This is a genomic window from Bradyrhizobium sp. NC92, assembly GCF_025200865.1.
GTDB lineage: Bacteria > Pseudomonadota > Alphaproteobacteria > Rhizobiales > Xanthobacteraceae > Bradyrhizobium.
In genome coordinates, this window is record NZ_CP104171.1 from 7,379,461 (window position 1) to 7,436,465 (window position 57,005).

55 protein-coding genes and 2 pseudogenes (2 of these 57 only partly in view) are annotated in these 57,005 nt (G+C 57.9%); 9 read left to right on the plus strand and 48 right to left on the minus strand.

Annotation, left to right across the window (positions count from 1 at the left end; all coding sequences use genetic code 11):
- On the plus strand, window positions 1-761 hold the 3' end of the coding sequence (locus tag N2602_RS34235) for a S9 family peptidase (RefSeq protein WP_260380851.1). It extends 1,333 nt beyond the left edge of the window; 761 of the gene's 2,094 nt are visible here — the last part of the coding sequence; the start codon falls outside the window, past its left edge; the stop codon is at window positions 759-761.
- Window positions 762-1,386: 625 nt separating this feature from the next.
- Here N2602_RS34235 and N2602_RS39130 read toward each other — a convergent pair.
- The 5 genes and pseudogenes from N2602_RS39130 to N2602_RS34255 form a co-directional block, all read right to left on the minus strand.
- Window positions 1,387-1,458 (minus strand): annotated as a pseudogene (locus N2602_RS39130) (hypothetical protein); the annotation flags it as partial.
- Between the two features lie 202 nt (window positions 1,459-1,660).
- Entirely contained in the window at window positions 1,661-1,954 is a 294-nt protein-coding gene (locus tag N2602_RS34240) for a ferredoxin family protein (protein ID WP_260380852.1), read from the minus strand.
- A 39-nt stretch (window positions 1,955-1,993) separates the two neighbouring features.
- Window positions 1,994-3,301, minus strand: coding sequence for an FAD-dependent oxidoreductase (locus tag N2602_RS34245; protein ID WP_260380853.1), 1,308 nt, complete (start codon window positions 3,299-3,301; stop codon window positions 1,994-1,996).
- 10 nt (window positions 3,302-3,311) lie between these two features.
- Entirely contained in the window at window positions 3,312-4,421 is a 1,110-nt protein-coding gene (locus tag N2602_RS34250; RefSeq protein WP_260380854.1) for an electron transfer flavoprotein subunit alpha/FixB family protein, read from the minus strand.
- 113 nt (window positions 4,422-4,534) lie between these two features.
- Window positions 4,535-4,936 carry a hypothetical protein gene (locus N2602_RS34255; protein WP_260380855.1) on the minus strand — a complete coding sequence of 134 codons (402 nt, stop codon included), beginning with the start codon at window positions 4,934-4,936 and terminating at the stop codon, window positions 4,535-4,537.
- Between the two features lie 19 nt (window positions 4,937-4,955).
- Between N2602_RS34255 and N2602_RS34260 the strand changes: the two genes are divergently transcribed.
- Entirely contained in the window at window positions 4,956-5,216 is a 261-nt protein-coding gene (locus tag N2602_RS34260; protein WP_260380856.1) for a hypothetical protein, read from the plus strand.
- Window positions 5,217-5,386: 170 nt separating this feature from the next.
- On the opposite strand, the gene nifW is transcribed toward N2602_RS34260, so the two are convergent.
- The 4 genes from nifW to nifH form a co-directional block, all read right to left on the minus strand.
- Entirely contained in the window at window positions 5,387-5,728 is a 342-nt protein-coding gene (gene nifW / locus N2602_RS34265) for a nitrogenase stabilizing/protective protein NifW (RefSeq protein ID WP_246732393.1), read from the minus strand.
- A gap of 220 nt (window positions 5,729-5,948) precedes the next feature.
- A complete protein-coding gene (gene nifV / locus N2602_RS34270; RefSeq protein ID WP_260380857.1) occupies window positions 5,949-7,154 on the minus strand; it encodes a homocitrate synthase in 1,206 nt (401 codons plus the stop codon).
- 654 nt (window positions 7,155-7,808) lie between these two features.
- The gene (locus N2602_RS34275; RefSeq protein WP_260380858.1) at window positions 7,809-8,555 is read right to left on the minus strand and encodes a nitrogen fixation protein NifQ; all 747 of its coding nucleotides are present in this window, start codon (window positions 8,553-8,555) and stop codon (window positions 7,809-7,811) included.
- Between the two features lie 125 nt (window positions 8,556-8,680).
- Complete coding sequence (gene nifH, locus N2602_RS34280) at window positions 8,681-9,565, minus strand: nitrogenase iron protein (RefSeq protein WP_260380859.1); 885 nt, start codon at window positions 9,563-9,565, stop codon at window positions 8,681-8,683.
- Window positions 9,566-10,270: 705 nt separating this feature from the next.
- Between nifH and N2602_RS34285 the strand changes: the two genes are divergently transcribed.
- Both N2602_RS34285 and N2602_RS34290 read left to right on the plus strand, forming a co-directional pair.
- On the plus strand, window positions 10,271-10,993 hold the full coding sequence (locus tag N2602_RS34285) for an OmpW/AlkL family protein (RefSeq protein ID WP_409241942.1): 723 nt from the start codon (window positions 10,271-10,273) through the stop codon (window positions 10,991-10,993).
- Between the two features lie 551 nt (window positions 10,994-11,544).
- Entirely contained in the window at window positions 11,545-11,781 is a 237-nt protein-coding gene (locus N2602_RS34290) for a hypothetical protein (RefSeq protein ID WP_260383839.1), read from the plus strand.
- Between the two features lie 1,033 nt (window positions 11,782-12,814).
- Here N2602_RS34290 and N2602_RS34300 read toward each other — a convergent pair.
- The 10 genes from N2602_RS34300 to N2602_RS34350 form a co-directional block, all read right to left on the minus strand.
- On the minus strand, window positions 12,815-12,994 hold the full coding sequence (locus tag N2602_RS34300; RefSeq protein WP_409241868.1) for a DegT/DnrJ/EryC1/StrS family aminotransferase: 180 nt from the start codon (window positions 12,992-12,994) through the stop codon (window positions 12,815-12,817).
- Between the two features lie 306 nt (window positions 12,995-13,300).
- The gene (locus N2602_RS34310) at window positions 13,301-13,654 is read right to left on the minus strand and encodes a DUF3024 domain-containing protein (RefSeq protein ID WP_260380862.1); all 354 of its coding nucleotides are present in this window, start codon (window positions 13,652-13,654) and stop codon (window positions 13,301-13,303) included.
- Window positions 13,655-13,669: 15 nt separating this feature from the next.
- On the minus strand, window positions 13,670-13,909 hold the full coding sequence (locus N2602_RS34315) for a nitrogen fixation protein NifZ (RefSeq protein WP_260380863.1): 240 nt from the start codon (window positions 13,907-13,909) through the stop codon (window positions 13,670-13,672).
- On the minus strand, window positions 13,906-14,226 hold the full coding sequence (locus tag N2602_RS34320) for a nitrogen fixation protein NifZ (RefSeq protein WP_260380864.1): 321 nt from the start codon (window positions 14,224-14,226) through the stop codon (window positions 13,906-13,908). Before N2602_RS34320 ends, N2602_RS34315 begins: the two co-directional genes overlap by 4 nt.
- A 229-nt stretch (window positions 14,227-14,455) precedes the next feature.
- Window positions 14,456-14,680, minus strand: coding sequence for a 4Fe-4S binding protein (locus N2602_RS34325; protein ID WP_157286134.1), 225 nt, complete (start codon window positions 14,678-14,680; stop codon window positions 14,456-14,458).
- A gap of 12 nt (window positions 14,681-14,692) precedes the next feature.
- Window positions 14,693-16,192 carry a nitrogenase cofactor biosynthesis protein NifB gene (gene nifB / locus N2602_RS34330; protein ID WP_409241943.1) on the minus strand — a complete coding sequence of 500 codons (1,500 nt, stop codon included), beginning with the start codon at window positions 16,190-16,192 and terminating at the stop codon, window positions 14,693-14,695.
- A gap of 392 nt (window positions 16,193-16,584) precedes the next feature.
- The gene (locus N2602_RS34335) at window positions 16,585-17,448 is read right to left on the minus strand and encodes an SIR2 family NAD-dependent protein deacylase (protein WP_409241869.1); all 864 of its coding nucleotides are present in this window, start codon (window positions 17,446-17,448) and stop codon (window positions 16,585-16,587) included.
- Window positions 17,445-17,669 (minus strand): putative nitrogen fixation protein NifT, encoded by a 225-nt coding sequence (gene nifT / locus N2602_RS34340; RefSeq protein WP_260380866.1) that lies wholly within the window; start codon window positions 17,667-17,669, stop codon window positions 17,445-17,447. Before nifT ends, N2602_RS34335 begins: the two co-directional genes overlap by 4 nt.
- Window positions 17,666-18,874, minus strand: coding sequence for a cysteine desulfurase NifS (gene nifS, locus N2602_RS34345; RefSeq protein WP_260383783.1), 1,209 nt, complete (start codon window positions 18,872-18,874; stop codon window positions 17,666-17,668). Before nifS ends, nifT begins: the two co-directional genes overlap by 4 nt.
- Before the next feature lie 327 nt (window positions 18,875-19,201).
- Window positions 19,202-19,522 carry an iron-sulfur cluster assembly accessory protein gene (locus N2602_RS34350; RefSeq protein WP_260380867.1) on the minus strand — a complete coding sequence of 107 codons (321 nt, stop codon included), beginning with the start codon at window positions 19,520-19,522 and terminating at the stop codon, window positions 19,202-19,204.
- 277 nt (window positions 19,523-19,799) lie between these two features.
- On the opposite strand from N2602_RS34350, the gene N2602_RS34355 reads away from it, so the two are divergent.
- Window positions 19,800-20,390, plus strand: a complete 591-nt coding sequence (locus N2602_RS34355; protein ID WP_260380868.1) for a hypothetical protein — start codon at window positions 19,800-19,802, stop codon at window positions 20,388-20,390.
- Here the strand turns inward: N2602_RS34355 and N2602_RS34360 are convergent.
- The 28 genes and pseudogenes from N2602_RS34360 to N2602_RS34490 form a co-directional block, all read right to left on the minus strand.
- The gene (locus N2602_RS34360) at window positions 20,387-20,809 is read right to left on the minus strand and encodes a Rieske (2Fe-2S) protein (protein ID WP_409241870.1); all 423 of its coding nucleotides are present in this window, start codon (window positions 20,807-20,809) and stop codon (window positions 20,387-20,389) included. The two genes, N2602_RS34355 and N2602_RS34360, sit on opposite strands and share 4 nt — an antisense overlap.
- Window positions 20,810-21,816: 1,007 nt before the next feature.
- Window positions 21,817-22,116, minus strand: a complete 300-nt coding sequence (fdxB, locus tag N2602_RS34365; RefSeq protein WP_260383785.1) for a ferredoxin III, nif-specific — start codon at window positions 22,114-22,116, stop codon at window positions 21,817-21,819.
- Window positions 22,117-22,128: 12 nt separating this feature from the next.
- Complete coding sequence (locus N2602_RS34370; RefSeq protein WP_260380869.1) at window positions 22,129-22,329, minus strand: CCE_0567 family metalloprotein; 201 nt, start codon at window positions 22,327-22,329, stop codon at window positions 22,129-22,131.
- Window positions 22,330-22,337: 8 nt separating this feature from the next.
- Window positions 22,338-22,808, minus strand: coding sequence for a NifX-associated nitrogen fixation protein (locus N2602_RS34375; protein WP_260380870.1), 471 nt, complete (start codon window positions 22,806-22,808; stop codon window positions 22,338-22,340).
- A gap of 7 nt (window positions 22,809-22,815) precedes the next feature.
- Entirely contained in the window at window positions 22,816-23,211 is a 396-nt protein-coding gene (gene nifX, locus N2602_RS34380) for a nitrogen fixation protein NifX (RefSeq protein ID WP_260380871.1), read from the minus strand.
- Window positions 23,208-24,614 carry a nitrogenase iron-molybdenum cofactor biosynthesis protein NifN gene (gene nifN / locus N2602_RS34385; RefSeq protein WP_260380872.1) on the minus strand — a complete coding sequence of 469 codons (1,407 nt, stop codon included), beginning with the start codon at window positions 24,612-24,614 and terminating at the stop codon, window positions 23,208-23,210. The genes nifX and nifN overlap by 4 nt, the downstream gene beginning before the upstream one ends.
- A 9-nt stretch (window positions 24,615-24,623) precedes the next feature.
- A complete protein-coding gene (gene nifE / locus N2602_RS34390; protein WP_260380873.1) occupies window positions 24,624-26,270 on the minus strand; it encodes a nitrogenase iron-molybdenum cofactor biosynthesis protein NifE in 1,647 nt (548 codons plus the stop codon).
- Between the two features lie 99 nt (window positions 26,271-26,369).
- Window positions 26,370-27,926: a nitrogenase molybdenum-iron protein subunit beta gene (gene nifK / locus N2602_RS34395; RefSeq protein ID WP_260380874.1), complete on the minus strand. Its 1,557-nt coding sequence runs from the start codon at window positions 27,924-27,926 to the stop codon at window positions 26,370-26,372.
- 65 nt (window positions 27,927-27,991) lie between these two features.
- A complete protein-coding gene (gene nifD / locus N2602_RS34400) occupies window positions 27,992-29,494 on the minus strand; it encodes a nitrogenase molybdenum-iron protein alpha chain (RefSeq protein WP_157286149.1) in 1,503 nt (500 codons plus the stop codon).
- Between the two features lie 1,187 nt (window positions 29,495-30,681).
- On the minus strand, window positions 30,682-32,175 hold the full coding sequence (gene sufB / locus N2602_RS34405) for a Fe-S cluster assembly protein SufB (protein ID WP_260383786.1): 1,494 nt from the start codon (window positions 32,173-32,175) through the stop codon (window positions 30,682-30,684).
- A gap of 197 nt (window positions 32,176-32,372) precedes the next feature.
- Window positions 32,373-32,567, minus strand: coding sequence for a 4Fe-4S binding protein (locus tag N2602_RS34410; protein WP_128266460.1), 195 nt, complete (start codon window positions 32,565-32,567; stop codon window positions 32,373-32,375).
- 552 nt (window positions 32,568-33,119) lie between these two features.
- Complete coding sequence (gene ald, locus N2602_RS34415) at window positions 33,120-34,232, minus strand: alanine dehydrogenase (RefSeq protein ID WP_260380875.1); 1,113 nt, start codon at window positions 34,230-34,232, stop codon at window positions 33,120-33,122.
- Between the two features lie 902 nt (window positions 34,233-35,134).
- A complete protein-coding gene (gene hypE, locus N2602_RS34420) occupies window positions 35,135-36,175 on the minus strand; it encodes a hydrogenase expression/formation protein HypE (RefSeq protein WP_260380876.1) in 1,041 nt (346 codons plus the stop codon).
- Window positions 36,172-37,314, minus strand: coding sequence for a hydrogenase formation protein HypD (hypD, locus tag N2602_RS34425; RefSeq protein ID WP_260380877.1), 1,143 nt, complete (start codon window positions 37,312-37,314; stop codon window positions 36,172-36,174). The genes hypE and hypD overlap by 4 nt, the downstream gene beginning before the upstream one ends.
- Window positions 37,311-37,499 (minus strand): HypC/HybG/HupF family hydrogenase formation chaperone, encoded by a 189-nt coding sequence (locus N2602_RS34430; RefSeq protein WP_311738743.1) that lies wholly within the window; start codon window positions 37,497-37,499, stop codon window positions 37,311-37,313. Before N2602_RS34430 ends, hypD begins: the two co-directional genes overlap by 4 nt.
- Before the next feature lie 49 nt (window positions 37,500-37,548).
- Window positions 37,549-39,809: pseudogene (gene hypF / locus N2602_RS34435) on the minus strand (carbamoyltransferase HypF).
- The gene (hypB, locus tag N2602_RS34440; protein ID WP_260380879.1) at window positions 39,806-40,765 is read right to left on the minus strand and encodes a hydrogenase nickel incorporation protein HypB; all 960 of its coding nucleotides are present in this window, start codon (window positions 40,763-40,765) and stop codon (window positions 39,806-39,808) included. Before hypB ends, hypF begins: the two are co-directional and overlap by 4 nt.
- Complete coding sequence (hypA, locus tag N2602_RS34445) at window positions 40,765-41,106, minus strand: hydrogenase maturation nickel metallochaperone HypA (RefSeq protein WP_260380880.1); 342 nt, start codon at window positions 41,104-41,106, stop codon at window positions 40,765-40,767. The genes hypB and hypA overlap by 1 nt, the downstream gene beginning before the upstream one ends.
- Entirely contained in the window at window positions 41,099-42,196 is a 1,098-nt protein-coding gene (locus tag N2602_RS34450; protein WP_260380881.1) for a nickel-dependent hydrogenase large subunit, read from the minus strand. Before N2602_RS34450 ends, hypA begins: the two co-directional genes overlap by 8 nt.
- Window positions 42,193-42,531: a [NiFe]-hydrogenase assembly chaperone HybE gene (gene hybE / locus N2602_RS39135; protein ID WP_409241944.1), complete on the minus strand. Its 339-nt coding sequence runs from the start codon at window positions 42,529-42,531 to the stop codon at window positions 42,193-42,195. Before hybE (N2602_RS39135) ends, N2602_RS34450 begins: the two co-directional genes overlap by 4 nt.
- A 19-nt stretch (window positions 42,532-42,550) precedes the next feature.
- Window positions 42,551-42,718, minus strand: coding sequence for a [NiFe]-hydrogenase assembly chaperone HybE (gene hybE, locus N2602_RS39140; protein WP_409241871.1), 168 nt, complete (start codon window positions 42,716-42,718; stop codon window positions 42,551-42,553).
- Window positions 42,708-42,920, minus strand: coding sequence for a rubredoxin (locus tag N2602_RS34460; protein ID WP_260380882.1), 213 nt, complete (start codon window positions 42,918-42,920; stop codon window positions 42,708-42,710). Before N2602_RS34460 ends, hybE (N2602_RS39140) begins: the two co-directional genes overlap by 11 nt.
- Window positions 42,917-43,780 (minus strand): hydrogenase expression/formation C-terminal domain-containing protein, encoded by an 864-nt coding sequence (locus N2602_RS34465; protein WP_409241945.1) that lies wholly within the window; start codon window positions 43,778-43,780, stop codon window positions 42,917-42,919. The genes N2602_RS34460 and N2602_RS34465 overlap by 4 nt, the downstream gene beginning before the upstream one ends.
- Before the next feature lie 262 nt (window positions 43,781-44,042).
- Entirely contained in the window at window positions 44,043-44,333 is a 291-nt protein-coding gene (locus N2602_RS34470) for a HypC/HybG/HupF family hydrogenase formation chaperone (RefSeq protein ID WP_260380884.1), read from the minus strand.
- A gap of 36 nt (window positions 44,334-44,369) precedes the next feature.
- Window positions 44,370-44,945, minus strand: a complete 576-nt coding sequence (locus N2602_RS34475; protein WP_260380885.1) for a HyaD/HybD family hydrogenase maturation endopeptidase — start codon at window positions 44,943-44,945, stop codon at window positions 44,370-44,372.
- Window positions 44,946-44,951: 6 nt separating this feature from the next.
- A complete protein-coding gene (gene cybH / locus N2602_RS34480) occupies window positions 44,952-45,680 on the minus strand; it encodes a Ni/Fe-hydrogenase, b-type cytochrome subunit (RefSeq protein WP_260380886.1) in 729 nt (242 codons plus the stop codon).
- Between the two features lie 8 nt (window positions 45,681-45,688).
- Complete coding sequence (locus N2602_RS34485) at window positions 45,689-47,479, minus strand: nickel-dependent hydrogenase large subunit (protein WP_260380887.1); 1,791 nt, start codon at window positions 47,477-47,479, stop codon at window positions 45,689-45,691.
- 7 nt (window positions 47,480-47,486) lie between these two features.
- The gene (locus N2602_RS34490; RefSeq protein WP_260383787.1) at window positions 47,487-48,596 is read right to left on the minus strand and encodes a hydrogenase small subunit; all 1,110 of its coding nucleotides are present in this window, start codon (window positions 48,594-48,596) and stop codon (window positions 47,487-47,489) included.
- 1,459 nt (window positions 48,597-50,055) lie between these two features.
- On the opposite strand from N2602_RS34490, the gene dctA reads away from it, so the two are divergent.
- The 4 genes from dctA to N2602_RS34510 all read left to right on the plus strand — a co-directional run bounded on the left by dctA (window position 50,056) and on the right by N2602_RS34510 (window position 55,862).
- Window positions 50,056-51,378: a C4-dicarboxylate transporter DctA gene (dctA, locus tag N2602_RS34495; protein WP_260380888.1), complete on the plus strand. Its 1,323-nt coding sequence runs from the start codon at window positions 50,056-50,058 to the stop codon at window positions 51,376-51,378.
- A 679-nt stretch (window positions 51,379-52,057) separates the two neighbouring features.
- Window positions 52,058-54,727, plus strand: coding sequence for a PAS domain S-box protein (locus N2602_RS34500; protein ID WP_260380889.1), 2,670 nt, complete (start codon window positions 52,058-52,060; stop codon window positions 54,725-54,727).
- 56 nt (window positions 54,728-54,783) lie between these two features.
- Window positions 54,784-55,401 carry a response regulator transcription factor gene (locus N2602_RS34505; RefSeq protein ID WP_128266487.1) on the plus strand — a complete coding sequence of 206 codons (618 nt, stop codon included), beginning with the start codon at window positions 54,784-54,786 and terminating at the stop codon, window positions 55,399-55,401.
- Window positions 55,402-55,499: 98 nt separating this feature from the next.
- A complete protein-coding gene (locus tag N2602_RS34510; RefSeq protein WP_409241946.1) occupies window positions 55,500-55,862 on the plus strand; it encodes a response regulator transcription factor in 363 nt (120 codons plus the stop codon).
- 892 nt (window positions 55,863-56,754) lie between these two features.
- On the opposite strand, the gene glmS is transcribed toward N2602_RS34510, so the two are convergent.
- Window positions 56,755-57,005, minus strand: the end of a protein-coding gene (glmS, locus tag N2602_RS34515; protein ID WP_260380891.1) for a glutamine--fructose-6-phosphate transaminase (isomerizing). Its footprint extends 1,576 nt past the window's final position; the window shows 251 of its 1,827 coding nt (coding positions 1,577-1,827); its start codon lies off the right edge, out of view; its stop codon occupies window positions 56,755-56,757.

The following is a 57,005-nucleotide window of genomic DNA, read 5'->3' on the forward strand; positions in this document are numbered from 1 at the left end:
AGGTGCCGGTATCGATTCTCCATCGCCGTGGGTTGAAGCTCGACGGCGCGGCGCCGCTGCTGCTCTACGGCTACGGCTCCTATGGTATGGCGATGCCGGCTTCGTTCAGCGCCAACCGCCTCTCGCTGGTCGATCGCGGCTTCGTTTATGCCATCGCGCATATCCGCGGCGGCGCCGACAAAGGCTGGGGCTGGTATCTCGACGGCAAGCGCGAGAAGAAGACCAACAGCTTCGACGATTTCGCCGCCAGCGCCCGCGCGCTGATCGCTGCGAAATACACCAGCGCAAAACGCATCATTGGCCATGGCGGCTCGGCCGGCGGCATGCTGATGGGCGCGGTCGCCAACCGCGCCGGCGAGTTGTTCGCCGGCATCGTCGCCGAGGTGCCGTTCGTCGACGTGCTCAACACCATGCTCGACGACACGCTGCCGCTGACGCCGCCGGAATGGCCGGAATGGGGCAATCCGATCGAGAGCGAGAAGGATTTCCGCACCATCCTCGCCTACTCGCCCTACGACAACGTCGCGGCGAAGGACTATCCGGCGATCCTCGCAATGGGCGGGCTGACCGATCCCCGGGTCACTTACTGGGAGCCCGCCAAATGGATCGCACGCCTGCGCGCCACAATGACCGGCGGCGGCCCGGTCCTGCTCCGCACCAACATGGGCGCCGGCCACGGCGGCGCTTCGGGCCGCTTCGATCGGCTGGACGAGGTGGCGATCGTGTACGCGTTCGCGCTGTGGGCGGCGGGGATGGCGTAGGCCGGGGTGTAAGCCATACCCTGGTCGTCGTCCCGGCGAGCGCCACGGCAAGCTTGCTGCCGAGGCGGATGCCGAGCAGCAGGCGCGAGGTCCGCTCATGCACAGTGAGAGGAGGGCCTGACCGTATTTTGAGACCATCATCAGATCTGCCTCCCAATGGCCGGGGGCATTGCGATCGGCGGCCTCTACGGGCCGTTCCGCCGTTGAAAGAAGGCCTTCGATGGGGCTTGCGGGACTGCCCTCCTTTTTGCCGCGACAGCCGCGCTTGCTCTTGCCGCGCGGCAGATAGCGGCGCCAGCTGTAGTCCGAGGTGCGCCGGAGCTGGGCGTAGATGAAGCGGTAGATGGTCTCGTAGGAGATCACCTTGCGGCCATTGTCGCGGGCGAGCCGGCGTGCGACCTGCTCGACAGCGCGAGGCGTGACCAGCCCTGTCCGAGGCGCTCCAACACCGCGCGGGGCAGGCCGGGCTCCCGGTCGAGGCGAGCGCCCGTTCCAGCGCCGAGCTCGTGCCCGTTGTTCGGCATAGCCAGCCTTGTAGTCGACCTGCTTGCCCCGACTGCGCTTCAGTTTCTCGAGAGATTGTTGATGGCGAGCGATCCAGAGCTGCCGCGATTTGCCGGACCAAGCTGCCATTGGACGATAGGCTGGCAATCTCGAATCGATCGTCAAGCGACAGCTGCTCGTAACTTCGCCCCATGGCAACCCATCCTCCAGGAAGTGTTGCACTTCGTTTGTGAACTTAGGGACCCAAACCTCCTGACTTGTCGATGGTGTTCGGGTAGCAGCACCGACGAAGGCTCTTTTACCTGCGGGTCTTCGCCAAACCGTTCCCTGGGATTATGGGTCACGGCCTTAGTCGTCTCGCTCACGGGCGATCACACCGCCATCCTCATTCAATTTCATCCAAACTTGAATAGCACCCCATATCCGCCACGCGGATAATTCCATTCGATCTCGCCGCAGGGCTCAGCGATCACGCGGCACGTGCCGCATTCGATACAGCCATCGACAGTTACTTCGACCTGTCCCGCCTCATTGAGTTCGTAGCAGCGCGCAGGGCAGGCCTTCAAAAGTGCTAATAGCTGCCGTGAGGGGTTCTTGTGCGCGCGCACCTTGACGTGGGGACGACCGACGTCCACAAGATAACGATTGTAATATAGCTTGTCCTCGACGCGCACCGACGACTCATTCATGCGTTAACCTCCTTTGTTGCGCTTCAATTTCTGATTTCGTCAGCGCCACGCACGGGCAAGCCGGCAGGCATCGCTGAACAGACCTGCCCACGACCGTGCCTTTACGAAGGATTTCACCGTCACCTTCTCTTTCTCGATCTTGGGCGTACCATCGACGCGTACGAAGTTTTGCATCGCGCTGGTGACGAGCTGCGGGTAGGTGAGAAAGAAACTTTGCGAATTTGTGTGCATCAGCTTCGGTAGATCCTTGTACTTCTTGAGGTCTTTCATGACGAAGGAATTGTCCAACATCTTCTTGTAGAGCGACAGATTTGTCGCCGTCATGGGATCGCGGCGCGACCTGACCTGAACAATTGCTTCGGCCGCGATGCGACCTGAGGTCATGGCGAGGTTGGAGCCCTCGCGATGAATGGCATTGTTGAGTTGCGCCGCATCGCCAACCACCAACCAGCCCTCACCATAAAGCTGCGGGATTGCCTTGTAGCCACCTTCAGGAATGAGATGCGCGGAATATTCTTTGACCTCGGAGCCGGCGATCAGAGGCGCTACTGATGGATGCTTTTTGAAGTGATCGAGCAATCCGTAAGGCGTTTCGCCCGTGCGCTGGAAGTCGGCGACAAGACAACCGATGCCGAGTGAAATGCATTCCTTGTTGGCATAGATAAAGCCCATACCGGTCATACCACGAGAAATCGTACCCGCCGCCTCGATCACTACCCCTTCGTCGCCCTTGAGATTGAAACGAGCCTCAATGCTCTCCCGCGGCAAGAAATGCATTTCCTTTACGGCGAGGGCAACTTTGTCGGGTGTCGGCCGTTCACGCAGGCCCGCGCGCGTCCCCAGCAGGCCGTTAACGCCTTCGGCCAACACCACGACATCGGCATGTATTTCGCCGTCTTGACGATCTGTACGGACACCGATCACCTTTCCCTGGTCGTCCCGTGCAAGTTCGGTGACTGTGGTCTCATACAGGACGATCGCGCCGGCCTCGCGTACTTTCGAAGAGAACCATTTGTCGAACTGGGCGCGGATGATGGTGTAGCGGTTCGGCCGTTCTTCATTGAATTCGTCGGAGCGGTAGTGCATCCCGACGTGGGAGCGGTCATCCATCATCCAAAAGCGCTGCTCGACCAAATGACGTTCAAGCGGCGCCTCCTCCCGAAAATCCGGAATCAGCTTTTCCATCATATCCGCATAGAGGATTGCGCCCTGCACGTTTTTCGAACCTGCATACTCGCCGCGCTCAAGCTGTAGCACCTTCATACCGCTACGGGCCATGGTCAGCGCCGCCGCGTTGCCAGCCATGCCGGCGCCGACCACGATTGCATCGAACCTCTCATCGATCATGACGACCTCCCTAGCTCGCAATACAGGCACGCGCGTTCGGCAAAAGCCGCGCTCGAAACGCAGCCGTCAGCGCCGGTAATAGCTGCACAGCATCATGAACGATCGCGATGTGGGCGAAGTCAAAGATCGGCGCGTTCTTGTCAGTATTGATGGCGACGATCAGATCGGCGCCCTCGATACCGACCCGATGTTGGATTGCTCCGGAAATGCCAGCTGCGATATAGAGCTTTGGCCGGATGGTCTTTCCTGTCTGCCCGATCTGTCGGTCAGAGGTAACCCAACCCCTTTGTACCAAAGGACGCGAGCAACCGTACTCCGCTCCCAGGGCTGCTGCGAGTTGGCGTACAAAGTGAAAGTTCTCTGGCGATCCCAGCCCCAAACCTCCGGCAACCACCGCATCGGCATAGGCCAGATTAGACGTTTCGGAATCGCGGTCCGGAACGAACGAGAGCACCTTGGTAACGATATCATCCTCAATGAGACCAAGTGGATGAATAATAATGCGAGCGGCATCGCGAATGACACGATCGGGCATTGGCATGACGCGCGGTCGGACGGTTGCCATTTGGGGCCGGTAGTTCAAAGTGTAGATCGTGCAAAGCAGTGAGCCGCCGAAAGTCGGACGTGTAGCCGCAAGCGAGCCATCCGCGTCAACGTCAAGAGCCGTGCAGTCGGCGGTCAGACCCGTCAGCAGCGTTGTCGCCACAGAACCGGCGAGATCGCGGCCAAGTGTAGTGGCGCCCAACAGCAAGATTTCGGGCTTGTACTTGTTGACCAGTTCCGTTAGCGCCTTGGTGTAGGATTCGTTGCGATATTCCGATAGCACATTGTCGGCCACGAGATATGTCAGATCGGCGCCGTAGCAGAAGGATTCAAGAGCGGCGTTGCGCGTGGCCTCACCTTCTGAGCCGATTACCACGGCTGCAAGGTCAACCTTCAGCTTGTCAGCAAGTCTGCGGCCCGCTCCCATAAGCTCCCAGGAAACGGGGTGTACCTGTCCGCGCTCCTGCTCGATGAAAACCCAGACATGCTTATAGGCCTTAAAGTGCTCCGGCAGCTCTCGTTTGGCTGCAGCCCGGCCGGACCCGGCCGGCACCACCGGATTGGTAAGGTTGGTCATACCCTTGGATCCCCTCAGAACCTGCGCACCTTAGGCGCAAATCGCTTTCCAGCGTGAGTTGACTGTCGAAGAAGGCTCGGATCTGCAACTGGCGTGTTGCTGGCGGGGCCCCGTCAGCCCTTACCTTGATAATGCGAGCCGATGGTACAAAGAGACGCTTGACCATGGCCCACATGCCGCCCAGGACCCTTGGTTAAGACGTTCTCCACGCTGGCCTCCTGCGCGATTCCTCTACGGGTAGCTCCGGCGCCGCCGGCAGCGCACCGGCCATTGCACCGCAATGATTCTTGCTCGTTCCTTCCGGCACTGTCGACCAGGCAGATCCGTTCCTTGTGCGGCACGTACAGTCCGGCCTTGGCGTTGTAGTCGGGATTGAACAAGTCATGCAATTCGTGCGCGGCCTCCAGCGCGAACACCTCGTACGGGCCTCTGCTCTTGGGCGGCCACGCTGGTGCAAATTGCTGCTGGCCATTGTGTGGACGCGGATCTGGGGGAACGCAAGCGATCGCCTGCATGCCGTGTCCAGATGTAGTGTTGACGCTTGAGCTAGCCATTGGCCGGCACCTTTCGGCCAAAGCCGGCCTCAACAACAATTACGTCAATCTCGAGCATGCCCGCGAGCGAGGCCCACATGATGGCCGCAAAAGCGGTGTACAACATAGGCGATGTCATTTGTTCTTCCTCAAACCTCATAACGACATGGGTGTGTTCGGCATCAATGACGCTGGTCCCAGGAGGACAGCAAATGTCGTACCAGCAAACGACACCATCAAATATCTGGTGGCGACGCAATGACTTGAGAGAACTTGATACTGACTATCAGCACGGTGAACATGACAACACCGGACATTGTGTGGTATCCGACAAGTACCGCGTTTGCCTACTGCTGCGGAGCCGATCTGGATGAACGCAACGGCCCGCGCAAGGACGGTCACGACAGGGGCAGAGCGACACAGGCCGAGAGGTCACTTCAGCTCATTCAACGGCACGAACGCTGCCGTCTTCTTGGGCTCTACGATCGCATCCTGCAGGACTTTGAACACACGTTGCTCAAGCGGTGAGGACGCTACGAAGTCGGCATAGGCTCGTTCCAGCATCGTCTTGCATCGAGCTGTGACCTCCGCCTCCGTCGCGTCGACGAACTGTTCCTTGCCGAGATATTGGCCCATGCGCCTTAAGATATGCAGGCGAGCAATATTGACGACCTTGGGATCGTAATCCACGCCAAGCAGCGCGAAAAACTCTTCCGCAGAGGACGCCTTGTTGAGCCGATCCAGGATGCCGGTTGTCATTGGCTTGTTGCTCATCGAAAACTCTCCTTTCGGTCAGGGCCGCGCACTTTCTGGTCGAAGCCGCGCTCAGCTTGATAATCGCGCTGCCCCAGTTGCACTCCCCTTATGTATGGCCAAACCGCTTGCAGAAAGTCTCTTAGCTACGGCAGTATGGCAATGATGGCGCGGACAGGCTCCGGCGTCAGGTGGTAGTGCGCGCAGATTTTCCGCAGGTGGCTCGTACTCGAGAGGACAGTCACCCGACATGTTGGTCCTGCCCGTGACGGATCGACGAGCGTTTGCGAACGTCGCGCCAGATCGCGATCAACGTCTCGGGCTGAACCGGCCGCTTGTGCTCAACGGCATGCTTTCGTACCCGCGAAAGGATTTGTCTTGCCTCATCTGCGCTGGCCGCGAGCTTAAATTCATCAAGCAACGATGTGAGCGATGAAAGCCCTGAATGCTTGCCCATCACAAACCGGTTAGAGCGACCAAGCAGATGGGGATCAAGCGACTGATAGGTGCGTTTGTCCTTCAACAGGCCATCGACATGAATGCCGGATTCATGAGTGAACACATGTTCACCCACGATCGCTTTGTTCGGAGGAATCGCACGTGAAGCCGCAGCCGCGACCACCGCCGCGACATTCTCGAGCTCCGGCAGTCGGATACCGGTCTCGCATCCGTAGAGTTGTTTGAGTGCGACTGCGACCTCCTCTAGGGGCGCATTGCCTGCGCGCTCTCCCAGCCCGATCACTGTCACGGATGCGTGGTTCACGCCGCTATTGATGGCAGCAAGCGTGTTTGCGGTCGCGAGCCCGAGATCGTCGTGACCATGGAATTCGAGCTCAAGATCGGTGGCGGCACGCAAATGCCGGACCAGCGCGTGGGTGGAATCGGGATCTAGCACACCAAGCGTGTCGGCAATGCGAAAGCGACGGGCGCCCGCGGCCTTAGCCGTGGCGATCAGCTTGATGAGAAACTCAACATCGGCGCGAGATGAGTCCTCACCGCCGACCGCGACCTCTAGCCCTCGCTCACGGGCATAACCAACCACTCGCTTGATCTTTTCCAGCGCCAGTTCGCGGTTACCGCCAATCTTGGCCGCGATCTGAACATCGGAGGCTGGGGTCGAGATATTGACCATTGAAACGTTCGCCTCCTTCGCCGCGTCGACATCGGCTTCACGCATTCGGCACCATCCGATAGCGGTGAGCGGAAGACCCGCCTCCACAATTGCGCGAATCGCAGCGATCTCGTCCGAGCCCATTGCAGGCGTTCCCGCCTCGAGCTCAGTAACACCAGCTCGCGCCAGCGCCTGCGCGATCGCTAGCTTTTCCTCAACGGTGAACGCAACCCCCGGGGCCTGCTCGCCGTCGCGCAGTGTCGTGTCGTTGAGCACGATTGGCCTGGCCGTTGCCGTCTCGGACGATCGTTGAACAGCAGTGGCGGCAACGATCATGAGAAGCTCCTTGCTTGCTTTGTTTGACCAAGTACCGATTCAGCAATCCCGCATGCCAGCCGGCCGCGACTTCAACCGCTGTTTTACTGCCTCGCATCTAGCCTTGGAGACCCAATATTCTTCGCTACGAACAGATTGTTGTATCACATTATCATTGGTGCGCGGATCAATAGGCCGCACGGATGGATAGGCCAATCCTTGAACAGCTCGTGGTCCTGGGAGCGTCTCCTGCATCTACCGCAATCAGGAGAACGAGTTCTGCGGATTTCATGACAAGTCCTCGTCGATGAGCTCGTGGTGCTAACGTCCTGTTGGGTTCGCAATACCCTTTGCACTGCATGAGACCCGATCCGGCGCAAGCTAGCCGCTTAGGTGGTCTAACGTGCTGTAGATAGTAAGCGGTCGCAAACGCATATACTGCGCGATTTGCCAAAGCGTCATCTTCGGCAAAGCCCGCCAACGATTGCCCGCTTACGATTAAACGCTGTCGCGTCCACGGTAGCGTCACTTCGAGCGATCTCCTCGCACAGTGTTACGAGACATAGTCCGCAAGGCCGGAAGAAGCCACCCGGCGGATGCCTTGCTTTGCCGCAACCTTCGAGTTTTGTGCAGCCGTCGATGCTAGATATGCCAACGGACAATCCAAGGCGCGCGTCAGATAACCCTGTTGTCGATGGTCGGACTTGGCGCCCGCCGTAGAACGTCACGCCGGCGCTCTGCCATCCGGCTCTCGCCATCTTCAGCGCCAAAGCAGACGTTGAACTCGTTACACTGCGTGCACACAGGCGTGGTGCACATCACGAGGCCATCAGTCTCGCACAGCGCTCGATAGAAGAAGCGCTTCCATCGCATGTTGTTAATATTGCGTGCGGCGAGAGGCGCGAAATGACGGTTTAGCAAGCGGGAGAGTTCCTCGCGATCGCGCAATCCGAGATCTTCCCAGAGGTGGTTTGGCTCTATGGCACGACGTGCAACCATCGCAGCAAGCCATCCGCCAATGTTGCCTTCAGTCGATCGGTGCGCGAGCAGAAGATCACGAATCAGTGCGACCTCCTCGTCCTCCTGGCAGTTGAAATGGGACAGCTGCTTATCGGCTTTGATGTCGGTCGAAGGGAAGTAGTGCTCCAGCAGTGCTGCCAGCTCTTTGCCGGTCACGCCCGCCTTCTCGGCAACTGAACCACCATCCATCGTGGCAGCCGCCAGAATAGACGCTAGCGCATGGCGATCGAAACTGCTGTCGCTCGTAACATCGGCCTCTACAGGATACCTGCCGGTGAGCAGGCGATACGTCGTAATGGCGCGTGCTTGAGGGGGCGCCTCAGTGGCACAGGTCTGCGTAAAGGGAAAGAGTTGCGCTTCGAGCATGCTTGGCGAGTTTTTAACCGCTGTACGCCGCTTCATGTCTGATCACGCGCCTGGTTCAGCTCAGGCGCTTCTCAATCGAAATGCCGGTCCCCCTGAGGGAAGGGGGAAATAGGGAGACCGGCATCCGTCGCGCGCCCTTGCGAGGCCGCGACTCGCGGCCTTTACGAGGCCGCGAGCTCGGCGGCGGTCTTGCCGATGATAGATTCGTCAACCGCCTTCATGATTCCGTGCTCCATGAGCATATCCTCAAGCTCATCCATGGAGATAGGCGTCGGGATGATGCCCTTGCCGCCATTGTTATGGATCTTGGTCGCCAGATTGCGATAGTGATCGGCCTGCTCGCTGTCGGGCGCATATTCCAGCACGGTCATGCGGCGTAGTTCCGCATGCTGTACGACGTTGTCCCGCGGCACGAAGTAGATCAGCTGGGTCCCGAGCTTCTTGGCCAGCGCCTCAGCCAGTTCCAACTCCTTATCGGTCTGCCGCTCGTTGCAGATCAGACCGCCGAGCCGCACGCCGCCAGAGTTGGCGTACTTCAGGATGCCTTTGGAGATGTTGTTGGCGGCATACATCGCCATCATCTCACCGGACATCACGACATAAATCTCCTGTGCCTTGTTCTCGCGGATTGGCATCGCAAAACCGCCGCAGACAACGTCGCCGAGCACGTCGTAGGAGACGTAATCGATATTCTCATATGCGCCATTCTCCTCCAGGAAATTGATCGAGGTGATGACACCGCGCCCAGCGCAGCCGACACCAGGCTCGGGCCCGCCCGACTCCACGCAACGGATGTCCTTGTAGCCGATCTTCATCACGTCCTCGAGTTCGAGGTCTTCTACGCTGCCAGCGTTCGCTGCAAGGCTTAAGATGGTGTCCTGCGCCTTCGCGTGCAGGATCAGGCGGGTCGAATCCGCCTTAGGATCGCAGCCTACGATCAGGATTCTGTGACCCATCTCCGCCAGCGCAGCCAGCGTGTTTTGCGAAGTGGTCGACTTTCCGATGCCACCTTTTCCGTAGAATGCGATTTGTCTCAGTGAAGTCATGTGTGCTCTCCATCATCCGGTTTGCCAAAGTTGCGCGCTGTTGGGCGCGCGAGCTTGTTTCTCTCACAGAAACTGGGCACACGGGGGGAAGGAGAGCATCGCTCGTCTTGCGCGTCTGCGTGCACTCAGCCCTCGCTCAGTGTTGCACCATCCTGGTTTGCAATCACCGTGCCAGCGCTCGTTTTTCCTTCTCAAGCATCTGTTTTCGTTTTGAAAGCCCCGACGACCCTTTGAACTGCACCAGGTGTTTTGAACGCGACACGACTCCCTCCTGTCAGACACCGAACAAGAATTGGCATCACGCATGGCCCCTTCCTGACGTGCGGTTCGCTCGGATGTGGAACGGGAATTGCCGCTCGTTTTGCAAGCGGGTCCTCGCGGACGTGAGGAGCGACAATGCCTGTCGGGTTGCGATCGCCAGCGATTGATCGGATAGAGGTATTGGCGGCCGAGAAGGACCGAGATCCTCTGCGCAAGTCCGAACTTTGAAGCGCAGATCAGACGAAACGTGGAGACGAATGAGGATTCGGGAAGACGCACCACGCTTCACAGCGGCGATCCTCATGCATCGTGACAAAACACTCCGTGCCACGAGCCGCGAGATTTGATTGGCATCAAACTGCTTGCCATCTCTCTGTGTCACACAAGTATCGCGCGACTCCTCGCGCTAGATTGGGAATGGAGAATTCGATGAGAACAAAAACAATGCTGATGACCGCAGCGCCTGTCGTGGTGGCTGCGGCGCTCGGTGGAGGCATCATGCCGGTACAAGCTGCTGATCTGGCGTCGGCGCCCCTCTATACCAAAGCGCCCCGTATCGAAGCTTTCAATCCCTGGATGATCCGCTTACGTGTACTCGGGGTTCTGCCAGACGCCGGGGCGAGCTCGGTCAATGTCGCAGGTGTCCCGTCCCTGTCCTCGCCGAACTCCACGCTCTCGATCAGCGATCAAATCGTACCGGAACTCGATATCACTTATTTCTTCACCAGGAACGTCGCTGCCGAACTCATTCTCGGCGTGACCAGGCATCACATCACAGGCACCAGAGCTCTCGATGGGCTCGATATCGGGAAAGCCTCGCTGTTGCCGCCGACGCTGACGCTGCAATATCACTTCACCGATTTCGGCGCTTTTAAGCCATACGTCGGCGCGGGCATCAATTACTCGGTATTCTTCAACCAATCCTCTGCCAATACGCGGTTCGCTGGTCTTGCCGTGACGGATCTGCATATTAGCAACCGGGTTGCCCCTGCGATCCAATTCGGCTTCGATTACATGGTCGATCGCCATTGGGGCCTCAACTTCGATGTGAAGAAGCTGTGGCTGAGACCGGATTATTCGGCAACTGTGAACAACACAATTCCAGTCACCGGACAGGCCAACATAGACCCATGGCTGGTGAGCGGCGGCATCACATACAGGTTCTGACACTCGTTTGATTTTCCGCGGGTCGAAACAGGTTTGGATCAAGCGTCGAGCGCGAGGACGATTCAAAGAACCGTCATCTCGCTCGACTACAGAGACCCGAGCCCGTTCCGTTCGCATCTGGGGCGACACATTGTGGGCATCAGTATGAGGTGACGGACGCGACTAACACGAGTGATCAGCCACTTTTTGCGTCGCGGAACGCCCTTGGCATCAAGGTCATCCAATGAACTGCTCGCTAGCGAGTGGACAGCGCCACCATGGGACCTAAACCTCAAAGCATCTTTCCTCAGCGCACGCACACCTGACATGATGCTGCCCCATGCCACTGTCGATTGCGCAGGCACCCGAGAGGCTGGCGCCGCAATCATTGGCCTCGCTGGCGAGAACAGTTACGTGATACCCTACGCGTTTGAAATGGCGTCGCCCATGAGGGCCTCAACGCTTGACCTCAACGTTTGATCCTACCGTCACGACCTTCTAGTCCTTCTTGGTTTACTCCACCATCCACCCTCTTCTTGCAAGCTCCGCAGGGTCGAGCGCGATGCTCGCTCATGTACCGATTCGCCTCGACCTTCCAACGTGCAAATGCCAATCACCGTCGGGTTCGCGACAGCAACGTCTTGTCTTTGTTGCCGGTGACGAGCATCGTGACGCATTCAACATTGGTGCACCGGCGGCTCGCCGATGTCATCGACCTGCGAAAGACCAAAGGTCCTGACGCCACTCCGCTCGGCATGCATCGGCTCGACAGAGCAACACGTCAATCTCGTAGCCAGCCTCGGCATTGATGATCTTTCGTTGACGCCAGTGCTGTCGTTTGCTGCCTGAGGGCATCAACAGCGGCCCGGGTCAGGCAAAAAAGACCACGGCCATGGGCCAGTGGCCGATAAGCAGAGCTGGCACGGGCGTTGAGGACGTGAAACCATTGATCGGGCGTGAGCCTCGGTGGGCGCTCGCTGATTTGGAGCACGCTACCATTCGGGGCGAAGCGGACGTGAATGATGATCTGCGGATTCATATCGTTCCCATTTTTTGCCAAGCTTATAACCGGAGCCCGAAGCTAAAGAGCTAGTTGCGGCGTGCTCATTTTCGACCTCTTTCAAGTGGACGCGCGCGACGACTTGGTCCGCGCGCTGGGATTGCTGTGGAGCTTTTTTCGTTGCGGGGCCTGGTGACTCTCGGGGACTGCGACGAACTATGGCAGCAGTTCATCGGCCCGCTCCTTTGCTTGCGCGAAATTGCAATCCCCGCGCCAGTCAGTGCCGCAACAACGGATGTGCCTGCGTGACCTCGACTACCCTTTGCGCAAGGGCGCCCCATGTAGTGGGATGATAAGCGGCTCAATTGCGCCCTGCCGCTGCAGCCTGCCGACTACGATGGAGGTGCGCTCATCCGGACGGCGCGCGCGATGGCGACACAAGCCAAGTACCAGATCGACGTCGCCCGTCACCACCCGCTCCGCCTCCGCCGCGGCTCAGGTCCAGCGCTTGGACAACGTCGAGGACCGCGAGGTCGTCGCAGCGACCGAAGAATTCGTTCTTGTCTTTCGAATCGCCTCGGTAGACTCAGCCAAGAGCGGCACCCGATTGAGTTGCGCGACCGCGCGCAGCCCAGACCATGGTGCCCGGTAGCCATTGGGACCCGCGGTAATCGCCGGTGTCTTGTCCGCGATACGTTCTTCGGCATTCGCCGTAGCCAACGTTCGCGCCAACAGTCGCAAACAACGCCCGTCCACCCGCGAGACTGACGGCATAGATCGTCTCCCGACACGTAGGGCACGCTTGGCCGAGCCCGACCGAGCGCCCTCAGCGCAAGCAGAAGTCAAATGGCGCCGCTCGGAACCGCAACAGCATATTTGCGGCTAAAATAGGCGGCAAACGCTCGTTCGAATGGCTCAGCAGTCGGCCCATTGGCAATTCGCTGCCACCACAATGCTGCTCGACAGCAGAGAGCGCGCCGACAGTGATGTGCGTCATCGACGATATCCGATGTGGGGTCCAATGCCGGTCATCGCCCAATATTCCTTCTCGCAAGCACCAATCCGGTCGCCCGCGCCTGGTCGGCCGTAATCAGGATGCACTGGTCGGATCCATCGATCAGATGCAGATCGAACCACGCAAGACGCCGGAATGGCTCCTCCGTGACATCCGACGAATCACATAGAACCCAGGTGAGCTGCGGAAAGCGGCGCCTTAGGTCGGCAACCGCGCTAGTACCCCCCTCAGTTGTTGCTAGCAGGCGTTCGATCTCGATCAACTGCTCTGTGGGAGTGCCAATGTGGCTCCTACAGGACTGTTCCAACGAGCATCACTGCCAGAAGAGCCGCTCAGGGTCCGTGTTCAACTCGTCGATCGCCGACGCCAATCTGTGGTACATGCTGTAAAACTCCCATATTCCCCGTGCATGGTTCTTGAAAAACAGTTTCCAAGTCCGGCTCACGGTGTCGTAGCGAAATACAGCGACATCAATCAGGCCGCCGTCTCTGTCGATAGTGCGCGAGCAGCAGGGACTCTCGATAAGATAACCAGCCTTGACCGGAGTCACGTTAGGCGAGACGTACCGATAGTACTTGCGCGAGAGCAAGGCACGCTCAATCCTCTTGCGATCGAGCTCGTTCGGATGAGCGATCACCCCGACTGGCACCTTTCTCGTAACTTTCATCGCGAGAACCTTCCCTCACACGACGGTAATTTCCTCTTCAAGACAACCGACGACCAGCGGCTCATCGAAATCGACGAGATAGATGGGCACGCTCACTTCAGTATGCATCAAGACCCGGATAATCTTGCCGATCGCGCCGGCGCGGACTAGGATTCCATCAGGCGGTGCGTTGGCCACTGAGCCGTCGTTAATAACATCCACAGCGGTTCTAACGCGCTGGCCGGCTCGATATTTGGGAACGCGCGACTCCATCATGATACAGCCTCTTCTGGCCAAGGCGGATCATCCATCTCTTCGCACGCGCCGATCCGATCGAGCTCTTTGCGCTTCATGCCAACACGGTTGCCGCTTTCAACAAATTCGACGCCGTAGATATAGAATTGCTGCAGGAACGTGCCGATTGAAATGACGCAACCAACGTCTCCCTTCTTGGCCAAAATGTCTCCAATCTCCTTGCCGTGAAAAGTGCCGTCATTGCGAATGGTGAGGCGGGCTCGCACCTTTTCGCCAAAGCTGAAGGCCGGCGGCCCGCTTAGCTCGACCACATCACTGTCCCGAACGATATTGTTCATGCACCATTCCTCCGCGACCTGCACGGCGGAAAGCCGCGAGTGCGGGTGATCTCTTGCTCCCTACTGTCCTCACGCTCGATGTCACATATCAACTCGTCAGCCGCGATCCGTTCCGCCACTTCGTAGCGAACACGCCGACAAGGATTGTTCACCATCATGCGCCGAGCCTCGATTTCCTCATCATTCAGCAGTAGACTGAGCCGTCGCGGCGAGATGCGCTGCGCCACGTTTACGCGGGTCCTTGATAACGCGGCAATGTCGTGTCGACGACGCAGGTGTTTTCGACCGGACAGACTGCGACGCACTGCGGCTCGTCAAAATAGCCGAGGCATTCGGTGCACTTCTTTGCCTCAATAACGAACGTTCCAGCTTTCTCGGAAATTGCAACGTTCGGGCATAAGGGCTCACAAGCCGAGCAGCCCGTACACTGTGATGAGATGATCTTGAATGGCATTGGTACCACCTCCTAAGCCGCCGAGATCAGCGACCCTTGCCGGATCGCGCCGTCACCGCGCTGGACGTGCTGGATCTCTCCGCTTTTCACCTTATCGAGGTAGGACCTGAACCAGGCGATCGCCGATTTCTCAATGAACTCATGCGCGTATTGATCGACCGGCTCGATCCCAGCGTTGATCAGATTCTTTCTTGGACAGCCGCCGATCTTGGCCACGAATACAGCATGGCAGTCATTGATGGCACGGATGATGCTCGCCAGCCGATCGTCTTCGGCATATCCGCCCTGGCAATAAAGGTCGACACGGCGGTGGCCGACGAATTTGACACCGGACGTCGAGAGTTCGTATATTTGAAACTCCCTGGCGTGCCCAAAATGCTCATTGATCAGTCCTGAGCCTTTGGTTGCCACCGCAGCGAGAAGCTTGATCTCGCTCATCTCGCCAGCGATTGTTGCTAGCTCCTCCTGCCTGGCTGCAATCTTCGCCTTACGCTCATCTTCGACTTTGGCGTGATAAGCCTTGCGGGTCTTGAGGTCGTATTCAACGTCCATGGCTATGATCTTCTCGGTGGTGAACTCAGCGCTACGATCGTCTCCGAGAAGGCCGATTGCGTCAGCGCGGCACTGGCGGCAATGCCGCATCATGTTTATCTGGCCTTCGCAAGCATCTTGCAGCGCCTTCAGTTCCTGCGCGGTCGGGCCTCGCTGCCCGTTGAGGCCGAATGCGGTGCCGTGTTCGGGCGCCGAGATCAGCGGCATGATATTATGCAGGAAGGCGCCGCGCGACTTGACCGCCCTATTGACGTCGATCAGGTGTTGGTCGTTGATGCCAGGGATCATCACCGAATTAATCTTGCACAGGATGCCCCGGTCCGAGAGCATCTCGAGGCCTTGCAATTGGCGATTGGTAAGTATTCTTGCAGCTTCGATGCCGGTGTAGCGCTTATGGTTAAAGAAGATCCACGGGTATATCCTGGCACCGATTTCGGGATCGATCATATTGATGGTGATGGTCACGTGGTCGATTTTGTGCCGGGATATGGTGTCGACGTGATCAGGCAAGTCCAGTCCGTTTGTTGATAGGCACAACTTGATGTCGGGCGCTGCCGCGGCGACGAGTTCGAAAGTCTTGAATGTCTTTTTCGGATTGGCCAAGGAATCGCCGGGACCGGCGATTCCGAGCACACTCAGCTGTGGAATGCTCGTGGCGACCGCGATCAGCTTTCTGGCCGCCTGCTCAGGAGTCAGCTTCTCGCTAACTACGCCTGGACGCGACTCGTTGGCGCAGTCGTATTTGCGATTGCAGTAGTTGCACTGAATATTGCAAGCGGGCGCCACAGCGGCATGCATGCGAGCGTAATGATGATGCGCTTCTTCGCTGTAGCAGGGATGGTTCTTAATCTTATCCCAGATTTCCGACGGAAGATCGCTTTCGCTAGCCTGTGACCCGCAGCTCTGTTTGCCGTTGCTCGAAGAGCTTCGGCACCCTTTGTAGTCGGCGTTGGCTCGCATCTTGCCGCCAGCTTCCCCAGCTTTGACATTTTCCTCGCGTTCGGCAACAGCGTTCATATTCAGCTCCCTCCTGCTCGCTGAGTCGGTTTGGGAGGACGACGCGTCCTCCCGAGCGACCACTTGAGGGAATGAGCAACTCGCGTGCCATCGCGCAGACGATGGTATTTCGGTCTATGTTAATGAGTTAGCCGGAGCGATCCACTTCGTTGTGCACGCGCCGCGATGACGCCCATGTCCGAAACGCGACAGTTGTCGCAATGTCGACCGAGAGACGCAAATGTTTGCGTTCTCATCTCCACCTACTGATCTCACGAGGGCTCCTCCTCACCCGCGCCGATCCTAGCGGTGCGACCTCCTGTGTCGCACCGGGGTGGGCGGCACGCTTTACGCCGCTACTTGGCGAGCAATATCTCCATTGCATGCGGAAGCATCATCGCGAGCGGCGTTAGACGTTGCTCAACCAGAAAGCAGAGCTCGTTGCCCGAGAGAACTTGCGGATCGACGATCGCGTAATGGACGCCGGCGGAGCGCTTGGTGATCTGCCGCGCATAGGTACGCATTAGCTGGTCGTTGAAGCGACAGCCGATGAAGAGAAAGCTCCGTCCGGCCCGCCTATCCTTGATCATATCGGGAATCGGAGTCTGGATGTCGATTTCCGTCAACACCTCGACATAATCAGCGTCAGTGACCAGGAAGTTCTTGGCCGGCACTACGCTGCCATGCGGCTTGTACAGCACAGTAGACCAATGGGCTGCCAAGGCATGATTAACCTCTTGGCCCGCCGAATCGTAAAAGCGGTACCAACGATCGTCGTGACTGCCGGATCGAGTTATGCCCTGGACCTCACCCCATCCGCTACGCTTACCGAGCGCCGCGCGCATGGCACCGTCATACCAAGAGTCAACTATTATCGGCAGGGGCAGGCTCGCAAGATGATGATGCAACGGTGTTGGATCGGCCGGCAGAGAGAACGCCTGCACCATCAATGCCGTCACGGTTGAACGATGCTTGTTGCTCTCGACATACTGCGCCGACGCCCAGGCGTTGCCCTTGGCCCGGCGCGGTAGCGCAACATTGCTGGCGAAAAAATCAGCCAAAGCCTCAGGCGTCATAGGCGCCTCGGGACGTGACAACTCGGCGATGCCTGGCCCAAGATACGGAACGATGCTGCCGGCTCTCATTCTAGCCGCAAGATCAGTGAGAATGGCCTTCGCGTCGGCAGCATTCGCGAACTCGATTTGCGGCATCGTCTTCATCGATCGTCCCTGTCTTCTCCACGCTTCTTGGCATTGATTGTGATCGGCAGTGGCGTGTCGCTCGCCATTTCAGGCAGATCGAGGACCCAGCCGTTGGCTATCCTGATCCAGCCGCCCCAAAGCCTCTCATGCTCGGATTCCACGATCGGCTCCTCGAGATCTTTCTTTGGCACGTAAATCGAAAGGCCAGCGTCGGGGGAGCGCCGAATCATTATTTTCATGAGCTTAAGTTCCTGAAACGCGATGCATTCTGGGCGCTTTCGCACGCTCGCCGCAATTCGGCGCGTAAGTAGGCCACAATGTCCGACACTACAGCGACGACCTGGTCGACCTCTTCGACGGTTGTCTCACGCGATAGAGACAGCCGAACCCCGCCGTGCAGGCTTTTCGCCGGCACCCCCATGGCGCGCATGACATGCGTCGGCTCCATCGAGCGGGAGCCGCAGGCCGATCCGAGCGAAGCGGCTATTCCAGCCCGACTGAGGTGATGGACAATTGCTTCGCCTTCGAGATGTTCAAACGCGATGTTCGTCGTGTTTGATAGCCGGTTGCTGATATCGCCAAGCGCCATGCAGTCCCCGTTTTGCAAAATTCCCTGCTCAAGACGGTCGCGCAATGCGCCAATGCGAACGCACTCCAGTCCGAGCCGCTCCGCCGCAAGCTCTGCCGCTTTTCCAAGGCCGACGATGCCCGGGATGTTCTCCGTTCCGCCGCGGCGCCGTCGTTCCTGTGATCCGCCCCAGATCAGCGGCCTGAATTTTGTGCCTTTTCGCAAATAGAGCGCACCAATTCCCTTGGGACCATGAAGTTTGTGCGCGGAGAGCGACAGCATGTCGATCGCGCTGTCCTTCAAGGCGATAGGCAGTTTGCCGACGGCCTGCACCGCGTCTGTATGAAACAGCGCGCCCGCCTCACGCGTTAACCCGGCTAGAAACTCGACAGGAAAAATCGTTCCGGTCTCGTTGTTGGCCCACATGACAGACGCAAGCGCTGTGCGTGGCCCGAGCGCGCGTCGAAACGCGTCGATGTCGAGCCGGCCGCGCGAATCTACTGGAATCACGTGCGTCTTGACGTTCATTATCGCCAATTGCTTGATCAGCGTAAGGATGGCGGAATGCTCGACGGAGGTGGTGACAATCTCATCGCGCCCGTCCTGGGTGGCGAGCGACGAAAGGAGTGCGGTGTTATTGGCCTCGCTCCCACCGGAGGTAAAGACGATTTCGTGATCGTATTCAGCCCCTAACAATGCCTGTAAGCTGCAGCGCGCCTGCTCCACGGCGCCCGCGACCTCTCTGCCAAAGGCATGGGCGGAGGAGGCATTGCCAAACAGCTCGGTGAAGAACGGCAACATTGCCTGCAGGACGGACGGGTCTGTCCGCGTCGTCGCATTATTGTCGAGATAAATCGGCAATGAATCCTCCCTCAATCCTGCATCTTGGTTTGCCCGGCGATCGACATCAGGCAAATGAATTCGCCGCAGCATTTCGACCCGGGGCCTGAATGCCCGCCAACGTCGCGCCAGGGTGCGCAAAGATCATGCAGGCGCCGGTCGGCCTGAGCATAACCGTGCTGCGGTCTATCTCGATCATCTGACAGTCGCCACCCTCTCGATCATCTGACAGTCGCCACCCTCGCGTTGCAGGTTCGCTTGATCTTCTCTCATGGCAGGAATAGCTGCTGCCGGTCGACCCCAGTGGCCGACGGTTGCTTCAGTTGTTTCTCGGCCTTCGCCCATGCTTCGACCCTCCCGTCATCAGCTGAAGGATTTTCCACAAGAGCAACTCAACTTTGCGTTTGGGTTGTCGAAGGTGAAGCCCGAGCCCTCCAGCGCCACCACGAAGTCGATCGTCGTGCCAATTAGATGCCGATAACTCTTGTTGTCGACGAACACCTTCAGCCCGTCACGCTCGATCATTGTGTCGTCCGGCTCAGCACGGGCGACAAGGCCCATTGTGTATTTGTACTCGGCGCAGCCGCCCGCCTCGACTGCGATCCGCAGCCCGCCCGCGGGAAACGCCGACGCTGAAATCGCGCTCTTGGCCGCATTCACTGCGCTATCGGTCAGATTGATCATGTTCACCCTCGTCTAGCTGTGCTCGCTTGAGCGGACTGGCAAGTGGCATGCCACTTCGCACGTGCATGGTATTGCTGTCTTCTTCCGACTCTCGCCTGTTGGATCCGGCACTCATGTCGAATTCCCGACAAGGATCCTTGGAGGGCTTCGCAACACGATCGCGCGGTTTCTTTAGAAACTAAGAGGAAAAACCGGCGCGCACGCGGCGGCAAGACATTTGCATTGGATTCGCACCGGCCAAGCCGCCGGTGAAGAGTTTAGATCGAGGACGATTTTGATGACTTCAATCGAGAACACCGCACTGGGCCGGCTTGAGAGGGAGGGACGCTTGTTCAACGCCGTACTCAAAGGCAGGACCACAAAGCCAGGTCGGTTCGGCTTTCGCGGCGACATCGCATTGAAATTCCAGGCCCAGGTGGCGGACGAGAAACGGCCGCCAGACTGTTCGATCGAGCAAGTGTTGACGATCGCGCAGGAAGGTGAAAGCACAATTCCGGTTCTGGCTGGCTATCTGCACTCGTTCGCCTATCTTTCTGACGTCGCAGATGTGCTTGATAGCGCGCTAACCCCGGACGGAAGCTACTTCATTTTCTGCAACAACATAGACCTGTTGGCGAAATATCGAACGACACTCGGTGATATCACCTTCCACGTTCTGCCGTGCGACGAGTCCACAGTCTGGAAAGAAATGATGGACCTGATTGGTATCGATAAGAACGACATCAAGCATCTAAACCCCGGCGGCAAGCTCGATTATCTGCTCGACGCGGCGAAGTCACTTCATATCGCCTATGAGCAGATCTCTTACGCGGTTGCACTGGAGAGAATGGGCCCCGTGAAAAACCGAAACGAGAACCGGCCAGTCTAAACACGGGCTTCAGAATCAGGTGAGGGTTCATCCTCGACAAGCCGCACGCCGACGATGCAGATGTCGCCATCAAGAACTGTCAGCGCCACGGGCCTAAGCTCTCTGCCCTTACATGGGCCTTCGACGCAACGGCCAGTGCCGAGCTCGAAGGTTGACCCGTGCTTCCCGCACATCAGCCGGACGCCATATGGATCGAGAAACTCGTTACGCTCCCAGTCCAGGTTGACGCGGTTGTGCGGACATTCGTTGACATAGCCAACTACCTTTTTGCCCCAGCGCACCACGACGATGGACAACGGTCTTCGGCTGCCGTCCTCATTGACGGTCATCAGATGGAAGCCAATCGCACGGCGGTTAGGAATGCCAGCAAACCGACAAATCGCATAGACGGTATTTGGCGAAATCGATTGCTCATTCATGACAAGGCTCGTCTTTATTGATCATCGCTTCAATCCGCCATGCAAGAACCCCTCCTTTTTTGGACAATCCACTGCGTGGGCATTCGTAAGTGCAATCTGATCCTGCGGATCGGGCCCGCGGTGGCGAAGGCCAAGATCCTGAGCGGTAGTCGCGACACGGCCGACCAAGAGTCTCGACGAATACTCGCCAACCTGCAGCGCTACACTTTTACGCGGACCGGTGTTCGAAGACGAAACCGAGCCAGTGTGCATGATCCACACTGGAGCCAGGATGAGGGCATGCTGCGCACGATACAAGTTGTGCTTGATGGAACGCTCGCACGGCGGGTCCATGTCGACCTCGATCCCCGGTCGAGCCCGCATGCCCCGAAGGGCGCCTATTCATCGCCGATACCTGAGTGTGCGACGCACTCCAAGAGCGGAGGAGCTTTTCGAAGGTGGCAACGCTTGCATCTGTCGCGTTCACCGCCCACGGAAAAACCGGCTTCGGCATTCCGGACCTCGGCGCCTAGGACGCCAACGCCCCGCGCGAGATACGCGGCCCATGCAACTGCTGAGGAACAAGCATCGGCAGATTGGAGCCGGCGGCGAGATGCAGGCTATCGACCGTGGTGCGTACATGGTGCCGTCACCATCGTTGCTGGAGGCGACGTCAACATCTTGATCATGCCGAAGCTGGGCCGCCCCAACATCGCCCACCAGACCATCAGGGGTGCGGCGGATCCATTGCCCGTCGGCCCGTTCCTCATCACTCGATGCGCCAGGCAGATTCTCACCCCGACCTGGCGGCCGCAACGGGCGAGAAATAGGCGAAGTCGCTGACCGAACCTGACACGAAGCCCTCAACGATCTGCTCCCATGTCCATGGGACGGCCACTCGATCCGGCCCCTCGGAAATCGTGGGCGATCGGCAACTCTCATTGCAAATCCGCGGGCCGACGACAACCATACCTGAAAACAAGTGGTCGGGATAAAGAACCCGACAGCAACTGATCTTGATGCGCCCTCTACACCGCCTCAGGTGCGGCCGAATCGTGGGTCTGGCAATTGGTGGGACACACCCTCGCACATGCACCGCAGCCGATGCATGCACCCTTGTCATTCATAACCATGATTTTCTTCTCAATCTCATCGTTCTCGTCGTCCTCGAGATCGACAAGTTCGCCTTCCTCGCTGATCCCCTTCAATGTCATAACATTGCGACCACAGACTTTGAAACAGCGGCCGCAGCCGATGCACTTCTTGGCATCAATTGAGTTCAAGTAGTTTGGCGTCCAGTCTCGACCACCACGTGTTACAGATGACATCATCCAGTACCTTTACGACTTCTCAAGCTGCTTCAGCTCCCGTCTCTTGCGATCGAGTTCGGCGAAGGCATCGTGCACCTTCCGCGCTACCGACATGATCGATGGCCAGTTCACGGGCAGTTCCTCGGAGAGATCGTGTAGATCCATTTTGGCCTGTGTTGCTCTTGCTGAGAGTATCTTGAGTTCTGCTTTCAGTCCTTCACGGTCGCTCATAAGAACCCTCAATGGTTCGCTACGCTCGGAAACTTCCGGATCATGTTGACGCCTTCCCTTACATATTTGTCACCCTCGCCCGCGAGCTTTGCTAGATTTTCAAAGCCAAAGCGATGAACATCGCGCAGCTGCTTGTTCACTACTAGCAGTCGCCCCCCGATCAGCACCATGCGACCAAAGCCTTCATGGTTCATCTTCAGCATCGGCTGGATCATAACCGCGGTCGCCCTCTCGATCGAAAGCGCGACCGCGTCGAAGAACAACTCCAGCCGCCGAATCGTGTCGGGATCGGGATCGCCGACGATCGGCAGTTCGCGTCGTTTCGCACTATTAACGATATAGGGGTCGAGCAGGTCGATATCGCTCCTGTTCTCCCAAAAACCGTGCATATCCTGCGCGCGCCAAAGCTTGACCAGCTCTTTGACGATCGGCGCATCGAGAGCCCGATCGCCTTGCGCTATATTTGCGGCCTGCCTCATGTCATCCTCAGTCATCGAAATCGAATGTGCGCTTTTGATCCTTGGTCAAGGCTTTGCGTAGCCAGGGCGGGGGCGTCCCCTTTAGTACGCGTTCTAGCTTTTCGAGCAGCACCAGGATGTTTTCAGGCTTGTTCACTTTTATCGGGTGAATTTTCTTGGCCACCACCCGGGCGGCAGCTGATCCGCCGATGGCCGCGACATAGAGGATGGCGCAGTCCCTAATTACCTCGATCTTTGGCGCGAGCTTGTCCTCGTCGCCGTCCTCCTTGAGATCGCCCTTGAATTCAAACACGTTCACAAGAACGTGCCCCCCCGGGCCGACGTCATAGACGGCGATGTTCTTGGCCCAACCAAAATGCGCATCGACACGATGCAAGTCTTGGGTAGCGAACGCGACCTTCATGCAATGTGCCTCTCTGTTCGGTCGCTGAAACCGCGCTGGTACGGCGTGGAGGGTAGATTTGATTTTCGCCAAGTATCTGGCGTAGGCTTACGATTCTGCTCGCGGTCCTCGATCACGAGATTTGCGATGGCGAAGATCAGATCGCGCGCACCTCGATACCCGACCGATTTGTGGTGTGCTGCGCCTAACCTATCGAATATCGGAAAGCCGGCGCGATAAAACGGAATCTTCAGCCGCGCCGCTGCTTGCCGGCCATGAGAATGCGTGATGAGCAGATCGCACCCTTTGCTCTCGGCAAGCTCCTCCAAATCCTCCAGATCACCGATCAGTACCTCCTCGCTCGCCACCCGCTCCAGCACCGCCGAGTCCGTTGTTGTCACGGCCGCGATCACCTGCACGCCCATATCGTGGAGCATGCTCGATAGGTCGAACAACAGGTCGGGCTCGGCTCCTATCGCAAGTCTGCGACCACCAATATGGAAATGCGTGTCGAGCATCGCATCAGCGAGTTGCCCGCGCTGACGCCGATATTTTGATGGCACCGGACGGCCGCTGATCTCGCTCAGAAAGGCGATGAATTCATCGTTGGGAAGCAGGCCACATAGTCGTTCAAACACGCGAAATGGCACGCCCGTCTTGGCCTGCATTGCCTCTGCAGCCCGCCGCATCTGCGAACCGATGGCAATAGTCCACCCCGCCCGACCCATGACCGCGACTTCGTCGACCCCGATGCCGCCGATCGTCGTCGGCGTGAACTCATCCGGGACATGCCCATCCAGAGATCCGGCAAGATCTGGTAGGAAGGATGGCTGCAACCCGAAATCTTCAAGGATAGCTCGGAGCTCATCGATATCACCCGGCGTGAGGTGGCATCCTGGAAGAACATTGACCCGCGCGGGATCACGCAGCGCCTCCACCGCAGGCGTCTCAACCAGGACCTCGACCATCCGCGTTACAGCTTTCTGCCAGCCATCTTGGAACGCGTCCTTGAAATCCGGCGTCGAGACATAGACCAGAGGCAATCTGGCGAGTTGCGGATGCTTCTCGCGAATAAGCTTGATGTAGGCGTCAACATCGTCGCCATTGGTTTCGGTTACGCCCGTCGAGCAGATACCAATGATCTTTGGCTTGGCGCGATTGAAGATATTAAGTATAGCCTGCTCAAGATTTTCATAGCCCCCGAGCACGGTCGTGACCTCGGTCATCGCGGTGGTCTGCAACGGCACCGCCTCCTTGAAATGCCGTACAAACAGCGTGAGCCCGAACGATGTGCACCCTTGAGCGCCGTGTAGCAGTGGCATTGCCCCGCGCAGCCCCATGAAGGCGAATGCGCCGCCGATCGGCTGACTCATCTTTAGCGGGTTGACGGCGCACGCCTTCTTCGGTGTCGTGACGACAGCCATGTCGTCTTCCTATTCCGCAGCCTGCAGCACGGGACGCGGCGACGACTGAAGGATGTCCTCAATTCGTCTCTTGCAGCAGCCACCGATCGCTTTGGTGTGCTGTCTGACTGCCTCGACGCTAGTCAAACCATGCGAACAAATCGCGTCCTCTATTGTGCCGAGGTCAACTGTGTTGCAGGCACAGATCTTCTTGGCGCGCCGTGTCCTCTCGTCGATTGCTGGATCGGAGATGCTGGGGGCGGCCGGCGAGTGCACCTGTGCCATCGCTCTAGCCAGCGTATTCCAGGGTGCCGGCCGGCGCAGCTGCTCCCACATCGGATTGAATAATGATCTGTCGATCTCCTCGACCAGCTTAACCATTCCGGCATAGCCCATGTAGGCGTGGCAACGCTCCTGGTTGATGTCCAGCCAGGGCGTCGCCGCTTTCAGCGCGACGAACTGTGACTTGCCGCCCGAGAGCATGATGTCCGCTTTCGCGTCCTTCAGCACTTTGTACATCTCCCGCGGTGGCATGTCCTCAATCAGGTGTGCATCCTGGCCCGTCAGCTCCTTAATGCGCTCCTTGTCCTCTTTTGTAGATTTCTTCACACTGGTCCCAACCAATTCGAGTCCGGCCTCCCGCAGCGCGGCAACGACGGACCATGACTTGACGCCGCCGGTAATCAACAAAGCCTTCTTGCCCTTGAAGCGTGGCTTGTATGGCTCGATTGCAGCCCAAGCGCGCGCCTCCTCGCGTGCAATCACCGCCTCTGTGCGCTCGATCAGATGGCCTGGCGCGCCGCGCTCGACCAGCAATCGTGCAATCTCACGCAGTGCGTCGCTGGAGTCCTGAATGCCGTAGAACGATCCTTCAAAAAAGGGGATCTCGTAGCGCTCTTTCATCTTACGTGCGACGTTGATCATCGACCGTGAACACACCATCATGGCGGCGCGGGCCCGGTGCGACGAAGCCACTTCGCGATATTTGCCATCGCCTGAGATGCAGGAGAGGATGCGGATACCAAGTTCGTCAAACAAAGGCTTAACCTGCCAAAGCTCGCCGGACAGATTGTATTCCCCGATCAAATTGATGTCATAGGGCGTGATGTTATCTGGCTCTTGCGTCCCAATGACATGTTCCAGCAAAGCCTCCCCAGCAAGCTTAGTGCCGAGGTTCTTTGAACCGACGAAGCCCGGCGAATTAACGGGAATTACCGGCTTGCCGAACTTTCGCGTAGCCGCCTTACAGACGGCGTCGATGTCGTCGCCTATCATGGCGGGCACGCAGGTCTGATAGACGAAGATGGCCGACGGGTCGCGCTTGTCGATTATCTCTTTAATCGCCCTGGAGAGTCGCTTTTCGCCCCCAAATACGACATCCGTTTCGTTCATATCGGTTGTGAACCCCGTGCGCCACAAATCCGAGCCGGACGACGCCGCGCCACGATTGTCCCACGAATTGCCTTCGCAGGCTATTGGACCATGCACCAAGTGAGCGACATCAGTAAACGGCTGCAGCGCGATCTTGGCGCCGTCAAAGGCGCAACCACCAGCGGCGCTACCCGGCTGTAGCTGCTTGGTACAGCCCTTTCTGCGCTCATTCTCCGGCTTGCTGCCATTCTTCGCGCAGCCCGGCTCGTTGAAAATGTCCCGGACCGTGGCCGGTAGCGAACTCATCCTTTTCTCCTCTCAGCCGGAACGATCTGCAAAAATCAACCCGTCACGGGCTTGTGTCACCGCCGATCGTACCGGCGATGACACGCGCATCGTCTGCCATCAACGAATGATGTCGAAACTATAGTCCGTCTTGCCGAGAAGGCTGGTCTTCTTGTCGAGTTCGTCGAAGATCTTGTCGAGAATCTTCACGAGCACATTCATACCACCTTGATATCCCCACACAGCAGAGCGGTGATGGTGATGGCGATCAAACACTGGAAATCCGATACGAATCAGCGGCGTGCCGGTGTCCCGTTCCAGATACTTGCCGTAAGTGTTGCCAATCAAAAAATCGACAGGCTCGGTGAACAGGAGCGAACGCATGTGCCAGAGGTCTCGCCCCGGATAAACGTGGCAGTTCTGCCCAAAGGTCGAGCTCGACAATAATGCTTTTGTTTTCTCCTCCCAAGCCTTATTTCCGTTGGTGGACAGCACATGGGTCGGTTCGGCGCCGAGTTCGAGCAGGAAGGCGGCCAACCCATAGCAGAGATCCGGATCGCCATAGATGGCGAATTTCTTGCCATGGATATGCGCACTTGAGTCAGTCATCGCATCGACCAAGCGGCCGCGCTCTCGCGCCAGTTCTTCCGGGATGTCTTTGCCGCTGATGCGCGACAACGCGACCAGGAAGTCGTCCGTCGCGGATACGCCCACCGGATGATTGAAGGCCACGACATCCTGGCCGTGCTCGGCGATGAACGGCAGCGTTTTTTCCGTGCACCACTGTTGCATGGAGATCGTCGCTTTGGCGTGAACCGCGTTCGCAGCGTCCTCGAGTGTGGTGCCGCCGTCATACATCCGAAACTCGCCGTCTGTCGGTGTATCGAACACTTCGGAATTGTCGGCGAGGACGGTATATTCGATTCCCATAATTTCGAAGATGCGCTTAATCTCGCGCAGGTTACCGACGGTATAACCATCGAAACCGCCGATGAAGTTGATCTTGTCGTTCGGCTTGCGCTCGAGCTTGGGGGCCGTTCCCGCCTTGCCGTCCCAAAAATGCTCTAGGATGCCCTTGAGCGCATTGTCATAGCCAGTGATGTGGCTACCGACGAACGCCGGGGTGTGCGCGAACGGCACATCGAAATCCGCCGGAACAGACCCCTTTTCCTTCGACGTTTTGATGAAGGCATTGAGATCGTCCCCGATCACCTCCGCCATGCAGGTGGTAGAGACCGCAATCATCCTTGGTTTGTACATGTTGTAGCTGTTGGCGAGCCCGTCAATCATGTTGTTGAGCCCTCCGAATACTGCCGCGTCCTCTGTCATCGAGGACGAGACGCAGGAGCTCGGCTCCTTGAAGTGCCGCGACAGATGGCTACGGTAATATGCCACGCAGCCTTGAGAGCCGTGCACGAATGGCAGCGTACCTTCAAAGCCAACCGAAGCAAATACCGCGCCGAGCGGCTGGCAGGCCTTGGCCGGGTTTATCGTCAGCGCTTCCCGCGCAAAATTTTTCTCGCGATACTCAGGTGTTTTAGTCCATTCCCTGATGCGTTCAACCTCAGCGGACTCACGGGGATTCTCGAATGCCTTCTTGTTAGCCAGCATCTGCTGGTATTCCGGACCGCGGAACAGCTCTAAGTGATCGAGCACGTGTTCTGCACTCTGCGCCATCGGCAACACCCTTTTGGATAGTGATTACTGTGAATACGGCTCTCGGCTGAGAGCGGTAATTTGCGTCATTCTGCAGCCAAGAGGCTCGGCTTGGGGACATCCTTCCAGGGCGCCTTCAACTTCTTCCAGATGGGCGAATTGACGGCCATGTCCATATCGCGCGCGAAGACCGCAAAACCGTCATAGCCGTGATATGGGCCGGAATAGTCCCAGGAGTGCATCTGCCTGAACGGCACACCCATTTTCTGGAATACGTACTTCTCCTTGATGCCTGACCCGACCAGGTCGGGCTGGAGTTTCTCGACGAAGCGCTCGAACTCGTAGCCATTGACGTCGTCGTAGATGAGCGTGCTGTCCTTCACGTAGTGCTGGGCGGTACGCTGATAGTCGTCATTGTGGCCGAACTCATATCCCGTGCCGATGACTTCCATGCCGAGATCCTCATATGCACCGATCACATGACGAGGGCGCAGCCCGCCGACGAACAGCATCACGGTCTTCCCTTGGAGGCGGGGCCTGTATTTTGCGGTCACGGCATTCACCAGCGGCTGGTACTTCTCGATTACCCGCTCGGCGCCCTCTCTGATTTTGTCATCGAAATAGCTGGCGATCTTGCGCAGTGATTCCGCGATTTTGGACGGTCCGAAAAAGTTGTATTCGCACCAGGGAATGCCGAACTTCTCTTCCATGTGGCGCGAGATGTAATTCATCGAGCGGTAGCAATGCAGAATGTTCAACTTTGCCTTCGGCGTTGCCTCGAGCTCAGCCAGCGAGCCGTCGCCGGACCATTGCGCAATTACGCGTAAACCCATTTCCTCCAGCAGAATTCGAGACGACCAGGCATCGCCGCCGATATTGTAGTCGCCGATGATCGCGACATCGTACGGGGTCGGCTCGAATCTCGGCTTGCTGTCGGGCCCGTTCTTATCAAATATCCAATCCCGCACCGCATCGTTGGCAATGTGGTGGCCAAGCGATTGGGACACGCCACGAAAACCCTCGCAGCGGACTGGCACGATGGTCTTGCCGTCATATTCCTTAGATTTTGCTCGCGACACCGCCTCAATGTCATCGCCGATCAAGCCAATCGGGCACTCCGATTGGACGGTGATGCCGTTGTTGAGCGGGAACAGCTCCTGGACTTCGTCAATGATTTTATTGAGCTTCTTGTCCCCGCCGAACACGATATCCTTTTCCTGAAAGTCGGAGGTAAACTGCAACGTCACGAACGTATCTATCCCCGTGGTGCCGACGTAATAATTGCGACGCGAGCCCCACGAATACTGGCCACAACCGACTGGACCGTGGCTGATATGGACCATGTCCTTGATGGGTCCCCAGACCACACCCTTCGAACCCGCGTAGGCGCAGCCTCGAATCGTCATCACGCCGGGTATTGATTTCAGGTTCGATTTGACCCCGCAGTCCGATTTGCCCGCCTCGTGGACATTGAGATGCTTGGCGCGACGTTTTGCGGTCTTCTCCGGATAGACCTTCAATACCTCCTCGATCAGCTCCTTATTCCGCGCTCTGATTTCCGAGATGCTCTGGGTCGTTGCGAGACTCATGCCGATGTCCTTCGAAGCTTTCCTGTTGCAATAGGGGCCACTCGGCCACGTTTCTGCAACGAGCATGCCAGCCCCGCGGAAAGAATAAACGAGCGGATTTGGAATGGGTTTGCGCCTCGCGCTACTGCGTTTTGTTGCGAATGCGACAAAGCGCATTGAAGATCAGTCCTCATACCTCTGTTAGAAACAGAACAGTCGCGGTTCACGCTACGACATCGCAGCGATTCTCCACTGAAGGTGCGGTATCTGGCGGACCTTGCCTGTTTGCAGCACATCTGAAGCGAACCAGAAACGGACCGGCATGAGCCAGTCTAGCTCGCTCGTCACCTTCCATCTTTGCTAAGCCCTTCTCAGCCGCTGTCCAGATGATGCGTAAGAATCTGATGCTCCTGCGCTACTTCGCGAGTAGACGATCAACGCATCTGTTGGCTTGCTAGCTACCTGTGCTGCCGGCCGCGATAACGTTTTCTAGCCTGATGCCATTCGCGCGCTTACCGATTTGCAGATAGACGCGTGCCAAGCCTGTTGCCAAAGATTCGGTTGCGACGTTAATGATCGGGATCGAATGTCTCGTCGCTCGGTGACCGGTGAACGTGATCACGACGCCGCCGGTCACCATCTCGGTTTGAGCGAGACCATCGCGTCAGTCGCAATCGGCAACACAAGCCTGACTTCCTCAGAACCGCGTTGCTGCGACCGCAGATCGCCCCCTCTTTCGCAAGTATGCCGCATCGGACCGCCATCGATCATCACTAACTTTGATCGCCTTCCGGAGCGCCGCTCGCCCACCCGCAACCTATGCCGCGCGAGCCAGCTGCATTGAGCGTTGAGCGTCGCGCGCAAGACGTTTATCGTGATGACGCTTGGCATTCTATGAGTTGTTCGGAATTGAGAAATACGCTCTTGGCGGCGCCCTGCTTCCGCCTCCATCGCGAGCAGGACTTCGCGCTTCAACAGGATTTGGCCGGCGGTTAGCTCCCAGCCCGGATCGCCCGCGATAGTTCGGCTTGCCCCCGGTCATGATCGCGTGCATCTGGCCCGCATTGAGGGTGAGATCGAGCCAGCAGAGATCGCGGCGCTCAGCACGAGCATGCAAATCGAACTTCGAGTAGCTCGATTCTACCAATCCCCGAATACGTCATCGAAAACGGCTGAGCTGCGTTCAGCAGGGCTCGCGGACCATGCAGTCATAGGACCGAGGCCTCCAGCGAGGTCGAGATCAACCTCTGCGCTTCCACTGCGAGCTCCAGGGGCAATTTCCGTAATACGTCGTTGGCGAAGCCATTGACGATGAGGCCAATGGCCGCCTCCTGCGAAATCCCGCGCTGGATGCAGTAGAACAGCACGTCCTCGGAGATATTAGAGATCGTGGCCTCGTGCTCGATCGTCGCCGAGGAGTTCTTCGCATCGACGTAAGGCACAGTGTGCGCACCAGACTTGTCGCCGATTAGAAGCGAATTGCAGGCGGTATGGCTGCGCGCACCTGTGGACTTGAGGTGAGCGCTGACAAGGCCGCGATAGGTGTTCTGAGATCTGCCGGTGGCGATACGCTTGTGGAGGATCCGGCTCGACGTGTTCCTGCCGAGGTGGATCATTTTGCTGCCGCTATCGACCTGCTGAAAACCGGCCGAAATCGCGATCGAGTAGAACTCGCCCTTCGAGTTGTCGCCGCGAAGGATGCAGGTCGGATTCTTCCACGTCGTGGCAGATCCCGTCTCCACCTGCGTCCAGGAAATTTTCGAATTCTTGCCGCGGCAGTCGCAACGCTTGGTGACGAAGTTGTAGATGCCGACCTTGTCCTCGGACTTGCCAGGGTAGCCATTTTGCACTGTCGAATACTTGATCTCGGCGTCATCAAGCACGACGAGCTCGACAACTGCAGCATGCGGCTGATTCTCGTCACGCTCCCGCGCAGTGCAGCCTTCTAGATAGCTTACGTAGGAGCCCTTGTCGGCGATGATCAGAGTGCGCTCGAACTGGCCGGTGTTGTGCCCGTTCCGGAAATAGGCCGACAGTTCCATCTGGCAGCGGACGCCTGGCGGCACGTAGACGAACGAGCCGTCAGAGAAAACCGCCGAGTTCAATCTCGCAAAAAAATTGTCGGAAATCGGCACCACGCTGCCCAGATACCTCTGAACCAGTTCGGGATGCTCGCCGATCGCCTCCGAGATCGGCATGAAAATTACCCCTTCCTTCTTCAGCTCTTCTCGGAACCTGGTGTCGACCGAAATCGAGTCGAAGGGGGTATTGACCGCGATCTTGCGATTCGCTGAAGGTTCGGCGCCGGGGCTCAGCTCTACACCCTCCAGGTTCGCGATCACGCGAAACGGATCGCCGCGCTTCCCGGAGGTCTTGAGCGGTTCCGGATCAATCTCGTCGCTCGACGACACCCTCTTTTTCGGTTTCGGCAGCACGAGATAGCCGATGTCCTGGTAGTCGAGCTTGGGATCGTTAACACGCGCCCAGGTCGGCTCGGTCATAATCAGCCAGCGGCGGAAGGCCTCCAGCCGCCACTCCAGCATCCAGGCGGGCTCGTTGTTTTTCGCGGATATGAAGCGGACGGTGTCTTCCGATAGCCCCCTCCGAGCCTTATCGGACTCGATCCGCGCTTCAAAACCATATCGAGACTGGTTGACATCGATGATCTGGACCCGCTCAACGGTCGTATGAACAGCTACCATTGCCTGCTCTGCCTGTGCGAGGACGAGTTTGGCCAGTTCGGGCGATGGCGGCGGTGTGCTTCGTTCGCTACAAAGGCGATCCGGCAAGTCACCAGCTCGGGGTTCGCAACCGGCGCGATCAGGCGACTGATTACTAAAGTGGCCGGGGATGGCGCCTCAACCCTACCATGTGCTGCGGCCCCCCACATCGGCTGCCTCTATGCCGGCACGCAGGTGTCGGGCACCGGGCACACAACGGCGCATTGTGGCGTCTCGAAATGCCCCTTACATCGGGTGCACTTCGTCGGATTGATTACATACACGTCGTTCTTCAGGCTGATTGCGGCGTTAGGACATTCGAACTCACATGCGCCGCAGACGGTGCACTGGGACGCGATTATCTTGTAAGTCATCACTGCAATTCCGTCAGCAGGAGTGCGGGACGGCTTCTTAGCTTCAAGTGTCGTGCCAAACTACCGAGGCTTGGTTTATCTTGATTATTTTGCGTCGAATGTCACCGGTTCGACAGTGTGTCGCAAGCCCGACGGTTGGCATCACACATCTTCATGTCAGTGCCGCACTTTTCTCACCTGCGCCTGTGCGGAGTGAGTCAACCAGACTAGGCACATACTGAAGAGATTGCATGGCGCCAAGGTCTTGGTTTTCGTGCGGCCCTTCGAGGATGTGCTTCGCCGCGATCGCTTTGTCGTTTTGATCGGTGCCAATCTCAAAGCCGCCGACCAGGAACAGCTCTTAAGCCTGGTCGTTGACAAAAGAAGATCCTTTAGAAACGAACAGTACTGGAGATTGCTCGCGCAGAGACTGGTACCGCTACACATGAAAAGGCGCTATGCAGAAATGGATCAATACAAAATCCTACTCAGTAGATTGATGATAAAAAAAATGGGCCACTCCGAACGAAGTGGCCCAAGTCAGGGAGGAAACGCCCGTACGGGCCTCTGGGATCAGGCCGCAGCCTGTTCGATCGGTGAGAAGGGCAGACCGAGACTCTCGGCGACGGCCCTATAAGTCAGCCGGCCTCGATGGACGTTCAGGCCCGCGCGAAGGTGCGGGTTTTCGAGGACGGCCGAAAACCCCTTATTGGCTAGAGCCAAACCAAATGGCAGGGTAGCGTTATTCAACGCCTGGCTTGAGGTGAGCGGGACAGCCCCGGGCATATTGGCCACACAGTAGTGAATGACGCCGTCCACTTCGTAAGTTGGGTCGGCGTGGGTCGTCGCGTGAGATGTCTCAAAGCATCCGCCCTGATCAATCGCGACATCGACGATCACCGCACCGTCGCGCATCGAGCTCAACAGGCCGCGGCTGACCAGTTTTGGCGCGCTCGCTCCGGGAACTAGCACGGCACCGATGACCACGTCGGCCGCCAGGACCTCATCCTCCACCGAGTCAATCGTCGAGAATCTGGTTCGAACGCGCCCGCCGAATAGCTCGTCAAGCTCGCGCAGCCGAGGGATCGATCGGTCAATAACCGTGACCTCGGCACCCAAACCGACAGCCATGCGCGCCGCATGGGTACCAACTACACCGCCGCCAATCACGACGATACGAGCCGGTTGCACACCGGGCACACCACCTATCAAGAGCCCACGCCCGCCTGAATACCGCTTTAGGGCGCTACCTGCCGCTTCGATCGCAAGCCTGCCCGCGACCTCGCTCATCGGCGCGAGCAGCGGCAGACCGCCATGCGCGTCGGTCACGGTCTCATAGGCGATTGCGGTGCACCCAGAGTTCAGCAGGCCCTTGGCCTGCTCCGGGTCCGGCGCCAGGTGCAGATAGGTGAAGAGGATCTGATTCTCACGCAGTTGTGTCCATTCGGACGGTTGGGGCTCCTTCACCTTTACGATCATCTCGCTCGATGAAAATATCTCGCGCGCGGAATTCAGAATCGTTGCGCCAGCCTTGCGATAATCGTTGTCGGTTGTGCCGATGCCGGCGCCGGCATCAGTCTCCACCACCACGTTATGACCGGCAGCCACATATTCGCGCACAGCCCCAGGGGTCAGGCCCACACGATATTCGTGCGCCTTGATTTCCTTGGGAACACCGACCTTCATTTGCATTCTCCCTGCCTGGAGAGCCCTTTCTAATCGGAAGAGCTCTGCGATACTGCGAAGCGAACACGCAAATCGCGCCGAAATTCAGCGATCTTTGGTCTGGTTGCGCAGGATTCCAAACACGTACCGACGGATCCCAAAAGCCTACAAAAGTGCGACTTGGCGCGCGGATCAGCCCCGGACATGAAGCGAAATAGAGCGTCAAGCGGCCGTCATTGGGACTGGGAGGACACCATAGCGGTTTATCGGAATGATCTTTAGCTTTTTGATCTCCATGCCAACGTTCTGTCCCGCCTCCGGACATTCATTGATCTCGGGGTGGCCGGCCTATGGACGTCCTTGCCATTTCGGTCTGTTAAGAGTTCGATTAGCCCCTCACGATCATGCACGGCAACTAGCAAAGACGTATTGGTATCCTGTCGAGCCCCGAAGATGCTGATGCGTCCACAGTGAGGCGATGGCGATTACTGCGAACTCGCGGCGCAGCAAGGTGATGAGGTCGGTCAAACATGGGATAGTGTCTTGTTTTAGATCGGCAGAGCCCGCTCGCCTGCCATCCTTCAAGACGCCCCGTTCGAACAACGCATTGATCTGTGCGCCTGTCATTCAGCTGATCGCTATATCTGCTTTCCTTCGCACATTCCGTTCGCCTGGAGTGACAATCGATGGAAGCTTTGTCTCCTCGCGACCGATGCTGAATCGGTCGGTCGGGGCAAAACCGGTCAGATCTCGGCATATTGTGCGATGCCTCAGCTGACTATTTGAATTGCTCGAGAGACAAGTTGAGCTCCGTACGCTCGCCAAGTCCGGTTCGACTGGCCGGCGCCAATGCAGATGGGCAAGATTAAGGTTTGTCTCGCGCATTGGACTGAGTACATCCAAGCAGCGTCGCGCTGGCATGATCAGCAGATTCTGGGTAGTTGCTCCCCCGACAGCCAATCGGCAATTCTTACGCCGCCAACGCTGGTCGCAATCTGAACGAATTGATGATCGTCAGCTATGGCCTCGCCGATATCAGCCGCATCACACCCGAGCCGGTGAGCCTTCATGGCTGCAAGCACGGCATCGGCCATATCAGGCGCCACAATTGCAACGAGCTTCCCTTCGTTGGCGAGGTGGAGCGGATCAAGCCCGAGGAGTTCGCAGGCGGCGGCGACCTCAGGCTTGACCGGAATGGCATTCTCCTGCAGCCGGAACCCAAGGCCGGACTGATGCGCAATCTCATTGAGCGTGGCGGCAAGACCACCGCGCGTGGGATCGCGCATCACTCGAATGCCGCCGCCGCCGGCCCCAACCATAACGGCGACGAGATCATGGAGCGCTGCGGAATCTGAGATGATCTGGGTCTGGAATGCGAGGTTCTGACGTCTTGACATGATCGCCACGCCATGCTCGCCGAGGCTGCCGGAGACCAGCACCCGGTCGCCGGCCCTTGCCTTGTCGGCCGAGAGATCCAGCCCATCGGCCAAAAACCCGACCCCGGTCGTTGAAATAAACAGGCCATCCGCTTTGCCGCGTTCGACCACCTTGGTATCACCCGTGATGATGTAAACGCCGGCGCCGCGGGCCGCCTCCCCCATCGAATCCGCGATTGACTTCAGATCAAGGAGGCGAAAGCCCTCCTCAATGATAAAGCTCGCCGAAAGATATTGCGGCCGTGCGCCAGCCATCGCGACATCATTGATTGTGCCGTGCACCGCGAGCGAGCCGATATTGCCGCCAGGAAAGAATAGCGGAGAAACAACATATGCGTCGGTTGACATTACCATCCTGCCTGTGCCGACATTGAAAGCCGACTGATCATTGCAGCGGGCGAGCCATTCATTGCCAAACGCCTGATGGAACAGACCGGAGATAAGCTGCTCCATGTCGCGCCCCCCGGAACCGTGGGACAGGTCGACGCACCCGTTCTCGAGATCAAGCTTGGGCTGATTAACTCTCATGACGCTCGCATCACCTGATAAGCGCGATGCCGGCCATACTTCCAATATGCGGCACACGCGCCTTCCGACGAGACCATACAGGATCCTATGGGAGTTCTCGGCGTGCACACGTTTCCGAAAAGTCTGCAGTCGACAGGCCTCCTCGCGCCGCGCAGAATGGCCCCGCAATCGCAAGCCGGATTGTCTGCGACGCGCAGCTCGTGAATGGCGAAACGCGCCTCAGCATCGAATTGGGCATAAGCCTTCTTCAACTTGAGTCCGCTGTTGGGTACGAGCCCGAGCCCGCGCCATTCAAATTGGTCACGCAGTTCGAAAATGTCAGACACCTCCTCCCTGGCGCGTTGATTGCCGGCACGCTTCACCGCGCGGCTGTATTGGTTCTCGACCTCATATCGGCCATCGTTCACCTGCCGCACCAGCATCAGGATAGCCTGCATTAGATCGAGCGGTTCAAATCCCGCGATGACGATCGGCTTGCCGAATTCTTCTGCCAGACACTCGTAAGGCTGCGTACCTATGATTGCGCTGACATGCGCAGGCCCGATGAAGCCGCCGATTTCGGGCAACCCGGCATCGCGCATATCAGGACTGCCGAGAATGCTGTGCATGGCCGGTGAAGTCAGTACGTGGTTGCAGAAGACGCTGAGACCCTTCAGCCGCTTCTTTTCGGCTATTCGGATCATTACCGCCGTCGCAGGCGTGGTGGTCTCAAATCCAATGGCAAAGAAGACAACCTCGCGATTAGGCGCCTGCTCAGCGCTCCTGATTGCATCGAGCGTCGAGTAAACCATCCGGATGTCAGCGCCCAGCGCCTTGGCTCGCAACAAGGATTGTCCTTGTGAGCCGGGCACACGCATCAGGTCGCCGTAAATGCACAGAGTAACTTCCGGTCGTTCGGCGAGCCCGATTGCCATGTCGATTCGGCTGGCTGGGAGAACGCAAACAGGGCAGCCCGGCCCGTGGATCATGCGGACATTCGCAGGCAGCAGATCTTCAAGTCCATAGCGGAAGATCGCATGCGTGTGTCCGCCGCAAAATTCCATAAACCGGTATGTTTTCTGGGGATCGGCCTGGGCAGCAATTGCACGCGCGAGCCCCTGGGCGATGGTCCTGTCACGAAATTCTTCGGCATATTTCATGAGTTGGTCTCCAGCCCGGCTCTGCCTAACTCCTGCAGGAGCTTCAGCGTGCGCCTGGCTTCGGCCGCGTCGATCTTGGCCAGAGCGAAGCCGACGTGGACGAGGACGTAGTCCCCCGGGGCGAGATCCTGTACGAGCGCGATCGATATCTCGATGCTGACGCCGTCGACAGAAACGATTGCCATGTCATTTGGAAGAATTCTTGCGACCTCAGCCGGTACTGAGAGACACATATCAGGCTGTTCCTCTCAGGCCTGACGATCTTTCGGCGATCTGCAGAGCGGCGAGCCAGGCTTGTCCGAGGCTCAAACCACCGTCATTGGGTGGTACCTCGCGAGACAGCAGCGGAGCAAGACCAGCTGCCATACAACCGCGCTGGATTTCATCCGCCAGCACCATGTTCTGAAAACAGCCACCGCTCAGAACGACAGTAGAGACACCGGTCGTGCGCGCAGCGCGCGTGACCCAATCAACGCAGCCAGCGGCAAACGTGCCATGAAACAGCCCCGCTCCCTCGTTCACGTCAATCTCGTCTGCGATCAAGGCCACAAACAGCGGCCCAAACGATAGCACGCCGTCATCGATCAACCAGCCGTCTTCGAGTACCGCCGTCCCCCGCACACAGGCTTCGAGCTTCATCGCGGCTTCGCCCTCATAGGTCTGCAAAGTCGCAATTCCCAGCAGCGCCGCCGCTGCTTCGAACAGCCGGCCTGCGCTGGTGGTGTTGGCACCGCCCGCCTGATCGAGCAGTGACGGCAGAGGTTTGGCCTGTGGCTGCGCTGCAAAGCGACCTCGGATGTCGTGTCCCCGCCCCAACCAGTGGAGTATTGCGCTCGCCATGCGCCAGGGCTCGCGAGCGGCACGATCTCCACCAGGCATTTTTAGCGGCGCAAGATGCCCGATGCGTTGAAACCTGATCCCTTCGCATAACAAGAGCTCGCCGCCCCAATTGCCGCCGTCGGAGCCATAGCCATGGCCGTCGAGCACCAGAGCGAGCGTAGGTCGCTCAAGGCGATGCTCTGCGATGACGGCTGCAGCATGCGCATGGTGATGCTGGACAGCGATCCGCGCGCGGCCGGTTGCTTCCGCAAAGCGGGTAGATGCCATATCGGGATGCAAATCATGGGCAACAACAACAGGCTCCACGTCGAGGGTCGACGTGAGGTGCCGGATAGTCTCCTCGAAGAAGCGGATGCCTTCGACCGTGTCGAGGTCACCAATATGTTGCGAGACGAAAGCTTCATTTCCCCGCGTCAGTGTGATGGTCGATTTCAGCGCACCACCGACGGCGAGCACGGGCGGCACCGATCGCGCGAGCCGAACCGGTTCGGGAACATAGCCGCGGGCGCGGCGAATGAATTGACGCCGTCCCGCAACCACCGACACAACGGAATCATCGGCCGCGTCAGGATATTGCGATCATGCGTCACAATAAGATCGGCGATGCGCCCCAGTCGCTGCAGAGCCTCTGCGTTGTCGATCGGGAGCGGTTCGCCGCTGAAATTGGCGCTGGTACACACGATGACCCAACCCTTATCCTCACGAGATGCACCTAGTGAACGAAGCACATGAAAAATGAGGTGATGCAGCGGGGCTCCAGGCAGCATGACGCCGACGCGCGACAAACCAGGGGCTAATGCGGGGGCTAGCCTATTGCGCGACCGCAGGAGAACGATCGGACAGGCTACAGACTCAAGGAGCGCGAGCTCCGTGGCATCCGCCTCTGCAATCTCGCTAACCTTGTCCAAGGAACCAACCATCACGGCAAACGGCTTCTGGTCGCGCTGCTTTTTCTGACGCAAACGATGGACAGCATCATGGTTGCGAGCGTCACAAAGCAGCTGGTATCCTCCAATTCCCTTGATCGCGACGATTTCGCCGCCGGCGATCGCCGCGCCGATAGCATTGATCCCATGACTGAGCCGAGGGCCGCACGTCGGGCACGCGATCGATTCCGCCCGAAATCTGCGGCTCGCCGGACTTGAATATTCAGCCGAGCAATCGGGACACATCACAAAGGCCTTCATCGCGGTGTTACGACGATCATACGGAAGCTGTTCGGTGATTGTGTAGCGCGGTCCGCAATGGGAGCAGTTGATGAAGGCATAGAGGTAACGCCGGTTTTTCGGGTCGAACAACTCGCCGAGACATTCCTGGCAGGTTGCAGCATCAGCGGCGATCCGGCTCGACAGCTTGCCTCGTTCGCTGGTGCGGATCGAAAAGCCTTTGGTCGCAAGCGCATCGATCGCTTGAACGGAGATGTGGTCGATGCGCGCCAACGGAGGCTTTTCGAGCGGCAAAGCGGTCACAAATTCGGAGGTACGGTTGCCCTCGACCTCAATGATGACTCCGTTTGCATCGTTGGCAACGAATCCTCCCAAACCATAGCGGCTAGCGAGACCATAGACATAGGGACGAAAGCCGACCCCCTGCACGGTCCCGCTGAGTCGCAGACGCAGTCGTATTCCCTCGCAGGTGATGGCGTCTACCCTCATCCCGTTGTGTCCTCGACGAGATGTCTCCGATGCGCAGGCTGTTTCTGCAGCCAGCCGTAGAGCGCGCCAAAGCCCTCGCCGGTTCGCGCCGAAACGGGCAGCACTTCGATGTTTGGGCTGACCCGTGTCACAAATTCGATCGTGCGATTCAAATCGAAGTCCACCATCGGTGCTAGATCAATCTTGTTGATCAGCATGAGAGAAGATGCGGCAAATATGTCCGGATATTTGAGCGGCTTGTCTTCACCCTCGGTGGTCGAGAACACCACGATTTTGCAAGCCTCTCCAAGATCGAATGCCGCGGGACAAACCAGATTTCCGACATTCTCTATGAAGAGAATACCGCCATTGAGTGGCGGCAAGAGACGATAAGCTTGGCCGACCATCGCAGCATCCAAATGGCAGCCCTTGCCGGTATTGATTTGAATTGCGGGCACGCCGGTTGCGCGGATGCGTTCGGCATCGTTCGAGGTATGCTGATCACCCTCGATAACCCCAACCGGGCTCTTCCGCTTCAGCTCGGAAAGGGCGCGAACGAGCAGCGAGGTTTTGCCCGCGCCAGGACTGGAAAGAAGATTGTACACGACCAAGTCATCGGCAACGAAGCGCGCGCGGTTTTCGGCGGCGATCCGATTGTTCTTGCTCAGAATATCGCGGCCAACCTGAATGATCCGATCGCTGCTCATGGCCACAACTCTCAAGCCGGCCGGGTCGGTGCCGCAATCCACAAGCGCTTCTCCGCCATGAGCCTGCTGATGACCAACATCATGATGATGATCATGGCCGCAGTCAGTGGGGAGCGGACATCGCATTTCTAGGCCGCCACACACATAATCATGGTGGTGATTATGATGATCACGCGCATCTTCACAGCGATGATCCTTGGCTCGCGTATTTTGCACGTCGGCGCATTTCGTGGAGGGAACTCCTCCGCCGCAGCCGCATACGGTACACATCAATCGATCTCCAGCTCTTTCAGGCGCATCTTTTCGCCTGCCGTCACCTGCAGCTTATAGCTGCCGCAGCAGGGGCACGGCGCATACCGTTGCGCAATCTCAACACTCCTCGAACAGGCCATGCACCAGGCGACGCCAGGTAATTCGACGATTTCGAGAACCGCGCCATCGGCAATCGTGCGCGCGGCAACAACCGGAAAGCAGAACTTCATCGCTTCGGCATCGACATGGCTCAACGCTCCGATCTCCACACACACGGTCCTCACCTTCGAGAACGATCGCTGACGCGCCTCTTCCTCAACGATCTCCATGATGCCTTCACAAAGCGCCATTTCATGCATGTCCAGATTCAACAATTTTTTGCGTGAAGGCGACGCAAGGATCGAATGATGCAATCATGGCGCGAACCGCACCCTCTTGATGTTGTCTCGCTCTCAGCACCGCACCCTGCAGGCTCCTGGCAAGCGGCCCTCGCTTGTGAAAATTCCACTCGGTCGGCGCAAGATATTCGAATCGCGCTATCTGCCCGTACCGATCGAGCTCAACCGCGTGATAGAGACGTCCCCTGGCACATTCGACCGCAGCCGCACCACAGCCCCGCCCTAGGCTGTAGCTTTTGACGATCCCTTCCTCGGCTGTCTCGGGATGCGCACCAGCCTTGAGCCAAGTAAACAGTTGGACGATTTCGGCGATCCTCGCCTTCAGTCGCTCGGCCGGACCCGACCGGCCGAGCGAGAGCCGATCACGCAGCATTTGGCGCGCCCAGGGACCAGTCTCAGGAATACGGCCCTCCAAGTCGGGGCAATTGCCAGATCTCGCATCTCGGCCGAGCAGCCGTTCAATGATTTCGCAGTCGTCAGCAGCGGACAGGAACGACTGCTGCGTCAACTTTGGCTCCAATACGCCCCCCTCGAGTGCTGCCATCCGAAGCGCGAGTGCGCTACCGGGCATCAATGTGCCATCGTCGTCCGATATCCTGAGTCCAGCCAGCGCAGCCGCAACCCGCGCTGTTACTTCGCATCGATCCGGCCCACTCTGGTACCCTTCTCGACCGACCAGCACCGAGTTGTCTTTTATAAGGGCGCGGATAGCCGCGGAACCGCTGATGTCCAGCGCGAGATGCTCGATAATCAGACCTCGTATCAACTCCGTCAGCCGCTCGACCACGACTTGCGTGGTACAATGCGCCCTCGTCATAGTGCTGACTTCCTGGCCGCGCGCCGCCTCGATCGCGGAAAGGAATGCCACCTGGTGCGCTGCCGCACACAACGGGAAGAGTCGCGGCAGCACGTTGAGCAATGAAACGGCCGGTTTGCCGGCGAACAGCCGCCCCACCGGCGGCTTGACCCGCGGCAGGATCCCGACCGCGGCAACTGTGTCGCCAACAAGGGATACGGTGATGTCGATCCGGTTGCACACGGCGGGCCTCATGTACCCCGCTCCGCCAGTGCACCGCGTAAAAAGTGCCTGCGGTCGATCAAACCGAAGCGTGGTGCGTTGGACGAATGTGACGCTGCGACCGAAGACATAAGTACAGCGAGTGCCGCTTCGGCGATGGCTCGGGTGGATGCCATGTCGTCGAACCCAAACATCGGCGAGAACAGGGAGGCACTTGCAATCGGTCCCGCGGGTGCAACTTCAGCAGGCGAGAATTCAAGCTCGCCACATGGAAATCGCAAGCGCAGACTCGATCCCGGTCCTGTCGACGACTGCGCAGCTGCGGGTGGCGCAGATATGACCACGTTCATGAACCATGGCCTGACCATCACTCCGACGATCCCACCTTCATGCCCGGAAGCCGATCGCTTCGACCCTCAAGGCCGTGTTGAAGAATGGAAGTGCGCGCATAATGCGATCGGAGATACCGCGATATCCCCCCGCGAGCTTCTCGCCCCATGCCGATGCATCGGTGCGCTCGCTCCTGCGCGGATACTGTTTGCGGTCAGGCGTCATCTTCAATCGACATGAACTTAGATTTGGGTGCGTCGCAATTTGGACATCGCCAATCTTCGGACAATGCGGCAAAAGGCGTTCCGGCAGCAATCCGCGCCGTCTCGTCGCCGTCAGCCGGATCGTAGACGATCCAGCAGATGCTGCACTCCATGCGGGCGCCATCTGCGAGATCTTGTCGGACACCAAAATTGAGCTTCGTCATCTGAAGTATGCCTCCATAATCTCCCTTAGGCGTTCGGCGGAGTCCTCGAGATCCTCGTCGGCTGCTAAGACCGCCCTCGGCACGTCGCCGATCTCCAGCGTGTCCAGGATGATGCTATCGATGGAATTAAAGAACTGCACCGACCAGACGTTCCGGACGCTCGTCGTCTGCACTCGACAACTGCCGTAATCGCGTGAGATGAGCTGGACCGGCCCGCTGCCGAGGCTGTGTTGCAGAAAGGCCAGGTCGACGGAGTTCATCGGCAGCAGCGTGAGGTTGATGATGTGCGTGCTCATGCCAGGCTGCCAGGCCAGTGCCCGTCCGCGGGCTTCCGCGAGCACCGGCAGCACGTTCATCGCGCCATCCGGCACCGCGTCGATCATCAGATCGGTTGAGGTCAGATCGGTTGCGGCGCGCCGCACGATCTCCGGGATCGCACCAATCTCAACGTACTCGTGTGCCGCCTCGCCCTCGAAGCGCACGTGCCAGATTCCGGCAAACACCGATTCCTGGAGTTGCGCCGCGGAGCCATCCGGCAGCGCTACGATGCCGGCGACCTCTCCCTTCCCAAGCACGTCGGCGACCAGATCGCGCTCAAGTTCATTGAGATGCCGGAGCCTAAACAATTGCGCTCGAACACAGCTCTTCTGGCGTGAAACGGCAGCGGCTACGTTTGATAACAGCGCGATGGCATTCGGGCATTTCCTTGCGAGTTTCCCACCATCAAGTGAAGCGAGCATAGGCAGTGCACCTGCAGCTGACCGGCCATTAGGGATCTTGTCGACATTTCCCGCGTCGACAGGAACGAAGCTGAACGGCTGCGCGTCGCGTTTTGGCGCGATCCATACACCTGCCTTCACGACGCCAGCCCTCGTTGGGTCCGCTGAGGAACGATTTACACGATCAGCCGCAGCCAATCGCGCTTCTGCAGTCCAAGCCTCGGATAGAGCGAGCCGCGTCAGATTATTCGTTCCCGGCTGCTCGTTCATAAACCGCCTTTCTGATGGTCTCTGGTTGTGCTGCACGGGGTGTTAGCAAGCGACGTGCCAATGATGTTTGTTCGCGATTTCCTTCCTGCCTGGATCAGCAGTGCGAAACGCTCCCAATAACGCAAGCGGCCGGCTAGCGCAGGTGCTTGGGAAGTTGAGGCTCGTGATCAATCAAGTCCGCAAAAAAGCGATCGTAGTCTTCGCCGTTTAGGACCGCATGAAGGGCGTCAAGCGCCTGTGCGATCAGCCGCGCTTCATCGTCATCCAAGAGCCGCACCGCAGTGTCGATACACACAAGCACCTTGGAGCCAACTGAAGGCTCGGACAGCAGTATGACCGAGACGCGCCGCTGCTGATTGCTATACTCGCACAGCGCGGACCTACCGTCGGTCTCAATAATCGTCATTGGGAGGCCAAGGCACACGTTGTACTCCGCGTCCCGTTAGACCGACCCGCGCCTTCATCTCTCATAGTTTTCATAGTTGATATCATTTGCGAGCAGACGTTCCGTTTCAGGCAGCGGCACGGTCCGCATTTTTGCCGGTGAACCCCACTGCGCCAGCAGTTCGCAAGCCAGTTCGATCGCAGGCGCAATCTGGGCGCGCACTGGACGGGTCAGCGGCCCACCCCAACTTTCCAGGTCCAGCGGTTGACAGCCGATCAGAGCGAGCTCTCGTGGACAACGGCCAAGCAGGTCTGCCGCACTTAAGACCTCCTGAAAGCCGGTCTGATGCAGGCTCAACTTCTTTGCGGCGGTGAATTTCGGCACCTCGTTGCCTTGCACGAGCTTCAACCTTCCGGGTGGGAGGCCATAGTCGATGGCATCGAACACGATCAGGCAGTCGGCTTCCTGCAGAAAACTGACGAGGTAGAGCCCTAGCGTGCCGCCATCGAGTACGGATACGTTTTGGGGAACGATGTAGCCGCGGTGGAACGTCTCCACTACTCGCACACCGAACCCCTCATCAGCCCACAGGATGTTGCCGATGCCAAGCACCAGGATCGATCTCGTCTTCTTAGAACTCGGTGTCGCCATCCTTGATCAATCGCGCAAATCGCGCTCACCCGAAATTATGGCGGAGATGCTCCGGCGCGACATGATGTCTTCGCGAATTGCCGCATAGACGTGGATAAGCACAAATGTCACGATCACCCATAGGCCAAGATGGTGCAATGTATGGACGTCCTGACTGTTCGGCAGGACCCCAAAAATCCAGCCGAACAGGCTAAATTGCCAGCTTTCCTGGCCAGAGCCCTGTGCATAAAGTGCGAAGCCGGTGACGATCATGAACGCGGTCGTCAGCGTGAACATGGAAAACATCATGAGCTGAGCTGCGGGATTGTGACCCGCACATTTATCCGACCTGACCGCAAGGAGGGCGTACCAGCGAATCGTCTGCCACAGCTCATCCCAAAAGCACCTGCGCCAGATCGGCACGTAGAAGATCTGCTTGGCATGGGGATTTCCCATCATGGCGCAATAGATGCGCAGCAGGAAGCCGACCGCGAGTACATAGCCCGCCGAGAAATGAGCAAAGCGAATATAGCCGAAGAAGAAGTTGTCGCTTGCCTCTCCTGGCATGGTCGGTACCGCGGTTCCGATGAAGTAGCCAGTTATGGCCAGCACCACAATGGCTGCCGCATTGACCCAATGCCACAGCCGCACCGGCATTTCATAGACGTAGACGACGTCACGATCAGCGCTGCGATCTTTCCCTGCCACGCCGACGGAACTAAGGACATTTAGGACTTGCGCGGTCTTGCCCGACATGAAGCCTCCTAGCGGACTGTGACTGAGGCCAGTTCTTGGCCGTCGGGACTCATGACGTGGGTCGAGCACGCCAGGCACGGATCGAAGGAATGGATCGTACGCAAAATCTCGAGCGGCTTTCCTGGATCAGCCATTGGCGTGCCAATCAGAGAGGCTTCAAATGCGCCGATATTGCCCTTGGGATCGCGGGGCGAGCCATTCCACGTCGTGGGCACGACACATTGGTAGTTGTCGATCTTGCGGTCCTTGATCTTGATCCAGTGCCCGAGCGCGCCGCGCGGCGCCTCGGTGAAGCCGTAACCCTTGGCCTCCATCGGCCAGCTTTCCGGGTTCCACTTGCTGACGTCGGCAGTCGCGGTGTCACCCGCCTTGATGCGGGCCACCAGCTTGTCCTGGAAATGGCGCATCTGATGTGCTGCCCACTGGCATTCGAGCGCGCGCGCTGCGGTGCGGCCGAGCGTAGAGAACAGCGCAGTCACCGGAAGCTTGAGTGCCTTGAGCAGTCTCTCAGCCGGTTCCTTGAACTCCGCTTTGTCCTGCGCATAACCTATAATGTACCGCGCCAGCGGTCCTACTTCGACGGCATTGCCGCGCCAGCGCGGCGCCTTGATCCAGGAATACTTGCCGCCTTCATCGAGCTCCTTGATATCGGTCCTGGTACCCTTGAAGTTGGCGCCAAGCTCAAAATTCGGCTCGGTGATGCCGTCCCACGGATGCAGTCCTCTGAACTCATCAGGATATTTGTACCAGGAGTGCGCGACGAATTCTTGGATCTGGTCGGGATCTCCATGGTCGACTGGCAAGACCTCCCTGAGATTGCCGTTCAGGATGACGCCGCGCGGCACCCTGAGACTTTTCGTGGAATAGTCGTTGGCATTCTCGGGGACATCGCCGTAGGACATCACGCTCCTGCCTGACAGCCCGCACCCATACAGCCAGCCTCTGTAGAACGAGCCGATCAGTTCGATGTCCGGTAGATAAACCTGCTCCACGAACTCGATCGAACGGTCGATGATTGACGACACCAAATTGAGCCGCTCCATATTGATGGCACCTATCGCACCATTGCCATCAACATTGATCGCGCAAGGCACGCCGCCGACCAGCCAGTTCGGATGCGGATTCTTGCCCCCATAGACGGCATGGATCTTCACGATCTCTTTCTGGAAGTCGAGCGCTTCCAAATAGTGCGTCACCGCCATCAGATTCGCTTCGGGCGAAAGTTTATAGGCCGGATGTCCCCAATAGGCGTTCTTGAAAGGGCCGAGCTGCCCTGAGTCGAAGAACTTGGTAAGCCTGATCTGCAAATCCTTGAAATAGCCCGGCGATGACCGCGGCCAAGGCGAGACCGACTGCGCCAGCCTCGAGGTCGCCTTTGGATCGGCCTTCAGCGCTGAGAACACATCAACCCAATCCAGCGCGTGCAAGTGGTAGAAATGGACGAGGTGATCATGCACTTGCAAACAAAGCTGCATGATATTGCGGATCGAATTGGCATTCTCCGGGATCGTAATGCCGAGCGCATTCTCAACAGCGCGCACGGAGGTGAGCGCATGGGTGCCGGTGCAAACACCGCAAATCCGCTCCGTGAACGCCCAGGCATCGCGCGGATCGCGTCCGCGCAGGATGGTTTCGATGCCACGCCACATCGTTCCACTCGAGACGGCGTTGCAGATCACGTTGTCCGCGTCGAGATTGACTTCGACGCGAAGGTGGCCTTCAATCCGGGTCAGCGGATCGACGACGATGCGCTTGCCAGAATTATCGGTTGTGAATCCATTGGGTGTCTGGACGCGCATCGTTCGTCTAGCTCTGAAATTTCGATCGTTTCTCCTGAACGACGCCCTCCCGTTTGCGGGTCAGCCGCTTCGCGGCCGTGACCGCCGCATGCGCAGCAACGGCTAGCCCAACTGCGCCGGCAGCGGCCCTGCCGATCTGATCGGCGTTTGTCTCGATGCCGAATTGCTTTATGGTCGTGAGCCGGTCGTAAAACGAACCCTTGTCCCAGAAGCCATCTTCAGAGCAACCAAAGCAGCCGTGGCCGGATTGGATCGGGAAGGACACGCCTCCATTCCAACGAACGGCTGAGCAGGCGTTATAGGTGGTCGGCCCCTTGCAGCCCATTTTGTAGAGACAATAGCCCTTGCGTGCAGATTCATCGTCCCACTCCTCCACAAATTGACCAGCGTCGAAATGAGAACGACGATAGCACTTGTCGTGAATGCGCTGCGAATAGAACATCTTTGGTCGTCCCTGGCGGTCGAGCTCGGGAAGTTTCCCGAAGGTGGTGATAAAGGTCACAATGGCGGTCATGACCTCGGCGATGGGCGGGCAGCCAGGCACCTTGATGATCGGCTTGTTCGTGATCACCTTGTCAATCGGCGTCGCCTCAGTTGGGTTGGGCCTCGCCGCCTGCACGCAGCCCCAGGACGCACAAGAGCCCCAAGCGATGATCGCCATGGAATCTTCCGCCATCGATCGCAGCTTTTCGAGGAACGGCTTGCCGCCATCAATACAGAACATGCCGTCTTCATTCAGCGGTGGATTGCCTTCGATGGCGAGGACATAGCGGTCTTTGTATTTGGCGCGGGTCTCCGTGAGGATAGCTTCAGCTTGATATCCTGCTGCCGCCATGATGGTGTCGTCATAATCGAGCGAAATCATCGAGAGCACCGCGTCTTTGACCAAGGGGTGGGCCGAGCGGATAAAGCTTTCCGAACAACAAGTGCATTCGAGTCCGTGCATCCAGATCACGGGCACACGAGGCTGGGTCTCGAGCGCGATGGCAATACCGTTTGCCGCCAGCGGGCTCAGTCCGAGACTGGCTGCCGTTAGACTGCAGAACTTAAGGAAGTTGCGACGCGTAATACCCTGGCGTCTGATCACGTTGTAAAACGTTTCAGTAGCCCCGCCCATGATCCCTTCCATGTTATCGCCGTGACGAATTACTGACGTGCGAGCAAAAAGTAGGCCAAGCACATGTGGGCTGTGATAGCGGTCGCGACGAAGACCTAAAGAGGGGACAGATACCAAGCCGCCGCTTCACGATCTGCGGCTACAATTGCCGAGACCGCATATCGGACAGACCAAGGGCGAGCTGGAGGTCTTTGGGATGGCCGAATGAGCCCGCACGATCGAATAGAAGCTAAAGAGCCCATATTGGTGAGGTTACAAGTCCTACGATTTACCGGGTCGTGAGATTGCAGCAGGGCGCCGCTTACAGATGGATCAGGGCGCCCGTGACTGTCCAACCGTGCCACTCATGTCCGATTTAGACCGTACTGTGGGAAACCCACCAGGCAGCGCAATCCGGCGGGGCACGAGAGACGTATCCGAGTACTCCCAAGCCGCGTAGGGTCGAAGGAGTCCCGCGTGCTCTGACAGATCTTCGTTATCGCACCTTGCTTCGACTCGGGGACGCCGGTCGATTGGTCTGTTTGGATGGCCCTGGCGTCAAGTCCAAGCGTGTTGCTCTAGGACGTCGCCTGTATAGAGATGAATCCGTGCCGGCAGACCCGCTCGGCTTCGACACGGACGAAATTGCGCTTGAGCAGGAAGCGGTCCGCGATCCGCTTCCTTTGCGAGTGGAACGCCGAGAAGAAGGGATGTGCTCCTCAGATCCTGCGCATCTCACTCCTTGCGCAGCCTCCAGCTCTGCTCTCGCCTGATCAGCGACCGTCCTTGTGCGCATAAGTTCGGGGCTTCTTGTAGGGCAATATGATCCCTTTTCCGGAATCCGAATTGCACACCGCGCCTTTCCGGCGCGCTATCGCATCATACGCTCGCGCATGCGTGCTTCCATCACCTGGATGCTTAACATTCAAACAATGGATTTTACCAATGTTAGGAAATGTTGCATCGACCACCAGCACCTAACGGGGTACCGACCTAGCCATCGGGTGCCTCCCGGCGCCACTCGCCGAGGACGCCGCCGCGTTTGCTCGATATGTTTGATGGGCACGAAAAAGATCAGCTCGGAGGAATTGCCACGATCGCAAAGCACGCTCTGGACAACCGTCGATTAGTGACCCTCCATTGCCCCTTTCGTTGCTTGAGAACTCTCGCACCAAGCGCACTGCTGCGCGTGGGGCTTAGCACGCATTCGCAATTGGGATGCGGTCCTGCCATTCAGGATGGTTAAGGAGCCGGTTCATCATCAGACCGGTGAAACGTTCCGCAGTGTCTGCGCGCGGTGCGCGTTTTGCTTGGCGACAGAAGATACACAGAATCGAGCGCCTACCTTTTAGAATCACGCTGCCGCATGTCGGGCTCTCGACAAACAGCGTCTTCAATCGGACAGGGCGATAACAACAGACTCGTTGATGCGAGGCCTCTCACGGGACGTCGCAGTCTTCGAGTTCGTCGGGAGGAACGCATGACCACAATCGCAAGTGCGGCGCCTACGGGGGCCTCGCGCCCTTGGTATAAGCTTCTCTACGTGCAGGTACTGATCGCCATCCTGATAGGCGTCTTCGTAGGATGGTTATGGCCGTCGCTCGCGACCAACGATTGGATCAAGGCGCTGGGGGACGGCTTCATCAAACTGATAAAGATGGTGATCGCGCCGATCATCTTTTGCACCGTGGTATCCGGGATCGCGCATATTCAGGATGCAAAGAAGGTCGGACGTGTCGGCGTCAAGGCGCTGGCCTATTTCGAAATCGTCTCCACCTCTGCCTTGGTGCTCGGCCTAGTGGTAGGCAATCTGTTTCAAATCGGCCGTGGGCTCGCCGTCAAGCCCGACGCGGTGGCGGTCGCCCATTACGTTAAGCAGGCGGAAGCCTCGAAAGCCGTCGACTTTATCCTTAATGTCATTCCTGACAGCGTGGTCGGCGCCCTCGCTCGCGGCGACGTCCTGCAGGTGCTCCTGTTCGCGATCCTTTTCGGCTTTTCGCTGATGGCGCTGGGCAAGCGCGGAGAGAGGTTGCGCGGCATGATCGACGACTCAGCGCACGCGCTTTTCGGGTTGATCGCCATTATCATGAAGGCGGCCCCAGTCGGCGCGTTCGGTGCCATGGCGTTTACGATCGGAAAGTTCGGACCCGCTGCGCTCGGTAACCTGATCGGTCTGGTCGCTCTATTCTACGCAACTGCAGCGCTGTTCGTCGTGCTCGTACTCGGTCTAATCGCGCGCTTCATCGGCTTTTCTATCTTCAAGTTCATCACTTATATAAAGGATGAACTTCTGATTGTGCTCGGCACCTCGTCCTCGGAAAGCGCGCTACCGCAATTGATGGAGAAGCTCGAGCGTCTAGGTTGCTCCAAGTCTGTGGTGGGCCTCGTAGTGCCGACCGGCTACTCCTTTAATCTCGACGGCACCAATATTTATATGACTCTGGCGACTTTGTTCATTGCGCAGGCGTTGGGCGTCGATCTCACTTTTAGCCAGCAACTGACGATTCTATTCGTGGCGATACTGACTTCGAAGGGCGCAAGCGGCGTTACTGGCGCGGGCTTCATTACCCTCGCTGCCACGCTGTCGGTGGTCAACCCGGCGCTGGTGCCGGGCATGGCAATCGTGTTCTCGATCGACAAATTCATGAGTGAGGTGCGAGCGCTTACCAACATCGTGGGCAATGGCATCGCCGCCGTGTTCGTGTCCTGGTGGGAAGGCGAACTGGAGTACACCACACTGCATGCGCGCCTAAACAGGGATAGCGATCCAGACGATGTGCAGCCGAGGAGCAAGGCCCAGTAGAGCGATGCTATGTTCTAGAACGCTCGGCGTCACGCCCAACCGAGTTGTGACTTTTGATTGTTCAATTCGGCAGCAGCCGACGTGAATGCCGCCGTTGCTCGGCGGCCTCTTGTTCGCGCGCACGACTGTATCGAGCCGGACGAGCCCGATCGGCACGATTGAATAGACAGAACGTAAGCGGCAAAGACGGCTCGGTCCGATATCTCTGGTGCGCTGAGCTGCGATCGAAATCAGCTTTCGCGGGACGTATTGCGCGGATGATCTTCGCTTCAAGGGCGCACGGGAGATCAAATAGCAGGACCGACGCCCATCTCATACTCCGCATCTGACGCGAGGGAGCTTCTCGTCCAGGCAACCGCAAAAGACGTATTGCAACGCGATCGTGCTTGACTGATAGCCGGCTGGACTCCATGCTCCCGGCAGCTTGGGAGCAATTCGGCAACCGTGCTTCCGATGCCGTAAGAGCGCGAGATTAGGACCGATCCAAACGTCCCGCTACCGTAAGGTATAAAAGAATTATACGAACGTTTGGGATGCACCGTCCTTCGGCCCGTGCTGTCTTGCGCGCCGAATATCGAGCTCGGAGCCGCTCATGAGCGTAGCTGGGCCGTAGGTAATTGCCGCTTTTTGCCCAGGATGTTAACCTCTCCGCCTTAAGAAGGCCGGACGAATTACACACATGAGTAACCAGCCCATTAACTTTCGACGTTCAGCCACGCAGTTTGTTTTAGGTACGATAACAATCGCAGCGCTGACGCTGACTTCGTTGTACCCGCATGCACATCTTGCCACGGCTGCGTTTGTCTATTTGGCGGTAGCATTGCTGTTTTCGCTCATGGGCAGTTTCATTGCCTCCGGCGCGCTTTCCATGGTTTGTGTCGCGGCATTAGCTTACTTCTTTGCGCCGCCAATTTTCAATCTCCGTATCGATGATCCCCAAGCTGTTTCAGTGGTTGTCGCTTTCCTCACGACCTCAATTGTCGGAACGCACCTGATTCAAACATTGCGCCAACAAAGGGACGCTGCGCTAGACACTGCAGCCAAGCTCCGGCAAAGCGCCGCTGATTTGCGCGATCGGGAGAAATGGGGGCGCGCAATTTTTGAGCATAATCCGGTCATGTACTTCATGGTCGATGAAGCCGGAACGGTTCTCAACGTCAATACTTTCGGTGCCACACAACTCGGTTATGCGCCCCACGAGCTGATCGACCGATCCGTTCTAAACATCTTTCTCAAAGACGACCGTGAGTTTTTTCGCAAATGCGTTGTGACGTGCCTTGAGAATATCGGCCAATCGCACACCTGGGAGGTCCAGAAAATCAGGAAGGACGGATCGGCAATGTGGGTGCGTGAAAACGCGAAAGGCTTGCGATGGGCTGATGACAAGCCCGTCATTCTCATTGCCTGCGAAGATATCAGCGAGCGAAAGCGGACCGAGCTCGCGCTGCAGCGAAGCGAGGCCCATTTGGCTCAGGCGCAGGAACTGAGCCACACCGGCAGCTTCGGCTGGGATGTCGCCACTGAGGAGCCCTTTTGGTCAAACGAGACTTTTCGTATTTTCGGGTACGATCCGCAGACTAAACCGTCACCGCAACTCGTCCTTGACCGGACCCATCCAGAAGATAGGGCTTGCGTTCAGGACGTTATCGATGGAGCAAGGCAACGCAAAGAGAATTTCGAGCACGAGTACCGGCTGCTCATGCCGGACGGCTCGGTGAAGTACATCCGCGCGCGGGCACGAGCGACGAAAACTGCGTCTGGCGGCACCGAGTTTGTCGGAGCATTGACGGATATCACGTCCGCCAAGCAAGCCGAACAGCAGCTGCGCCGTAGTGAGGCCTATCTGGCCGAAGCACAGCATCTCAGTCACACCGGCAGTTGGTCCTGGGATCTCTACGAGCGCGAGTTCGTGTATCGCTCTGCCGAAGTTGATCGTCTCTTTGGCTTTGATCCGAAAGAAGGTGCATCGATAGATGCTATCCTATCGCGCATCCATCCGGACGACGTGCCTCGGCTTCGGAAAGTCACGTATCAGGCGATGAAAGACAACGGAGGCAATTACGAATACGACTTCCGAATAGTTCTTCCCGGGGGCACCATAAGGCGCATACATACCGTCGCGCATGCTGTGGTCGGCAGCGACGGCAGGGTCAGCGAACTAATCGGAACACATATGGACGTCACCGCGCAACACGAAGCCAGGGAAAGGTTGGAAAACACTCTTGTTGCCCTGCGCGAAAGCGAGCAGCGCTTTCGCGACTACGCCGAAACGGCTTCTGACTGGCTATGGGAGACCGGGGCAGACCATAGCGTCACCCACTTGTCGGACCACACGAGCTACGGGGGCATTCTGGCCGGAGAGCTCATGGGCCAGCCTCGTTGGAAAATTGCGTCCGACGTAGAAGCAGAGCCCGAAAAGTGGCGCCAGCATCGCGCCGCACTTGACGCGCATCTCCCATTTCGCGATTTGGTCTACACCGTCGACCGGTTCGGAACCCCGATCTACATCCGAGCCAGTGGCAAGCCATTTTTCGATGCAAGCGGGAATTTTCTTGGCTACCGTGGCGTCAGCACTGATATCACTGCCTCCATTCGCGCAGAGCAGGCAGAACGGGAGCTGCGGAAGGCTCACGCCGAGCTTGCGCATGTTACGCGCGTCACAGCGCTTGGGGAACTAACGACCTCTATCGCCCACGAAGTAAATCAACCGCTTGCCGCCATCATCAGCAATGCCGACGCGTGCCTCGGTTGGTTAGGTCGCGAAGCTCCAGATCTTTCCGAAGCAGGCCGCTCGGTCGAGTGGATCATTGAAGACGCCATTCGGGCAAGTGAGGTTATCCGCCGGGTCCGAGCACTTGCGAAAAAGAGCGAAATCGAAATGGTACCGCTCGATATCAATGAGGTCGTTAAGGAGGCCATCGCACTGGTGACACGTGAACTGGCCAATCACCAAGTAACATTGCGGACTGAGCTAACGCCCGCTGTTCCCCCTATACTGGGCGATCGGGTTCAACTGCAACAAGTGATCATCAATCTGGTAATGAACGGGATCGAGGCCATGCAACCCGTCAAGGACCGAGTCCGTGAGCTGGTCATTGAGTCATGCATGGACGATATGGGACGTGTGCAGATTGCCGTAACTGATTGCGGGATCGGAATCGCAGACGACGACATAGACCGCGTCTTGGACCCCTTCTTCACTACCAAATCGAGCGGCCTTGGCATGGGTCTTTCAATCTGCCGTTCAATCTTGGAAGCTCACGGGGCGCGGCTTTCGATTGTTCGCAAGCAGGAGCCTGGCGCCACTTTTCAGTTTGCCCTACCATTGCATAAGGAGGTCGTCTCGTGACCGCACGCTTTGAGGCACCGCGCGAAGACAGTAAGATCGAGGCGGCGGCAGGACCAATGGTCTTCATCGTTGAGGACGATGTCTCGATGCGCCGCTCGCTCACAAACCTTTTCAAACAGGTGGGGCTGAACGCCGTCACGTTCGGATCGGCTCGTGAGATGCTGCAGAGCAAGCTTCCGGACGTTGTTAGCTGCCTGGTTCTTGACGTCCGGCTGCCAGGGGTGAGCGGCCTAGATTTCCAGAGCGAGCTCGCCAAGTTGAACATCAAAATTCCAGTTATTTTTATTACAGGCCATGGTGACATTCCGATGAGCGTCAGAGCCATGAAAGGTGGGGCGGTCGATTTCCTGACCAAGCCTTTTCGCGATCAAGAGCTGCTTGATGCTGTACTTGCTGCAGCCGAGCAAGATCGCAAGAGGCGCGCCGCCGAGCAGATAGTCACGCATCTGCGGTCCTTATTCGAAGCGCTAAGCCCACGAGAGCAGGAGGTGATGAAATTGGTCGCTACCGGCCTGATGAACAAACAAATAGCCGCCGAGCTCGGGCTGGCCGAGATTACCGTCAAGATCTATCGGGGACACGTGATGAAGAAGATGCGTGCACGTTCGCTCGCCGAGTTGATTACAATGGCTGCGACACTGGGATTTCGTGCGAACCGCACCGAGCAAACCTAAGTATGATTTTACAATCTCGCCCGTGAAGCCCAATTTCGTCTCGGTAGGCAATGCTTCGGCAAGCGCCTTCCCTGGTCAGGAGGGCTCGTCTTTTGCCTTTGATTTCCGTCGTTGACGACGACGCGTCGGTGCGTGCCGCAATTGAAAACCTGTTGAAGTCACGAGCTTACACCGTTCACCCATTTGCGTCTGCCGAGGAGTTTTTGCGCTCACCCGAGTTGACCCAGACATCCTGCGTGATTACGGATGTGCAGATGCCAGTCATGAACGGCCTGGAACTGTTGGCAGAGACGCGAGCCCGGGGCTACGATGCGCCGTTCATCTTCATTACTGCCTTTCCTGATGACCGCATTCGCACCCTAGCTTCGAGCGCCGGAGCGATTGGGTTCCTTGCTAAGCCTTTCGCCGGACGCACGCTGATCAAGTGCCTCAATACCGCCCTGACGGAACACCGGCGGTAGCGCTGGCCTGACAGAATCGCGTTCGAGCCGGGCCCCACGCGCCTCTTGGCGAATTCGCAATCAGCCCTACGCATCTGGGTGTATGGAGCTGGGCCGATAGCGCCGGCCAAAGTGGGACATTGCCAGGCCTTCGTAATGAAGACCGCGAGTTCCTAGAAAGATTGCTTTCCCGCTGTAGGGGCAGCACGAATGACGGCTCCAATTCCACACTCCACGTCGTCTTCAACGCTTAGAAAGCCGCTCGCGCCTCACCCACGACAGAGGCCCTTGTCGCTTCCGTCACAAGATTCATTCTTCAACCTCATGGCGACGCGGTATCGCCACCCGCTACTGGACTGATGCGCTCACTGCTCATCTCGGCGATCTGCACCGCAGCAGCCCTCGAGTTCCATTCAATCAATGAAATACCAATCCTGCATCAGTAGGATTTGGAGGGCGGTCCAGCGCTGCACTCAGCTCCAGGCGTTCCATTTTGTATGCACGTAGCGACCCACGTGGATAAGCTTTTGCTGACCTGACGAACGCCGGTCGCGGCCAACGTCGGGCACCCTACGCCACCATAGGTGAACTGTGCACCAATATGGCACGAAGACGAGCAGGTATAGTTCCAAACGATCTCAGCGCTCCGCCCCGTAGCGCGTGACTGTCGTCCGCCTTTCGGAGTTGCCGAACGTAACTTTGTGTAAAATCGCCGAAGAAACATGGAAAATAAGAACTTAGAAATGCAGAGACATATTTCCGATCCCGGACCTCCAATTCCAGACGGCATGGTCTTTGTTGGGGGATGCAGCGCGCGTCTTATTCTATTCTGACGACAGAAACGGCGCGCGCGTGCGTGGCCAGCCTCGAGCTTTTGCCAGGCGAAGCGCGAATCCGGATGGCAATGACGGTCCTACTCGACCGTCACCGACTTCGCGAGATTGCGCGGCTGATCAACGTCTGTGCCCATCACGACAGCGGTATGATAAGCCAGGAGCTGGATTGGAATAGCATACACGATCGCCGAGAAGGTTGAGACCATTTCTGGAAGCACAATTCTCCCAAAGGTATGCAATGTCGCTTCCGAAACTCCTTTCGCATCAGTGATCAGGATGATGTTGCCACCGCGAGCGGCGACTTCCTGCATGTTCGAAACGGTTTTCT

What these genes read in the sequence shown, in the direction of transcription:
- N2602_RS34240 (WP_260380852.1), bottom strand. Translation starts at nt 1,954, where the DNA reads ATGAATGAGTCGTCGGTGCGCGTCGAGGACAAGCTATATTACAATCGT.
- N2602_RS34245 (WP_260380853.1), bottom strand. Translation starts at nt 3,301, where the DNA reads ATGATCGATGAGAGGTTCGATGCAATCGTGGTCGGCGCCGGCATGGCT.
- N2602_RS34250 (WP_260380854.1), bottom strand. Translation starts at nt 4,421, where the DNA reads ATGACCAACCTTACCAATCCGGTGGTGCCGGCCGGGTCCGGCCGGGCT.
- N2602_RS34255 (WP_260380855.1), bottom strand. Translation starts at nt 4,936, where the DNA reads ATGCAGGCGATCGCTTGCGTTCCCCCAGATCCGCGTCCACACAATGGC.
- nifW (WP_246732393.1), bottom strand. Translation starts at nt 5,728, where the DNA reads ATGAGCAACAAGCCAATGACAACCGGCATCCTGGATCGGCTCAACAAG.
- nifV (WP_260380857.1), bottom strand. Translation starts at nt 7,154, where the DNA reads ATGATCGTTGCCGCCACTGCTGTTCAACGATCGTCCGAGACGGCAACG.
- N2602_RS34275 (WP_260380858.1), bottom strand. Translation starts at nt 8,555, where the DNA reads ATGAAGCGGCGTACAGCGGTTAAAAACTCGCCAAGCATGCTCGAAGCG.
- nifH (WP_260380859.1), bottom strand. Translation starts at nt 9,565, where the DNA reads ATGACTTCACTGAGACAAATCGCATTCTACGGAAAAGGTGGCATCGGA.
- N2602_RS34285 (WP_409241942.1), top strand. Translation starts at nt 10,271, where the DNA reads ATGCTGATGACCGCAGCGCCTGTCGTGGTGGCTGCGGCGCTCGGTGGA.
- N2602_RS34290 (WP_260383839.1), top strand. Translation starts at nt 11,545, where the DNA reads ATGTACCGATTCGCCTCGACCTTCCAACGTGCAAATGCCAATCACCGT.
- N2602_RS34310 (WP_260380862.1), bottom strand. Translation starts at nt 13,654, where the DNA reads ATGAAAGTTACGAGAAAGGTGCCAGTCGGGGTGATCGCTCATCCGAAC.
- N2602_RS34315 (WP_260380863.1), bottom strand. Translation starts at nt 13,909, where the DNA reads ATGATGGAGTCGCGCGTTCCCAAATATCGAGCCGGCCAGCGCGTTAGA.
- N2602_RS34320 (WP_260380864.1), bottom strand. Translation starts at nt 14,226, where the DNA reads ATGAACAATATCGTTCGGGACAGTGATGTGGTCGAGCTAAGCGGGCCG.
- N2602_RS34325 (WP_157286134.1), bottom strand. Translation starts at nt 14,680, where the DNA reads ATGCCATTCAAGATCATCTCATCACAGTGTACGGGCTGCTCGGCTTGT.
- nifB (WP_409241943.1), bottom strand. Translation starts at nt 16,192, where the DNA reads ATGCGAGCCAACGCCGACTACAAAGGGTGCCGAAGCTCTTCGAGCAAC.
- N2602_RS34335 (WP_409241869.1), bottom strand. Translation starts at nt 17,448, where the DNA reads ATGAAGACGATGCCGCAAATCGAGTTCGCGAATGCTGCCGACGCGAAG.
- nifT (WP_260380866.1), bottom strand. Translation starts at nt 17,669, where the DNA reads ATGAAAATAATGATTCGGCGCTCCCCCGACGCTGGCCTTTCGATTTAC.
- N2602_RS34350 (WP_260380867.1), bottom strand. Translation starts at nt 19,522, where the DNA reads ATGATCAATCTGACCGATAGCGCAGTGAATGCGGCCAAGAGCGCGATT.
- N2602_RS34355 (WP_260380868.1), top strand. Translation starts at nt 19,800, where the DNA reads ATGACTTCAATCGAGAACACCGCACTGGGCCGGCTTGAGAGGGAGGGA.
- N2602_RS34360 (WP_409241870.1), bottom strand. Translation starts at nt 20,809, where the DNA reads ATGAATGAGCAATCGATTTCGCCAAATACCGTCTATGCGATTTGTCGG.
- fdxB (WP_260383785.1), bottom strand. Translation starts at nt 22,116, where the DNA reads ATGTCATCTGTAACACGTGGTGGTCGAGACTGGACGCCAAACTACTTG.
- N2602_RS34370 (WP_260380869.1), bottom strand. Translation starts at nt 22,329, where the DNA reads ATGAGCGACCGTGAAGGACTGAAAGCAGAACTCAAGATACTCTCAGCA.
- N2602_RS34375 (WP_260380870.1), bottom strand. Translation starts at nt 22,808, where the DNA reads ATGAGGCAGGCCGCAAATATAGCGCAAGGCGATCGGGCTCTCGATGCG.
- nifX (WP_260380871.1), bottom strand. Translation starts at nt 23,211, where the DNA reads ATGAAGGTCGCGTTCGCTACCCAAGACTTGCATCGTGTCGATGCGCAT.
- nifN (WP_260380872.1), bottom strand. Translation starts at nt 24,614, where the DNA reads ATGGCTGTCGTCACGACACCGAAGAAGGCGTGCGCCGTCAACCCGCTA.
- nifE (WP_260380873.1), bottom strand. Translation starts at nt 26,270, where the DNA reads ATGAGTTCGCTACCGGCCACGGTCCGGGACATTTTCAACGAGCCGGGC.
- nifK (WP_260380874.1), bottom strand. Translation starts at nt 27,926, where the DNA reads ATGGCGCAGAGTGCAGAACACGTGCTCGATCACTTAGAGCTGTTCCGC.
- nifD (WP_157286149.1), bottom strand. Translation starts at nt 29,494, where the DNA reads ATGAGTCTCGCAACGACCCAGAGCATCTCGGAAATCAGAGCGCGGAAT.
- sufB (WP_260383786.1), bottom strand. Translation starts at nt 32,175, where the DNA reads ATGGTAGCTGTTCATACGACCGTTGAGCGGGTCCAGATCATCGATGTC.
- N2602_RS34410 (WP_128266460.1), bottom strand. Translation starts at nt 32,567, where the DNA reads ATGACTTACAAGATAATCGCGTCCCAGTGCACCGTCTGCGGCGCATGT.
- ald (WP_260380875.1), bottom strand. Translation starts at nt 34,232, where the DNA reads ATGAAGGTCGGTGTTCCCAAGGAAATCAAGGCGCACGAATATCGTGTG.
- hypE (WP_260380876.1), bottom strand. Translation starts at nt 36,175, where the DNA reads ATGAGAGTTAATCAGCCCAAGCTTGATCTCGAGAACGGGTGCGTCGAC.
- hypD (WP_260380877.1), bottom strand. Translation starts at nt 37,314, where the DNA reads ATGAAATATGCCGAAGAATTTCGTGACAGGACCATCGCCCAGGGGCTC.
- N2602_RS34430 (WP_311738743.1), bottom strand. Translation starts at nt 37,499, where the DNA reads ATGGCAATCGTTTCTGTCGACGGCGTCAGCATCGAGATATCGATCGCG.
- hypB (WP_260380879.1), bottom strand. Translation starts at nt 40,765, where the DNA reads ATGTGTACCGTATGCGGCTGCGGCGGAGGAGTTCCCTCCACGAAATGC.
- hypA (WP_260380880.1), bottom strand. Translation starts at nt 41,106, where the DNA reads ATGCATGAAATGGCGCTTTGTGAAGGCATCATGGAGATCGTTGAGGAA.
- N2602_RS34450 (WP_260380881.1), bottom strand. Translation starts at nt 42,196, where the DNA reads ATGAGGCCCGCCGTGTGCAACCGGATCGACATCACCGTATCCCTTGTT.
- hybE (WP_409241944.1), bottom strand. Translation starts at nt 42,531, where the DNA reads ATGGTCAGGCCATGGTTCATGAACGTGGTCATATCTGCGCCACCCGCA.
- hybE (WP_409241871.1), bottom strand. Translation starts at nt 42,718, where the DNA reads ATGACGCCTGACCGCAAACAGTATCCGCGCAGGAGCGAGCGCACCGAT.
- N2602_RS34460 (WP_260380882.1), bottom strand. Translation starts at nt 42,920, where the DNA reads ATGACGAAGCTCAATTTTGGTGTCCGACAAGATCTCGCAGATGGCGCC.
- N2602_RS34475 (WP_260380885.1), bottom strand. Translation starts at nt 44,945, where the DNA reads ATGGCGACACCGAGTTCTAAGAAGACGAGATCGATCCTGGTGCTTGGC.
- cybH (WP_260380886.1), bottom strand. Translation starts at nt 45,680, where the DNA reads ATGTCGGGCAAGACCGCGCAAGTCCTAAATGTCCTTAGTTCCGTCGGC.
- N2602_RS34485 (WP_260380887.1), bottom strand. Translation starts at nt 47,479, where the DNA reads ATGCGCGTCCAGACACCCAATGGATTCACAACCGATAATTCTGGCAAG.
- N2602_RS34490 (WP_260383787.1), bottom strand. Translation starts at nt 48,596, where the DNA reads ATGGGCGGGGCTACTGAAACGTTTTACAACGTGATCAGACGCCAGGGT.
- dctA (WP_260380888.1), top strand. Translation starts at nt 50,056, where the DNA reads ATGACCACAATCGCAAGTGCGGCGCCTACGGGGGCCTCGCGCCCTTGG.
- N2602_RS34500 (WP_260380889.1), top strand. Translation starts at nt 52,058, where the DNA reads ATGAGTAACCAGCCCATTAACTTTCGACGTTCAGCCACGCAGTTTGTT.
- N2602_RS34505 (WP_128266487.1), top strand. Translation starts at nt 54,784, where the DNA reads ATGGTCTTCATCGTTGAGGACGATGTCTCGATGCGCCGCTCGCTCACA.